The sequence below is a fragment of the Desulfobacter curvatus DSM 3379 genome, from assembly GCF_000373985.1.
Taxonomy (GTDB): Bacteria; Desulfobacterota; Desulfobacteria; order Desulfobacterales; family Desulfobacteraceae; genus Desulfobacter; species Desulfobacter curvatus.
On the sequence record NZ_KB893058.1, the window covers coordinates 1 to 56,232 of the forward strand.

General features: G+C 48.2%; 44 protein-coding genes. 13 read left to right on the top strand and 31 right to left on the bottom strand.

Features of this window, described 5'->3' with window-relative positions; all coding sequences use genetic code 11:
• Positions 1 to 385: 385 nt before the first annotated feature.
• The 5 genes from B147_RS28305 to yedE form a co-directional block, all read right to left on the bottom strand.
• Positions 386 to 622: a hypothetical protein gene (locus B147_RS28305; RefSeq protein ID WP_020587618.1), complete on the bottom strand. Its 237-nt coding sequence runs from the start codon at positions 620 to 622 to the stop codon at positions 386 to 388.
• Positions 623 to 634: 12 nt separating this feature from the next.
• Positions 635 to 1,507: an NAD(P)H-hydrate dehydratase gene (locus tag B147_RS0112915; RefSeq protein WP_020587619.1), complete on the bottom strand. Its 873-nt coding sequence runs from the start codon at positions 1,505 to 1,507 to the stop codon at positions 635 to 637.
• Positions 1,498 to 2,052, bottom strand: coding sequence for a putative Se/S carrier protein (locus B147_RS0112920; protein WP_020587620.1), 555 nt, complete (start codon positions 2,050 to 2,052; stop codon positions 1,498 to 1,500). The genes B147_RS0112915 and B147_RS0112920 overlap by 10 nt, the downstream gene beginning before the upstream one ends.
• A gap of 5 nt (positions 2,053 to 2,057) precedes the next feature.
• On the bottom strand, positions 2,058 to 2,279 hold the full coding sequence (locus tag B147_RS0112925; protein ID WP_281167888.1) for a sulfurtransferase TusA family protein: 222 nt from the start codon (positions 2,277 to 2,279) through the stop codon (positions 2,058 to 2,060).
• Between the two features lie 115 nt (positions 2,280 to 2,394).
• On the bottom strand, positions 2,395 to 3,486 hold the full coding sequence (gene yedE, locus B147_RS0112930; protein WP_020587622.1) for a YedE family putative selenium transporter: 1,092 nt from the start codon (positions 3,484 to 3,486) through the stop codon (positions 2,395 to 2,397).
• 469 nt (positions 3,487 to 3,955) lie between these two features.
• Here yedE and B147_RS0112935 point away from each other — a divergent pair, with 469 nt between their 5' ends.
• The 4 genes from B147_RS0112935 (at position 3,956) to B147_RS0112950 (ending at position 7,797) form a co-directional block, all read left to right on the top strand.
• Positions 3,956 to 4,138, top strand: a complete 183-nt coding sequence (locus B147_RS0112935) for a dual CXXC motif small (seleno)protein (protein ID WP_020587623.1) — start codon at positions 3,956 to 3,958, stop codon at positions 4,136 to 4,138.
• Between the two features lie 90 nt (positions 4,139 to 4,228).
• Positions 4,229 to 5,584 (top strand): lytic transglycosylase domain-containing protein, encoded by a 1,356-nt coding sequence (locus B147_RS0112940; protein WP_020587624.1) that lies wholly within the window; start codon positions 4,229 to 4,231, stop codon positions 5,582 to 5,584.
• Positions 5,585 to 5,597: 13 nt separating this feature from the next.
• Complete coding sequence (locus B147_RS0112945; protein WP_020587625.1) at positions 5,598 to 6,821, top strand: glycosyltransferase family 4 protein; 1,224 nt, start codon at positions 5,598 to 5,600, stop codon at positions 6,819 to 6,821.
• A gap of 55 nt (positions 6,822 to 6,876) precedes the next feature.
• Positions 6,877 to 7,797, top strand: coding sequence for a methyl-accepting chemotaxis protein (locus B147_RS0112950; protein WP_020587626.1), 921 nt, complete (start codon positions 6,877 to 6,879; stop codon positions 7,795 to 7,797).
• Between the two features lie 117 nt (positions 7,798 to 7,914).
• Here B147_RS0112950 and B147_RS0112955 read toward each other — a convergent pair whose 3' ends face one another.
• The 3 genes from B147_RS0112955 to B147_RS0112965 are packed head-to-tail and all read right to left on the bottom strand — an operon-like array spanning position 7,915 to position 11,647.
• Complete coding sequence (locus tag B147_RS0112955) at positions 7,915 to 9,066, bottom strand: alpha-hydroxy-acid oxidizing protein (protein ID WP_026259640.1); 1,152 nt, start codon at positions 9,064 to 9,066, stop codon at positions 7,915 to 7,917.
• A 23-nt stretch (positions 9,067 to 9,089) separates the two neighbouring features.
• Positions 9,090 to 9,947, bottom strand: a complete 858-nt coding sequence (locus B147_RS0112960; protein WP_020587628.1) for a thiamine pyrophosphate-dependent enzyme — start codon at positions 9,945 to 9,947, stop codon at positions 9,090 to 9,092.
• Positions 9,947 to 11,647: a 2-oxoacid:acceptor oxidoreductase subunit alpha gene (locus B147_RS0112965; RefSeq protein ID WP_020587629.1), complete on the bottom strand. Its 1,701-nt coding sequence runs from the start codon at positions 11,645 to 11,647 to the stop codon at positions 9,947 to 9,949. The genes B147_RS0112960 and B147_RS0112965 overlap by 1 nt, the downstream gene beginning before the upstream one ends.
• Before the next feature lie 330 nt (positions 11,648 to 11,977).
• Here B147_RS0112965 and B147_RS0112975 point away from each other — a divergent pair, with 330 nt between their 5' ends.
• Complete coding sequence (locus B147_RS0112975) at positions 11,978 to 12,544, top strand: flavodoxin family protein (protein ID WP_020587631.1); 567 nt, start codon at positions 11,978 to 11,980, stop codon at positions 12,542 to 12,544.
• Between the two features lie 378 nt (positions 12,545 to 12,922).
• Here the strand turns inward: B147_RS0112975 and B147_RS0112980 are convergent, their stop codons facing one another.
• The 4 genes from B147_RS0112980 to B147_RS0112995 form a co-directional block, all read right to left on the bottom strand.
• The gene (locus B147_RS0112980; RefSeq protein WP_020587632.1) at positions 12,923 to 13,234 is read right to left on the bottom strand and encodes an IscA/HesB family protein; all 312 of its coding nucleotides are present in this window, start codon (positions 13,232 to 13,234) and stop codon (positions 12,923 to 12,925) included.
• A 120-nt stretch (positions 13,235 to 13,354) separates the two neighbouring features.
• A complete protein-coding gene (locus B147_RS0112985) occupies positions 13,355 to 14,362 on the bottom strand; it encodes an electron transfer flavoprotein subunit alpha/FixB family protein (RefSeq protein ID WP_157237879.1) in 1,008 nt (335 codons plus the stop codon).
• Positions 14,363 to 14,370: 8 nt separating this feature from the next.
• Positions 14,371 to 15,216 carry an electron transfer flavoprotein subunit beta/FixA family protein gene (locus B147_RS0112990; RefSeq protein WP_020587634.1) on the bottom strand — a complete coding sequence of 282 codons (846 nt, stop codon included), beginning with the start codon at positions 15,214 to 15,216 and terminating at the stop codon, positions 14,371 to 14,373.
• A 16-nt stretch (positions 15,217 to 15,232) separates the two neighbouring features.
• Positions 15,233 to 16,381: an acyl-CoA dehydrogenase family protein gene (locus B147_RS0112995; protein WP_020587635.1), complete on the bottom strand. Its 1,149-nt coding sequence runs from the start codon at positions 16,379 to 16,381 to the stop codon at positions 15,233 to 15,235.
• Positions 16,382 to 16,684: 303 nt separating this feature from the next.
• Here B147_RS0112995 and B147_RS30290 point away from each other — a divergent pair, with 303 nt between their 5' ends.
• Both B147_RS30290 and B147_RS0113005 read left to right on the top strand, forming a co-directional pair.
• On the top strand, positions 16,685 to 22,729 hold the full coding sequence (locus B147_RS30290; protein WP_020587636.1) for a transporter substrate-binding domain-containing protein: 6,045 nt from the start codon (positions 16,685 to 16,687) through the stop codon (positions 22,727 to 22,729).
• A gap of 3 nt (positions 22,730 to 22,732) precedes the next feature.
• A complete protein-coding gene (locus tag B147_RS0113005; RefSeq protein WP_020587637.1) occupies positions 22,733 to 23,647 on the top strand; it encodes a diguanylate cyclase in 915 nt (304 codons plus the stop codon).
• Between the two features lie 136 nt (positions 23,648 to 23,783).
• Here the strand turns inward: B147_RS0113005 and B147_RS0113010 are convergent, their stop codons facing one another.
• A complete protein-coding gene (locus B147_RS0113010) occupies positions 23,784 to 24,842 on the bottom strand; it encodes an AI-2E family transporter (protein ID WP_020587638.1) in 1,059 nt (352 codons plus the stop codon).
• A 213-nt stretch (positions 24,843 to 25,055) separates the two neighbouring features.
• On the opposite strand from B147_RS0113010, the gene B147_RS28315 reads away from it, so the two are divergent.
• Complete coding sequence (locus B147_RS28315) at positions 25,056 to 25,919, top strand: alpha/beta hydrolase (protein ID WP_020587639.1); 864 nt, start codon at positions 25,056 to 25,058, stop codon at positions 25,917 to 25,919.
• A 9-nt stretch (positions 25,920 to 25,928) separates the two neighbouring features.
• On the opposite strand, the gene B147_RS0113020 is transcribed toward B147_RS28315, so the two are convergent.
• The 11 genes from B147_RS0113020 to B147_RS0113070 form a co-directional block, all read right to left on the bottom strand.
• A complete protein-coding gene (locus B147_RS0113020; protein WP_020587640.1) occupies positions 25,929 to 26,267 on the bottom strand; it encodes a DUF4143 domain-containing protein in 339 nt (112 codons plus the stop codon).
• Between the two features lie 278 nt (positions 26,268 to 26,545).
• Positions 26,546 to 28,813, bottom strand: coding sequence for a TonB-dependent receptor (locus tag B147_RS0113025; protein ID WP_020587641.1), 2,268 nt, complete (start codon positions 28,811 to 28,813; stop codon positions 26,546 to 26,548).
• A 101-nt stretch (positions 28,814 to 28,914) separates the two neighbouring features.
• Positions 28,915 to 29,955, bottom strand: a complete 1,041-nt coding sequence (locus B147_RS0113030; RefSeq protein WP_020587642.1) for an ABC transporter substrate-binding protein — start codon at positions 29,953 to 29,955, stop codon at positions 28,915 to 28,917.
• A gap of 16 nt (positions 29,956 to 29,971) precedes the next feature.
• Positions 29,972 to 30,829 (bottom strand): ABC transporter ATP-binding protein, encoded by an 858-nt coding sequence (locus B147_RS0113035; protein WP_020587643.1) that lies wholly within the window; start codon positions 30,827 to 30,829, stop codon positions 29,972 to 29,974.
• Positions 30,829 to 31,854 (bottom strand): FecCD family ABC transporter permease, encoded by a 1,026-nt coding sequence (locus B147_RS0113040; protein ID WP_020587644.1) that lies wholly within the window; start codon positions 31,852 to 31,854, stop codon positions 30,829 to 30,831. The genes B147_RS0113035 and B147_RS0113040 overlap by 1 nt, the downstream gene beginning before the upstream one ends.
• A gap of 55 nt (positions 31,855 to 31,909) precedes the next feature.
• Positions 31,910 to 33,622 (bottom strand): 4Fe-4S binding protein, encoded by a 1,713-nt coding sequence (locus B147_RS0113045; RefSeq protein WP_020587645.1) that lies wholly within the window; start codon positions 33,620 to 33,622, stop codon positions 31,910 to 31,912.
• A 14-nt stretch (positions 33,623 to 33,636) separates the two neighbouring features.
• Positions 33,637 to 35,547: a TonB-dependent receptor plug domain-containing protein gene (locus tag B147_RS0113050; protein ID WP_211216942.1), complete on the bottom strand. Its 1,911-nt coding sequence runs from the start codon at positions 35,545 to 35,547 to the stop codon at positions 33,637 to 33,639.
• 19 nt (positions 35,548 to 35,566) lie between these two features.
• Positions 35,567 to 36,163 carry a class I SAM-dependent methyltransferase gene (locus B147_RS0113055; RefSeq protein ID WP_020587647.1) on the bottom strand — a complete coding sequence of 199 codons (597 nt, stop codon included), beginning with the start codon at positions 36,161 to 36,163 and terminating at the stop codon, positions 35,567 to 35,569.
• A gap of 40 nt (positions 36,164 to 36,203) precedes the next feature.
• Positions 36,204 to 37,103 carry an ABC transporter substrate-binding protein gene (locus B147_RS0113060; protein WP_020587648.1) on the bottom strand — a complete coding sequence of 300 codons (900 nt, stop codon included), beginning with the start codon at positions 37,101 to 37,103 and terminating at the stop codon, positions 36,204 to 36,206.
• Positions 37,055 to 37,891: an ATP-binding cassette domain-containing protein gene (locus B147_RS0113065; RefSeq protein ID WP_020587649.1), complete on the bottom strand. Its 837-nt coding sequence runs from the start codon at positions 37,889 to 37,891 to the stop codon at positions 37,055 to 37,057. Before B147_RS0113065 ends, B147_RS0113060 begins: the two co-directional genes overlap by 49 nt.
• Positions 37,888 to 38,589, bottom strand: coding sequence for a GTP-binding protein (locus B147_RS0113070; RefSeq protein ID WP_026259641.1), 702 nt, complete (start codon positions 38,587 to 38,589; stop codon positions 37,888 to 37,890). Before B147_RS0113070 ends, B147_RS0113065 begins: the two co-directional genes overlap by 4 nt.
• Before the next feature lie 375 nt (positions 38,590 to 38,964).
• Between B147_RS0113070 and B147_RS0113075 the strand changes: the two genes are divergently transcribed.
• From B147_RS0113075 to B147_RS0113085, 3 genes are all read left to right on the top strand, one after another.
• A complete protein-coding gene (locus B147_RS0113075) occupies positions 38,965 to 39,171 on the top strand; it encodes a TOBE domain-containing protein (RefSeq protein WP_020587651.1) in 207 nt (68 codons plus the stop codon).
• A gap of 564 nt (positions 39,172 to 39,735) precedes the next feature.
• Positions 39,736 to 41,001, top strand: a complete 1,266-nt coding sequence (locus tag B147_RS28320) for a radical SAM protein (protein ID WP_020587652.1) — start codon at positions 39,736 to 39,738, stop codon at positions 40,999 to 41,001.
• Between the two features lie 71 nt (positions 41,002 to 41,072).
• A complete protein-coding gene (locus tag B147_RS0113085; protein WP_020587653.1) occupies positions 41,073 to 42,011 on the top strand; it encodes a hypothetical protein in 939 nt (312 codons plus the stop codon).
• A gap of 524 nt (positions 42,012 to 42,535) precedes the next feature.
• Here B147_RS0113085 and ahcY read toward each other — a convergent pair.
• Complete coding sequence (gene ahcY / locus B147_RS0113090) at positions 42,536 to 43,978, bottom strand: adenosylhomocysteinase (RefSeq protein WP_020587654.1); 1,443 nt, start codon at positions 43,976 to 43,978, stop codon at positions 42,536 to 42,538.
• 21 nt (positions 43,979 to 43,999) lie between these two features.
• The gene (gene metK / locus B147_RS0113095) at positions 44,000 to 45,172 is read right to left on the bottom strand and encodes a methionine adenosyltransferase (RefSeq protein ID WP_020587655.1); all 1,173 of its coding nucleotides are present in this window, start codon (positions 45,170 to 45,172) and stop codon (positions 44,000 to 44,002) included.
• Between the two features lie 487 nt (positions 45,173 to 45,659).
• Between metK and B147_RS0113105 the strand changes: the two genes are divergently transcribed.
• Positions 45,660 to 46,631 (top strand): adenosine kinase, encoded by a 972-nt coding sequence (locus B147_RS0113105; protein WP_020587657.1) that lies wholly within the window; start codon positions 45,660 to 45,662, stop codon positions 46,629 to 46,631.
• A gap of 101 nt (positions 46,632 to 46,732) precedes the next feature.
• Here B147_RS0113105 and lon read toward each other — a convergent pair whose 3' ends face one another.
• Positions 46,733 to 49,132, bottom strand: coding sequence for an endopeptidase La (gene lon, locus B147_RS0113110; protein WP_020587658.1), 2,400 nt, complete (start codon positions 49,130 to 49,132; stop codon positions 46,733 to 46,735).
• Between the two features lie 224 nt (positions 49,133 to 49,356).
• Here lon and B147_RS0113115 point away from each other — a divergent pair, with 224 nt between their 5' ends.
• A complete protein-coding gene (locus tag B147_RS0113115; RefSeq protein WP_020587659.1) occupies positions 49,357 to 49,764 on the top strand; it encodes a metal-dependent transcriptional regulator in 408 nt (135 codons plus the stop codon).
• Here B147_RS0113115 and B147_RS0113120 read toward each other — a convergent pair.
• From B147_RS0113120 to B147_RS0113135, 4 genes are all read right to left on the bottom strand, one after another.
• Positions 49,761 to 50,630, bottom strand: coding sequence for a class I SAM-dependent methyltransferase (locus tag B147_RS0113120; protein WP_020587660.1), 870 nt, complete (start codon positions 50,628 to 50,630; stop codon positions 49,761 to 49,763). The genes B147_RS0113115 and B147_RS0113120 overlap by 4 nt on opposite strands.
• A gap of 20 nt (positions 50,631 to 50,650) precedes the next feature.
• Positions 50,651 to 53,860 (bottom strand): efflux RND transporter permease subunit, encoded by a 3,210-nt coding sequence (locus B147_RS0113125; RefSeq protein ID WP_020587661.1) that lies wholly within the window; start codon positions 53,858 to 53,860, stop codon positions 50,651 to 50,653.
• Complete coding sequence (locus B147_RS0113130) at positions 53,860 to 55,134, bottom strand: efflux RND transporter periplasmic adaptor subunit (RefSeq protein ID WP_020587662.1); 1,275 nt, start codon at positions 55,132 to 55,134, stop codon at positions 53,860 to 53,862. Before B147_RS0113130 ends, B147_RS0113125 begins: the two co-directional genes overlap by 1 nt.
• Before the next feature lie 177 nt (positions 55,135 to 55,311).
• On the bottom strand, positions 55,312 to 55,728 hold the full coding sequence (locus tag B147_RS0113135) for a YebG family protein (protein WP_020587663.1): 417 nt from the start codon (positions 55,726 to 55,728) through the stop codon (positions 55,312 to 55,314).
• Positions 55,729 to 56,232 lie beyond the last annotated feature (504 nt).

Here is a 56,232-nt window from a genome sequence, read left to right on the forward strand (position 1 = left end):
AATATAACATGACTGGTCGGTTTTTTGCACAACGAACTGTTGGACTTCCATGAAGAGGTACCACGTATATAAAACTTTTATAGTATAAACCGACCGCCGCTGATGATTTAAAAAGTTGTCTTCTGTGCTTGAATTGTTATCCGAAAGAGATAGCTTTATTGATTTGATACCTTCAATTTGTAACGGTAATAAAAGTGTTGTGGAACAAAAAGCCATACAACCAATGGAACGCTATTCCCTTTTTTGAGGGGAGTGTTTCATATAATAAAAAAAACCTGAAACAAAAATACATGAGAATCTGCAGCAAAAAAGCAGAGCCATTGAATTGAATTTCCGGGCGCATCACTTAAAACTCTGTACTCTCTGAGGTTTGGCTGACACCAAACTACATAGAGACGGCATTTCTTAACTCCTGAACCAAGGCAGTCAGATCCAGATTATATTTTTCGGCAACCGTTTCAAGGGGGTCAAAAAGCGCGTTACAGCAGATGCACTCCCCTGCTTTGGCATCCCAGCGCTTGAACACGTCCTGGGTGGCACTGTAGGTTGAAACAATGTCCAGTACGGTCATACCGGGCTCAATGGTGCCGGTCGGAGGGTCGTTCTTTGATTTATCCGTCATTTTTTCACCATTTTATAATTGCTTGCCGGGACCTTCCAGAACCCCGGCCAAGGCTTTGGGAATTTGCAAAATAATGTCCATCACCTGTGAGGCGGGTGTCGGGCCGGCATATACGCCGGCCATTCGATTGACACGCGCTGCAATGAGGCAGGCCTCCGGGATGCTTTTCCCGGATTCGACCAAAGCGCAGGCAAGCCCGGTCAGAGTATCCCCGGTGCCGCCCATGGCCTCCATGGCTTCGGCAGCCGGTTTACTGATCTGTTCCTTAATTTCACCGCCGGCCACCACATAATCGACACTGCCCTTGACTAACAGGTGGCGGGCGCCGTTTTTATGTTCATAGGCCCGGGCAATGAGATCCGGCACCTGGTTGTCCTGGTGCAGAATGAAGCCTCTGGTGTAAAACGGATGGGGCGCAGTTTCGTCTGCCAGAAAGGAGAGTTCCCCCACATCCGGGGTAAAAAGGTCATAGTCCTGAGCCTGGCCGCTCATCTTGGCCGCGTACATGAAACCGGCATCCGCTATGAGAACTGGCCTTTTTTCCATCTCTTCCACGGCAAAAAGGACTTTATTGTGCCAGTCGACATCGGGTTGAAGGTAATGAAACGCCAGGGTGGATACCGCCATCCCCGGCAGTTCCCGGGATAGGTATTCATAAAGTTTCCGGCTGCCCTTGCCGGTGCCGATGTCACCAATTAGAGCGGTTTCCACCGGCATGGTTCCAAGCACTTGACAGGCGGCCAGGACAGCGCCCACCAGAGCCGGTGTTCCCCGGTTCACAGGCACACGAATGTCATTGATGATCATGTCGGCGCCGTCCAGGACGGGCGTACCCAAGGTTAACGGAAAGGTCTCATCCGGCACGGTGCCCACAATCAGGAGCATTGGCGGATCATCTCCTTATGGGCCAGTTCCAGGGCATAGCCGCAAAGTGTATGCCCGATTTTGCCGGGTCTTGGCGCCTCATCCAGATGTCTTCCCACCATTTCACACGCAAGGTAGGGAACATCCGGGCACCCCCCGCCTGAAATATTCACGATAATTTTTGTTTGCTTTTCAATGGTAATTTTCATGTTGGCGGCCCGGACCATGAGGTAATCGCCAAAATCCTTGGTATGAAAAAGGTCCACGGGTTTAAGCAGGGGGTGGGTCACAGGTACCACTTCTAAGGGCGGAAGTCCTGCGTCGTCAAGCTGTCTGGTCAACATCAGCTTTTCAATGAGGGGAAACTGAATCACCAGATCGCACCCGCTTTGGACCCCGGGAGGAGGTCCCATTACCTTGATCTCCCACCCCCTGGATTTTAAAAAATCTTCCGCCTGAATCACTTCGGATGTATTCTCAAATACCAGGATACCCAGATCTTCCTTTACCTTCCGGGACTCATCCTTTTGTGCACGGTTAAACAGGCGGAATACGCGTTTAAACACAGATATTATCCTTTTCGGATAAAAATCTGGGTATCGCCGGCGTTATCCTTGATATCAGAAACGTTCCAGCCTTTGCTCTCTGCAGCCCGGACCACATTCTCTCTGGAAGCCATGTTGTCCACGATAACTTCAAGTTCACTATCCGTTCCGGATTTTATGGCATCCAGGGTCATCAGTACCGGCTGGGGGCAGGAAAGGCCCCTTGCGTCGACTATTTTGCTCATCATATCTTCCTTATTTTTAATATGAAAGTCTCAATAACTTGTTGAATTACTTTCATTGTTTATTGTGGGGTGAGTCTGGGTGTTGATAGACCAGGTCGGCCCATGGCCGTTATTTAAATTAAGCGGCAATTTTTTTTCTCATGGCAAATCCGATGAACAGACAAACGATGAATCCGACCATAACTGCTGCAATACCGTGGGGTCCAAGGCCCTTGGGAGAGCTTGCCAGCCCGAAATTATGGGAAAAGGCTGCACCGGCAATCATTCCCAGTACAAAGACGGAAGCATCGGAATCCCCTTCACCGGCCAGGAAAAGCTGTCGCCCGGGGCAACCGCCTGCCAGGGCAAAGGCCAGTCCGGCCAGGGCCATGCCCAGAAAGTTCCAGAGATGAAGGTTATGGGCCACGGGCTGGCCTGTAAATCCGACGTGAAATTGGCCGAGAACAACATTGGCAACACAGGCACAGATCAAAAGGGATAAAAAGCCGGACAGCAGATGGGTCTGGCCGAACAGAATCAGATCACGAAGCGCCCCCATGGTGCAGAACCGGCTGCGCTGGGCCAAAAATCCAATACCCAAACCCACCACAAGGGAGATCAGCAACGGTGCATGCATGGCTCCGGGCCCTTTGAGGCTGTAGAACAACACGCCGCTTTTGCCTTCCCCTGACACTTGGGGGTAGATGAACATGAGAATCAGAAGACCCAGCATCACCAGGGGCAACATCCATCCGGCACCGGTATGGGTGGCCTGGGAGCGTCCCAGGTTGTATCCGTTTTTCAAAAACATCACCCCGATCCATACCCCGAAGCCTAAACCCAGGATTCCCAAAACGGCATTCAGGTCACCGCCGGCCAGACGAAGGACGGCCCGCCAGGGGCAACCCAGAAAAACCAGTGCACCGATCATGGCAAAAACACCCAGGACAAACCGAACCATGGGCGCTGATCCGCACCTTGGCTTAAACTCCTTAAAGCTGTAGGCCGCAACCAGAGATCCCAGCACAAATCCGATAATTTCAGGGCGGATATACTGAACGACACCAGCCCTGTGCAACCCGATGGCCCCCGCGATATCCCGTTCAAAACAGGCGACGCAGATTCCCATATTTCCCGGATTTCCAAGTTTCTGTAAAACAGCGGCAAGTATTCCGATCACAGCGCCGACAATAATGATACCGACGCGGGTAGAAAAAAAATTTTTAGCCATGGCCCGGCAACCTCCTATACATTCCATACACTTCATTATTCATAACAGATTCCACACAAAACAAGATTTATTATCCATTTAACGTTTTTTTTGTCATCCATGAAATTTTTTATCCAATTGATTATGGCAATATGATTTTTAAATCTTAATTTAAATTATAAATAGTTTTCGCGCATACCGGGCACATTATGCAACGTTGGGATAATGGTCGATCAATTCTCACTTCCCGTCCCGGCAATGGGGGCTACAAATCTGGATTCTGAATCCCAGGGAAAAAGAATCCAGGTATCCTGACTTAAAATATTTCAAGTCTGCCTGTTTTATGTTATCCCGAAAGAAAAAGAAAGAGGCCCGATGGACAGGCTGTCACAGAATGCCAATTTTTCCAATTTCTGCGTTTAAAGAAATAAATTCTGAAAAATTTTTCTATTCCGCAACAGCCTGTCGAACAAAAATAAAGGAATAAAAAATGGAAAAATCAACTAAACACTGCCTGTCATGCGGCGGACAGCTTGTTGTCAGACGCGCCTGCCCCCATGTTATCATATGCTGCGACGACTGCGGCAGAAGCTATCCCCAGGAGAAATACAAAGAATTGATAGATAACTATTGGGAAGAAAAGCTGGCCAATATACCGGTAAACCGAATTTAGGTCTATCAAAATTATTTAAAACCAAAAGCTGATATGATAAAATTACCTATTGAATAAATTCGTCAACCTCTTTTTTCTTTTGGAGTGATTATGTCCTATTTTCTTAGACAATGGGTCTATTTATCTGTCAGCCTTACGATAATCCTTATGTATGGCTTTGCCGGTTCGGTCTGCCAGGCAGCACAGCACACACTCCCCTCCGGAAAAGCGGAACTTTTTCCGGTTTATGACCTGATCAAACCCAATGTAACATTTTGGACCGATGTGTTTACCAAATACAGCCGGGGCCAGGCCCTGGTCCACGATATGGGTGACCTGTCCAGAATTTATGAGCAGCTCAAGCTTAATCCTGCCAAGAACAGGGAAGCTGCCCGGGCAAACAAGGCAACCAAAAAAAAGGCCATTGAAAAATATAGGGCCATTTTGCTGGCCCTTTCCAAGGGCAGTGCCCCGCAAACACCCATGGAAAAAAAAGTGGCGGCACTGTTCCCACCACAGACCAAACCGGTGGCGTTCAGGCAGGCTGCCAAAAGGCTTAGGGTACAAACCGGACTAAAAGAGCATTTCATGGAAGGGGTAATCCGTTCAGGGGCTTTGATAGATGAGTTTAAAGGCATATTGAAATCTTATGGCCTGCCCGAGGATCTGGCCTACCTGCCGTGCCTGGAATCAGCCTATGATGTCCGGACCTATTCAAAATGTGGGGCTGCAGGCCTATGGCAGTTTACCCACTATACAGGCAAGTTGTTCATGGATATCAACCATGTGGTGGATCAGCGCCTGGACCCCGTTGCCGCCACCCATGGCGCAGCCCGGCTTCTGAAAAAAAATTATGAAAGGCTTCAAAACTGGCCTATGGCCATTACAGCTTACAACCACGGCCTTCACGGCATGTCCCGGGCAAAAGACAAGCACAAGACCTATCCTGCCATATACACCAATTACAGCAGCCGCTCCTTTAGATTTGCCTCACGCAATTTTTATCCAGAATTTATCGCAGCCCGCCAGGTAGCGAAAAATTATGTTCAATATTACGGTAATATTACCCTGGACAAACCCGGACAGCAGACCCGGTACGAGGTAAAAGGATTCGTGGCAGCAACAGATCTTGTCCGCACATTGCCGTTGGATCTGAAAATGTTGCAGGGTATGAACCCGGCTTTGAGAAAACCGGTCTTTGACGGCAAAAAATACATCCCGCCGGGGCAAACCCTGTATCTGCCCAAACATATATCTTCGGATCTGCTGGACAAAACCATCAAAACCCTATACCGCACGGCCCAGAAAACCACCCCCTTTCACCGGGTGGTCAGGGGGGATACCGCCGGCAGCATTGCCAATGCCTACAAGGTATCTCTTAAAGATCTGATCGCATTGAACGGTCTTGGGAAAAAGGCGGTTATACATGTTGACCAGATCTTGAAAATTCCGTTAAGAGATCATTGAAAATTTTTTCTTTATGAAAATTCTTCATATTTTAAGCCAGATGCCTGATTTCACAGGCTCAGGAAAGACGGTCCAGGCCATTATCCGACAATCTTCTGCCAGGGGGCATGAAAACTTTCTTGTGGCGGGCATCCAGGATAACTTTAAATTAGATCCGTCCTTGTTACCCCCGGATCATATTGAATTTGTCCGGTTTAACCATGGGTGGCTTGACTTCAGGCTTCCGGGCATGAGCGATGTTATGCCCTACCCCAGCACGGTTTTTTCTTCAATGAACAAGGACCAGCTTTGCCGGTATGAAACCGCATTCAGACAGGCCCTCCAAAGGGCACAAAAAAAATTTTGTCCGGATCTGATCCATACCCACCATCTTTGGATTGTGTCAAAAACAGCCAGACAGATTTTTCATGATCTGCCCATGGTCACCTCCTGCCACGGCACATGCCTTCGCCAGCATGTTCTATGCGCAGGGTTGAACCTGGCTATTGAAGATGCTATGGCAGATATCGACGCTGTTTTATGCCTGAGCCGGCACCAGAGGCAGCAGATTATGGATATTCACAGGATAGATCCGGAAAAACTGCATGTGGTGGGTGCAGGATTTGAAAAAGAATTATTCTATTTTGAGCCAAAGCCTGAAAAAGGTCCTGTACAAATCGTGTATGCAGGCAAACTGAGCCGGGCCAAGGGTGTGCCCTGGCTGCTTGCTGCGTTGAAAAAAGTGACGGGCCCGGATTATTGCCTGCACCTGGCAGGCGCCGGTACCGGCCGGGAAAAAGAGGAATGTCTGGCACTGGCCCCAGACCTGGGTGGCCGGGTAACGGTTCATGGTCCCTTGTCCCATGAAAGCCTTGCCCGGCTCTTGCGAGGGGCGCATCTCTTTGTTCTGCCTTCGTTTTTCGAAGGCCTTCCCCTGGTGCTCATGGAAGCACTCTCTTCCGGCTGCAGGATATTGACCACCGCCCTGCCGGGGACCCGGGAAATATTTGAAGAGACCCGGTCTGGCATGGTCAATCTTTTGGAACTGCCGGCCCTTGAAACCGTGGACACACCGTTTCAAAAAGATATGCCGGCCCTGGAACAGGCCCTTGCCCATGCTCTGAAAATCAGCATTACAAAGGCGGATCAAAACCGGCAGCCTGACCTTGACCAAGTCAACAGGATAACCTGTGCCTATACCTGGGAAGGCATATTCTCCAAAATGGAAGAAATCTATAAAAAAGTCGCCGTGTTATAGACTTGTTGTTTGCATTGCAGTATTAAAGGCTCTGGCATTTATCGAGACCCATAATATGCCCCTGCTTAAATGGATGAACATCGCAGTGGGAATGATGCAAAAACAGTCTGAAGAAAGGGTCCGTCAGCTAATCATCTTTCAAGCCGTGGCCATCGGCGCGGGATTTTTCCTGATGGTCTTGAGCATTATCGTAATCCGAAAGATCGTAAGCCGACTGGACAAATCCAGCGAAATCGCCCAGGCTTTGAGATACGGGGACCTTACAAAGAGATTTGCCAGGTGGGAAAAACAGGGGGCCGACCCGGACGAAATCGGAAGGCTCTCCAAAAGCCTCAACGGATTTGTGAAATTTTTTCATTTGGCTGTAAAAGATATAAACAAGGGAGCCGGGGAACTCGATAGCGCATCCAACAATATGAACCAGGTAGCGGAACTGCTTTCCGGAAAATCGGAAGACTCTTCCGAGAGAATTGACAAGGCCAAGGGCCTATCGGATGAAATGAGTTCCGATATGGATGCAGTCGCAGCAGCAATGGAGGAGTTGACCACCAACACCCAACAGATTGCGGCATCCACCTCACAGATCAACACCACTATAATGGGGATCTCCAAAAACACGGGTGAAGCACGGAAAATTTCCACCTCTTCTGCAGTCGGCGAGATCCAAAACATCACCGATGTGATCAACCAGGTGAACGATATTGTTTCGACCATTGCCATGACAGTGGAGGAACAGACCGAAACCATCGCTGAAATTGATGAAAATGTCTCCCAGGGGGCCAATGCACTTCAGGAAGTAAATGCCAATGTCGCAAAAACATCATCCGCTGCAACTGATATCAACCGGAATATGGGTGAACTGGATCAATCCATCCAAGAGGTTTCGGACACCACCCGTCAGATCAGCACAAGCGCAGGGACACTTTCCGAGCTTGCCGCAAAGCTCAAGGAGATGGTGGATAATTTCACGGTTTGATGGATTTACCTGTCCCGAATGAAACTTGACAACTGAACGGGAACCCGTGTTTGAACGCAAAATTGCCCGGATGCAAAGCGCAGATAGGTGACTTTGCGTTCAAACCCTATACATTTCTCAGCACAGTATTGATGAATCAATATCGGAAATAGTGCTGACCCCGGTCATAAACATGGCTTTTTTCAATATCTTTTGAATATGTTCCATATGTATTCTTACACCTAGTGAACCTGCACCTACAGCCGCCCGGATCACATCCCTGCCAAGCAAAACAAAGTCCGCACCCAGTGCCAGCATCTTGAGCACGTCATATCCGGTCCTTACGCCTCCGTCTGCCGTGATAATGACCTGACCTTTAAGCTGTTTGGCAATGTCGGGAAGCACTTCGGCCGTTCCCGGCGTTGCATCAAGCACCCGGCCACCGTGGTTTGAGACACTGACTACCTTGACGCCGGCATCTGCACAGCTGACGGCATCCTCCACCGTCATAATCCCCTTGGCAATAAAGGGCAGAGACGTGGCCTGGACCAATTCCTTGATATCCTTCACGCTCTTGCGGAATACCGGCTGATTATGCCGGGCCATGATGGTGGACCCGCAGCCGTCAAGATCTACACCAACCGCAGGACATCCCAGCTCTTCAGCCCTGTGGATGAATTGTTTAAGCACATCCTGGGATCTGGGTTTGAAGATGGGCACGGCCGGCAAGCCTTCTTTTTTAATGGCGCGAAGCGCCGGATTGTTCTCTGGGGTATAAAAAAAGGTGTCTCCCCGCCAGGCCATGGTGCCGGCATCTTTACAGCCCCGGATTGTGGCCCTGCAGAAATCTTCTTCACTGATGGCATTGCCGTAGCGCTCGGCACCTGCCGTGGAAGCGCCCATAACCGGGAAATCAAGTTTTGTACCTAAAAATGTACAAGAGGTGTCCGGTTCGGTATGTTCCCCCACTACCCTCAATTTAAAGCGCACCGCCTCAAGGGCCGCCACATTTGCCCGAAAAGAGAAGCCGGCACCGGCACCACCGAAGCCGATGGGTTTGCCATAGGCCTCTTTCTGGCAGATTTTATCAAAGTTGCCGTCACAGGCGGGGTAGGCCGCACAAAACCCTTTAAGGTTTTTTCTTGCCCTGTCCCGGACCGCTTCAAGGGTTTCGGGAACCGTTTCCTTATCAAGGATAACGCGGTTGTCAGATCCGCAAACGCTGCACTGTTCAGGCTGTTCTTCCTGGTCCATCGTAGTAAAGCACATGGTGCATTGCCAGATAGTCATATCAGATGATCTCTCCTGTTTCACTATAGGTTTTGTAAAAGGGTGTCTGCCGTCAGCTTGCTGTTATAGTTATGTGCGGCAAGGGCGCTTGCCTTAAGATTGGGAACCCGTTCGTGGAATGGTGTGCCGGCAACTTCGTACAACACGCCTAACGGCAGGCTGTTTTCCCATTCCTGGGCCAGCTTAAATGCCTTTGCAAGGTCCTGGGGATCATGGTCCGTATCCTCAAGTTTGTACGCCCGCTCTTTATACCAGCTCAAGGTGTTTATTTTGTTAAAGGACACACATGGCTGTAGAATATCCACCATAGAAAAGCCCTTGTAGTTCATGGCTTTGACGATCAGTTCCGTCAAATGTTCCGGCTCTCCGGACAGCCCCCTTGCCACAAATCCGGCCCCGGCAGCCAATGCAATACCCAATGACGAAAATTGAGATGAGGGGGTGCCGTTGACCTGCAGTTTTGTGGTCATGCCCAGGCTTGACGTGGGAGAGGCCTGGCCCTTGGTCAACCCGTAAATCTGGTTGTTATGCACCAGAAGCGTAATGTCGATATTTCGCCGAATGGCCGCCAGAAAGTGGTTTCCACCTTCTCCATAACAGTCGCCGTCCCCGCCATTAACCACCACCGTAAGATCGTTATTGGCGATCTTTGTTCCTGTTGCAAGGGGAAGTGCTCTGCCGTGAAGCCCATGGAACATATTGCATTTAAGAAAATGCGGTGTTTTTCCGGCCTGGCCGATACCGGAAATCAGTGTAAGCTTTTCAGGCGGGATCTGTTGTTGGGCAAAGGCATTTTTCATCGCGGCAAGGATCTGAAAATTACCACATCCCGGGCACCATTTGTTTTCGAAATTACAGTTAAAATCTTTTGAGGTAATCATTATTTCACAAGCTCCTTTGCCTTTTGAACAATATAATCCGGGAAAAAAGGTCTGCCGTCATATTTGGATATGGTGTAAGATGCACTGATACCGGCTTCCTGGGACAGCAGGCGGCCTAACTGACCGGACTCATTTTGCTCCACCATGATCAATTTTTTATCACCCAGCATATCCCCAATGGTTTTACGGTCCATGGGCCACAGATCCTTGAACACGGCAGCCCCGACCTCCATGCCCTGGGCTCGAAGCCGTTCAACCGCTTCCAGAATATTTCCCCGTGTGGAGCCCCACCCCACAAGATACACCGGAGCAGTCGGGTTCACCAGGAAGGGGGCTTCCATCTCTTTGATCATGGCAGGCAGCTTTGCCGCACGTTTTTGTGTCATGGCAATTTTGTTTTCGGCATTTTCACTGATGTGTCCTTCGGGATCATGCTCATTGCCCGTAACCCGGACCAGCCCCGGACCTGAACAGGGGACTCTTTGGGGAGAGATCCCGTCTTGTGCCGGCGCATACCGCAAATAGGGAGCATCGTCGCTGCCATTGTTGTTTTGTTCATAAAAACGTTCAATGTCAGGATCCACGGAAAGCGTGTTAATTTCGGTCACCCTGGAGTTGGCCAGGAACTGGTCAAGCAGAACAATGACCGGAACTTGATATTTTTCAGCCAGATGAAAGGCCCGCTTCATGGTCTTATAGGTCTCAACCGGTGTACCCGGCGCAAAAATAAACCGTGGAAATTCATCCTGGGAGGCATGGACGGAAAAAAGCAGATCTGCCTGGCCGGTCCGGGTGGGCAGCCCTGTGGCAGGTCCCGGACGCTGGGCATTGACGATCACCAGCGGCGTTTCCGTCATCCCGGCAAGCCCTAATCCTTCGGTCATCAGACAAAAACCGCCGCCCGAGGTTGCTGTCATGGCCCGGACACCGGCAAAGGAAGCGCCAATGGCCATCATGACGGCGGAAATCTCATCTTCTGCCTGTTCAACGACCACAGGAAGTTTCTTGGAATAAGGAATCACACTGGAGACGACACCTGTTGCCGGACTCATGGGGTAAAAGGGGAAAAACCGGCAGTCTGCAGCCAGAGCACCCAAGCCTGCAGCCTTGGCCCCGCTGAGAACAATATTATTGCTCTTTTTTGCCTCCCAATTGAACCCGGTGTCCTGGCTTAAGCCCTTTGCCGCATCAAAGCCTTTTTTTGCCGCTGCAACATTAAGCGCCACGATTTTCTCGCCCTTGGCGGCAAACCGCTTTTCTAACACATCGGCCAGCAGACTTGAAGGTGCGCCGAGAATGGCAAGAACGGCACCGGCAGCAACAGTATTGGCGGTAATTTTACCCCCGGCTTCTTCTGCCAGTTTTTGCAAAGGGATTTCAAAGCGCGTCTTGTCTTTTGTCCCGGGCTCATCTGCGTTAATAATGGCAATGCCGCCGGATCGCAACTCATCTTTATGCAGCTCATAGGCATTTTTGTTGATGCAGACAAGGAGATCAAGCCTGTTGCCCGGGGCGGTAAGTTCCTTGTCGCTGAGCCTCAGTAGATTAAAATTGTGCCCCCCCCTGACCCGTGATTCAAAATCATCCACAGAGAAGGTAAACAACCCGCTTTGGTGACACACTTCGGAGAGCAGATCGCCAATGGTTTGAATGCCCTGCCCCGCCGCGCCTGCAATTTTTAGTGTTACATCGGTTTTCATGAACGCCCCTTGTGTTGTTGTATAGCATAAAGTAAAGTGATGAACGGTGACGTAATTTAGGTATGTTGGAAGCCTTTTTAATTCTTGCCGGCTTTCCCTGTACAGGAAAGGTGAAAGATGGTTTCAAAAAGAGTGGTCCCCAACCTTGCCCGCCTGCATCCGAAACCGTTACAATTAAATTGAATATGCGGGCGATTAAAAAAAAAGTCAATCCTTTGCCCCGGATCGATGTCTACGGATAACCTTTTTTCGCATTGACAAGTGCTGTTATTGATCTAATTTGTGATACGAAAATTATACTGAGTACCGTTCAGAAACAAGGAGATAAAAATGAACATACTGTTGTTGCAGGGAGGCGCCAAAAAGAATGGAAACACGGCAAAGGTACTGGAATGGGTGAACGCTGAACTGACGGATCTTGGCCATGATGTGGAAACGGTTTACCTGCACTCAAAAAATCTAAAAGGGTGCATGGGCTGTGGAAAGTGCAAACAGACACTGGATGCCCCGGGCTGTATCCAAAAGGATGATATGCCCGAAATCATGGGAAAAATGATCAAGGCCCAGGCGGTTGTATTTTCTTCCCCTTTGTATTTCTGGGGCGTAAATGCCCAGCTTAAATCCGTCATTGACCGCACGTACAGTCTGTATGCCACCGCACCGGAACATATTTCCCTTGTAGAGGGCCAGCGCCAGGGACTTTTGATGACAGGCGGTGGGCCGTTTGACAACAATGCAGCCGAAGCATTCACGGCATTCGGCAGGATGCAGAAATACCACAAATCAATCAATGCTGCAGAATTGTTTGTGGGTGGATGCTCAACCCCGGATCAAATGGATGCTGCAGTCAAAGACCAGGCGTGTGAATTTGCCCGTAAACTTACGGGTCAAATTTAATTTTTAGGTTTAATTTTGATGGTCCTGTAAAAAGTCCAACCGATGGCTAAGTAACACTCTTTATTTACAAGGCATACCAGCTGACCAAAGGATGGAGGCGCAGTCTATTAAAACACAATATAGATGCGCCTTCAATTAAACAGGCACGAACTGAAAGCTAAGTCCCGAAAATTTTATAACGTAGACGAGATTATAGCCAAGCCTAAAAACTCGGACTTTAGTTTTTAATTAGTGCCTGACCGGAAACCCGTGATTGGGCGAAAAGTTGCCCAGATGCAAGGCGCATAAAAATTTTGAAACCGGAGCAACCTCACGGTTGTGAGGATTTCAAATTTTTATGCAACGCCGCAGGTGGGTGACTTTTCGTTCAATCACTAATTAGCCACAGCATGTTCCGCCGCCGCACCCAGTACAGCCTTCAGGCGGTTTTATGCTGGATTCAAGGCGAAAGCCCATACCTTCAAAATCAACATCCACGGGACTTGCCTTTTCCAGCAGATCTTTATCCATGATGTATTCCACATCATCAAAGGTAAACACGGCATCGGTCTCTTTTTTCTCGTCCAAAGCCATGGCAAGGCTTGGGCCGCCGCACCCGGCGCTATTGAGAAAAATTCTGATGGGCACAATGTCTTTGCCTTCAAAATATAGTCTGACCTGCTCCTGGGCAGGCTTAGTAACATTTATCATCTAAATATCTCCTTGCATGTTTTATTATAATTCGGTTTAGGTGTTTGGATCATCCCTGAGACCCATAACTGTTAGTATAAGTTAGATCTTGCATAATTCAAGACAATGTCGTCAAAACTATCAATCCCGTATCTTTTCTTTCAGGGCCCGGATAATCCCGGAGCAGACCTGGTTGGCATCGGCTACAATGGCCACATCAGCAAGTTTCATCATCATAGCATCGGGATTTTTGTTCACAGCCACAATGAAATCAGCATCCATGAGCGCAGCCGTATGCTGGATGGCCCCTGAGATACCAAAGGAGAAGAGCACCTTGGGCCGGATATGTTTACCGGCCTGGCCCACCAGGGCCTCGTGGTCCACCCATCCGGCATAGACAACAGGACGGGTGGCCCCGACCTCGGCATTTAAGAGACCTGCCAGGTCAAACAATTTTTTAAATTTACCCTTGGACCCCATGCCCCTGCCCCCGGTGATCACAATATCCGCCTTTTCAACGCCCAAGGCTTTGACAGGCCGGTACTCCGAATGCGTGCAGCGGACCCGCTCGGTGGGCAAATCTTCCGGCAGTTCAAGTGTGACCACCTCGCCTTGGGCCGTATCATCATGGGGCAGTTCATGGAAGGTGCCGGGCCGCACCGTTGCCATCTGAGGCCGGGCCTTGGGCGTGAGTATCCGTGCAATGAGGTTGCCCCCAAAGGATGGTGCGATCTGGATAAGCCGTTGTTTATCGTCTATGTCGAGATCAATACAGTCGGCGGTAAGCCCGGTGTTCAGTTTTTTTGCCACCCGGGGTGCCACCTCCTGGCCGAACCGGGTGGCCCCGATCAGGATGATATCCGGCTGCATGTCCCGGGCCAGCCGTATCAACAGGTTGGTAAAAGTCTCAATACCATAGGATTTAAGCCTCGGATGATCAATCACATAAACCCGGTCCGCACCATGGGCGATATATTCCCCTGTATATCCTCCCACATCATGGCCAAACACCACGCCGCACACCCGACCACCTGTTTTTGCGGCCAGGGCCCTGGCCCTGGCCAGGATCTGGAGCGTGACCCGGTTTTTAAAATAGTTTCGATAATCGCCAAGCACCCAGATATCTTTGCCGGTTGAATTTTTTGACATTTGCCGCCTCATTTCTTTTTCAAATCCTTGCCCATGGCAGAACTGATAATTTTTCCATAATCCGTAAACAGCTGGTCCACCACGGTTTTCGCCGCACCCTTGAGCACCCGGCTCTCCTTTTGGGTGGCAGGCGAAAACACATCCAGAATACGGGTGGGCGAATCCTTAAGCGCATTAAAATCCTTGTCAAGTTCCAGGCGATCGGCATCCACAACCTCAATTCTGGGAGAGGCAAAGGCCTGGGCCACGCCGGCAAGTCCGGCATAACGGGGAACAAATGCGCCCAGATCAATGGTGACAAGGCCCGGCAGATCCATCTCCAAGGTTTCCATAAAATCATCCACCAGCCGGGTGACTACAAGTGTTCTTTGCATCAGTCGGATATCCGATGCCCAGCCGATGGCCGGGAAATCCAGTTCACAGGCCAACTGGGGACCGACCTGGGCCGTCTCGCTGTCACTGGTTTGGGCGCCGCACAGCACAAGACCGGTATCCGGTTTAAACATCTTTATATACCGGCCAAGAATAAAAGAGGTAAGATTGGTATCGGCCCCGGCCATTTTCCGGTCCGAGAGCAGTACCCCATGGTCTGCGCCCAGGGCTACGGCCTGGTGAAGCACCTCCTCGGCCATGGGCGGTCCCATGGTCAATGCGGTCACCCGGATACTACGATCATCCGACTGCTCTGCCCTTTTCAGGCGAAGTCCGGCTTCCAGGGCAAGGCGTGAAGCAGGGTCCATCATGCCCTGGGCCAGTTCCCGTTTCAGGGTGCCGGTTTTGGAGTTCCAGGGCAGTTCGGACACCATGGGCACCTGTTTGATACATACAATGATATCAAGAGAGTTATTTTCCATATCTAAGTATTATTCCTTAACTGGGCTGGGTAATCAGATGCCTTGCGATGACCATTTTCTGCACTTCACTGGTGCCCTCGTAAATCTGGGTCACCTTGGCTTCCCTGAAGTAACGTTCCACATCATATTCCCTGGAGTATCCGTATCCGCCGTGGATCTGAACGGCCAGATCCGTCACTGTGCGGGCTGTTTCACTGCAGGACAGCTTAGCCATGGCCGACTGGGCCCCAAAATCTTCACCTTTATCCTTGGCCGCCGCCGCCCGGTACAAAAGCAGACGCGAAGATTCAATGGACGTGGCCATATCTGCCAGATAATTCTGGATGGTTTGAAATTTTGTCAAAGGACTGTTGAACTGCCGTCGCTCCTTGGCATAACTCAATGCCGCTTCAAATGCTGCCTGGGCAATTCCTAACGCCTGGGCCGCAATACCGATACGGCCGGTATCCAAGGCAGTCAAGCCTATTTTCAGGCCCTGGCCCGGCTTGCCAAGAAGATTGGTTTCAGGAATCCGGCAATCCTCAAAAAACAGGGACGAAACCGGATTGGCCCGCATGCCGCACAGATCCTCTATTTCGCCCACGCTGAATCCGGGACGTGTCTTTTCCACAATAAAAACATTGGGCCGGGACGGTCCCTGGCTGCCTGTGTCCAAGGCAAATACCAGAACCACATCACATACCCCGCCATTGGTGACGAAAATCTTTGTGCCGTTGATGGTATAGCCTTCATCCGTCTTTGCTGCCGTGGTCTCTACGCCGCCGGCATCGGAACCGGCATTGGCTTCGGTCAGGCAGAATGCACCGATATGCTTTCCAGATGCCATATCCGGGACAAAGCGGGCAATTTGCTCATCCGTACCAAACCTTAGAATAGGATACAGCCCCACACTGTTGTGAACAGACACGCAAAGTCCAAGTGCGGCACATACCCTGGACAATTCCTCAATCACAATGGCATAGGAGATGGTGTCAAGACCGGCCCCGCCTAAAGACGGCGGCACCTGGAGGCCGAAATAATTCAAAAGCCCCATCTTTTCAACAATTTCAGCTGGGAAGCGCCCTTCCCTGTCCAGGTTTCCGGCATGGGGTCCGATCTCGTTTTCAGCAAATTCCCGTACCGTTTTTCTGACCACCTGGTGTTTCATACAGGGGTTAAAATCCATAAAATTACGCCTTTTATTTTCTTTAGGGGAATATCCCGTAAAATTAATATAATTATCTTGTGAGGCAGGACTATACCTCATCTGGGCACATTTTCAAATTATTAAAACTGAAATCCAAAAACCCTGAATCTTGATACGCTAATTATCCGCCTTAGGATCACTTATTTGTTTTTTAGTTTCACTTTTTATGAATTAACAATATACTATCGAAATTAAGGACCCCATGACAATTTATCCTGGCAATGCTAAATTTAGCGACCCAATCATTTTAATATCAAGAGGGGTCCGATCTGTGGAGACTGAATGAAAAAGTCATTGTATCATCGATTAGTTGCGTTTGCTTTTCTGATTATACTGAATGCGCTCCCAAACAAAAGTTTTGCTGAACCCCGCCCTCCTTTCACAGAAAATGAACAAGTCTTCCTAAAGGAGCATCCAACGGCCAGCATCGCCATTTTACCGGACAATGCGCCCATTTCATATGTGGAGGATGGAAAGCACAAAGGGTATGTCAATGACCTGCTCAAGCTTCTGGCGAACCAAACCGGATTGCAGTTCGATAAAAAAATCGGGCTTTGGACGGACAATCTGGAAAATTTTAAGAACCGACAAGTAGATGTCATCACCGACATCTCTTACAAAAAAGAGCGTGAGCCTTTCACCCTGTATACCTCCCAATATTATGAAATCCCCACCGCGATTTTTGTCCGGGAAGATTTCGGACCGTACAAAGGGTTGCAGAGTCTGCAGGGAAAATCAATCGGTATCCAGAAAGATATTTTTTACGAAAAAGAGCTGATGGAACTGGGCGGTATGAAGCTGTTTAGATTTGCCGGCATGGATGAGCAAATCAAGGCACTTGCCTATGGAAAAGTGGATGCCATCATACAAAACCTCACCTCATCAAACTACTTTATCCGCAGAAATGGCCTCACCAATCTCAAGGTTGTAGATGAGTTCAAGTTAGGCGATTTTGGCCGGGAAGATCTTCGGTTAGGTATCCGGCCGGACAAACCACTGCTCCAGGCTATTCTGCAGAAAGGATTGGATGCCGTCAGCGAAGCAGAATGGGACCAGCTTGCCAACCGCTGGATCGGAGTCAAATTTGACCGCAGCCATGCTGATAGAGCCGTCCAGTTGACAAAGCAAGAACAGGCATTTATCCGCAAACACCCTGTTATACGCCTGGGCACTTCCACGGATCTTGCACCGTACGCGATCCTCGACAAGGACGGCAAACTCACAGGCCTGGCACCGGACCTGATTCAATTGATCAATCAAAAAACCGGTTTGGGGCTGGAACTTGTCAACGGCACCTGGCTTGAAATAAACCAAAAAGTAAAAGATGGGAGTTTATCAGGGCAACTCCCTTTGGTCCGGGGAAAAGACCGGGAAACATATCTTTTATTTTCGGACGCCATTATGGCAGAACAATTTATCGTCATTGTCGGGGCGGGAAATCCTCTGGGACTGAACTCGGTTAAGGATTTGAGACATAAGCGATTGGCAACACTGAGGAATGCCCCTAGGATCAAAAAAATGATTCAATCCCTATCAGAACCCCAAATAATCTACAAAAATACGATACGGGAAATGATCAACGCTGTCATTTCAAGAGAGGCTGACTGTGCTGTTTTTGGACGCAACATGCTCTCCATTGCCCAGCAGATGGGCGTATTGAATTATATCGACCTGGCTTTTCCTATTGGGGAGCCCCTCTATACAAACATTGCCACGCGAAAAGACTTGCCGGAACTCAACAGCATCATCAATAAGGCACTCCAAAGTTTTTCCCGGCAGGAACTGACGGATCTTCAAGCCCGCTGGAATATTCAACTTAACTTTAAAAGGAAAGGCAACGCAGCCATTTCCTTAACTCCTGAAGAAAAACAATTTCTGAAAGATCACCCGATCATCCGCGCCCATAACGAACAGAATTGGAAACCATTTAACTTTTATCAGGACGGCCAGCCACAAGGCTACGTCATAGACCTGCTCAACCTCATGGCAGACAAACTGGACATCAAGATCAAATATATCAGCGGCCCGACCTGGGACGAATTTATGAACATGCTGCAGGGTAAAAAAATTGATCTTATAGGCAATTTAGTAGAAACAAAGGAACGACGAAAATTTGCCCTTTTTGTCCAACGACCGGTCAATGAAGACCTGCCGGTCATGGCCTGCAGAAAAGATCATCAAATAAAATCACTCGAAAACCTTTCCGGTAAAACCGTCTCTGTGGTCAAAGGTTTCTGGTATGAAAACGCAATACGTAAATATGATCCGTCCATCAAACTCTACCTTGGGAAGGACTCTCTCGACTGCCTGAAAGCGGTCTCTTATGGCAAAGCAGATGCAATCATAGACTCAGGGGCTGTCATTTATAACCTCTGGCTGGAGCAGGGGATTACCAACCTGACAATCACCGGAGATGCAACGCTCCCCGGCGCTGAAGGATTTTACGGCCGCATAGGCGTACGTACGGACTGGCCGCTGCTCGTCAGCATCCTGGAAAAAGCGATGGCTGCCGTCACCTACCAGGAAAAACAAGCGTTGAGAAAAAAATGGTTGATCCACATGCAGGAAAAGGTACCAAAGCTCAATCTGACCAATGCTGAAAAAAAGTTTCTCCGCGCACATCCTGTCCAGAGAGTTCACATAGAGGAAAACTATCCACCATTTTCCTACCGTAAAGCAGACGGCGAATTCAGCGGATACGCCATCGCCTACGCAAAGCTTATTGCCGAACGACTAGGGCTTGTTTTTCAATACTCCCAAAATGAAACCTGGGACCAAGCGCTCCATAATCTGAAAACCAAACAGATCGACATCATTGCTCAGATCATCAATACGGCAGAACGGCGCAAATTTGCACTTTTCAGTGACGCCTATATGTCCCATTCCTGGGGGATTACCACTCAACGCGAAAATACCGACGCGAATAAACTCATAAAACTTTCAGGTAAAATGGTAGGCGTTATCAAAGGTTATCTTATCGAAAATCTACTTCATACGCATTACCCCCAGATTAAATTGCGCACCTACAAGAATCATAATTCTCTGCTGAACGCCGTACAATCCGGCGAGTTGGATGCTGCCATCTCTACCTATGAGGTAATGAAGTATCACATTATCTCCCGCGGTATTCCAAACCTGGTTTCATTTCAGATCCGGAAAAATCCGATCCTAACAGCCAGCCCGGCAAGTTTTGCAATTCGCAACGACTGGCCGCTGCTGCGCTCCGCTATCCAAAAAGCCATGGACAGCATTACGGTTGACGAGTTGACAACAATGCAATCCAGATGGTTCGGCAGAGAAACACTGGTGTCAGATAAAGTCAAACACATTGATCTCACAGCTGAAGAACGCGCTTGGCTGAAAAGCCATGGAATGATCCGCATATGCGTCGACCCGGACTGGATGCCTTACGAGGGAATCAGAGAAGGCAAACACACAGGCATTGGTGCGGACATCATGCGTCTGATCAGCAAACGTGCGGGATTAAGATTACAATTGGTAAAAAGTCAGACCTGGAAAGAATCATTGCAACTGTTCAAGGCTAAGCAGTGCGACATCATCCCCATGCTCAGTCAAACACAGTCACGCAACACCTACATGAACTACACCTCTGCTTATCTGACTGGTCACACTGTATTTATCGGTACCTTCGAACATCCCTATGTGGCAGAACCCAGTGAGATTATCGATGAAAAAATAGTGCTGGTTCCCGGCTACAGCCTCACGGAACTCTTGAAAAAGGATTTTCCAAGTCTTCATATTATTGAAGCCCCCAATTATACCGAAGCCTATCGGATGGTGTCCGACGGGCGGGCGGACCTAACCGCGGACTACCTGCTCAGTGCCGGTGACCGCATCCCAAGCATGGGGTTCTACAATCTTAAAATCATCGGTAATGCACCCTATAAAAAAGAGCTGCGCATCGGTGTACAAAAAGACCAGCCCCTGCTGCATAATATCCTGAACAAAGCAGTGGCGTCACTGACAGAGCAGGACATTAATAAAATTCTCTCACAATGGAAGTCGGTCCGTTACGCCCATGAATTTGACTACAGCCTGCTCTGGAAGACCCTCGGCGTTGTTCTGCTGCTGTTCGCAGTAGGGCTGTTCTGGATGCGGCGCCTGTCTATTATGAACCGGCAAATCACCCGTGCCAAAGAGCAGGCGGAAAACGCAACGCGGATAAAAGCTGATTTTCTGGCTAAAATGTCCCACGAAATCCGGACCCCCATGAACGGCATTCTCGGCATGGCTTACCTGGCCCTCCAGACGGAATTAAATGATGAACAGCATAATTATATTAAAAAAATCGACAACAGTGCACAGTCTCTTCTAGGCATCATTAACGACATCCTGGATTTCAGCAAAATCGAGGCAGGCAAGATGACCATCGAAAAAGGCGGGTTCGACCTGTTCCGGGCTGTGGACCGGGTGATCAATCTCATTGAGCTCCAGGCCCATAAAAAGCGATTGGAACTTATCGTTCAATATGGTCCACGCATTGTCAGGTACTATGTCGGAGACAACCTTCGTATCTCTCAAATTATGGTTAACCTGATGGGAAATGCCGTTAAATTCACAGAACAAGGAGAGGTCGGGCTTTACATCAGCAAGGCCGGAAAAGACCACGTCCGGTTTGAAGTCAAAGATACCGGGATCGGCTTGTCGGCTGAACAGCAGACCAAGCTTTTTCAATCATTCTCCCAGGCTGACGACAGCATCACAAGGAAATACGGCGGTACCGGCCTGGGTCTTTCCATCTGCAAACAACTGGTCGGCCTGATGAACGGCAGGATATGGGTGGAAAGCGAACCTGGCAGGGGCAGCAGCTTTATTTTTGAGATCGAACTGAGCGAAGACCCAGGGAAAAATGAAGCGCATCAGACATTTAACGGCAATAAGGTTCTCATTGTTGATGACAGTACGACATGGCATGAAACACTAAAAACCACCCTGGCAGTGTTCGGGCTCCAGGCGGATTCAGCCTATAGTGGTTTCGAGGCCGTTGAAATGATCCGATCCTGTATCACACCATATGATCTGATCCTCATGGATTGGCAGATGCCGAAGATAGATGGGATCCAAACCACCAGAAAAATAAGAGAAATGTGCAAAAAATGCCGCCAATCTGAGCACTGCAAAAAAGAACAACCGCCAATCGTCATCATGCTCAGCAGTTTCCGGCAGGATACGGTTGTCCGGGAGGCCAAGGAGGAGGGCATCCATTTTTTTCTGCAGAAACCTATCAACCCGTCAGCCTTGTATGATATCCTGTCTTGTGTATTATCGGGTGAAATCCAGACAAGCTACCGGGAACAAGTTCAGCATGAACGTCTTGCCGGGAAGATCAAAAAATTGACAGGATCCCAAATCCTTTTGGTTGAAGATACCGTCACGAATCAGGAAATTGTCCAGGGGCTCTTACAGCACAACGGCATCCTGATTGATGTGGCAAACAACGGCAAGGAAGCGGTAGCCGCCCATGGTCGGAACCCGGGAAAATATGAGCTGATACTAATGGATATCCAGATGCCTGTCATGGATGGATACGAGGCGGCCCGGCTGATTCGGGAACGGGACAATGAGATCCCCATCATCGCCCTGACCGCCAACGCCATGAAAGAGGATATCATCAGAACTGAAAAAGCCGGTATGAATGGCCATCTCAACAAGCCGATTGATTTTGAACAATTCTATAAAACCCTGCTGAAGTATATCCGCGTCAAAGAAAGTGAACCATCACAAGTCCTGCCGATAGAGGCGGGAGACCAAGAAGAAAAGATAACATTGCCGGGGTTTGAGCTAATTGATGTAGCCAAGGGGCTGAAAAATATGGCCGGCAACAAAACGCTTTATAAAAAAATAATTTGCGACTTTAAAGATGCTTATAAGGGCTTAAACATAGAAGATCTGGATGATGACCTTTTAAAAAAAACGACGCACACCATCAAGGGCTTATCCGCCAATATCGGCGCGACGGCTTTGCATAAGGTCGCAAAAATTCTGGATGAAACCCGGGACAAAACCCTTGTGCCCGAATTTAATGAAACCCTTGCCCGGCTGATTGCGGAGATTGAAGAAAAAATGCCGGAAACCGGTCTGCCCCTTGCCCGGACAGATCAAATCGCGGCCGGGGAGGCGCAGGATCTGTTGGCCCGGCTCAAGGAGGCAATCGCGTCAATGCAGCCGGTCCGATACGAACCGGTGTTGAATGAACTTACCCGATACCGCTTCCCGGGTGAAACCGATGAAATCCTCTCCCGTGTTAAAGAGGCGCTTGACGAGTACGACTTTGACCAAGCCTTAAAGAAAATAGCAGAGATATGAAAAATGGAAAAACAATACACTATTCTGGTGGTTGATGATACGAAAAGCAATATAGAGATTCTGCTGACGCATTTGGGAAAACATTACAACGTGATCCCGTCCCTAACCGGTAAAAGAGCGCTGGACATTGTCGAAAAAAAACAAATTGATCTGATCCTTTTGGATATCATCATGCCGGAAATAGACGGTTATGAGGTCTGCACCCTGTTGAAAGAAAATTATCTCACCAGAGCGATCCCGGTAATATTCATCACAGCCCAGACAAATGAGGATGCCATTGAAAAGGCATATGACGCCGGCGGCATTGATTATATAGCCAAACCGTTCAGACCCAAGGAACTATTGGCCCGCATAAAGCGGGAACTGACGTTGCAGCAGTTGATAAAAGACCTGGAAGCCTCAAAAGAAGAATTACGGATTCTGGCGACCACGGACCCTATGACCAAACTCTACAATCGAAGATCTTTTGCCAACATCTCTGCAAATCTTCTTGGCCAGAGCAAACGGGAGTCCCAAGCCATGTCGGTGCTGATGATCGACATTGACAAGTTTAAAGGGATTAATGACACCCATGGCCATGATGTAGGGGATACCGTTATTATCACCATGGCTGAAAATTTGCGGAATATGTCGAGAACGGGAGATATTATCTGCCGCTATGGCGGAGAAGAATTTGTTTTGCTGCTCCCGAATACCCGAATTGATGGTGCCCGCACGCTTGGTGAAAAAATCAGACGGCAAATCGAAGAATCCACCGTTAAAATCGAATCCGGCGGACAAGTTCACTTTACAGTCAGTATCGGTGCAACCGAGGTTGATGTGCCGGCTGAAAAAAATCTGGAGCCGGCACTTAAGAGAGCGGATGTCGCCCTCTATCAAGCCAAAGAGGGCGGGAGGAATAAACTTGTCACATTCTAAAGTGCTCTGTGATCTCTGAGTTTAGCCACTGTGTCTGTAAAGGGTGAACTTAGGCGCGGCTTAGGGAGCATATTAAAATATGGGCCCTTAAGTCGCAACGAAGAATACGGATAAAAAGGCAAGCAAAATGTGGGATTTATTTTTTGCCGAGTCGCTTAAACCTGGAAAGCTCACTATTGGGGGCCAGAAGAATGGAAATCCACTGTGTGGATTCGTTTTCGCTTAATGCAATTTTCACAGTCATCGTCAACGGCACGGAAAGAAGCATCCCCATGGGCCCCAGCACCCACCCCCAGAAAATCAGCGACAACAAAACAACTATGGAAGAAAGGCCGACCCGCTCCCCCATTATGCGGGGCTCTGCGATGGTCCCGACCACTGTATTAACGAACAAAAAAAGTAAGGCCGTACCAAACGCATACACCGGACCAAGCTGAACAAGGGCAAGCAATATGGCCGGAATGGATGCAATCAGTGATCCGATGGTAGGAACAAAATTGAGAATAAAACTCAATACTGCCCAAAGGATGGAAAAATCCAAGCCTATATACAGAAGTCCCATATAAATCATGGCACCGGTTATAAAACTGGTTATGAATTTAATTCCCAGATACCGGTTCACCATACCGATAATCGCGTCATAGGATGAAAGACTGTCCGCCCTGTTATGCCGGATCGTTTTAATCTTATCCGGAATACCGCTGGCCTCGATAATCAGGAAGGCAAACATCAATAAAATAAAAAAAACATTTTTTAAAATCGCCACCAGACTGTTCATCACACTGCTCACAAGCTGCATTATCTTGCCGGGATCAAAAATTGAATCAACCATGGACCTGTCAACGGCAATATCATGGGCCAGCAGCCAGGTGTAGCCGTCGCTTATCAATTGTTTCATCCTGTCCTGATATGCGGGCATACTGCGGGTAAACTCCTGAAGGGTTGATCCTAAAATAACAACCAGCAACATCCACAGCCCAATCACCAGCATCAAAATCAACAGGAATGCAATAACATCGGGAACCTTGATTCTTTTCAAAAAGAGCATAAGCGGCAAACTGATTATTGTTAAAAAAAGTGCCAGCAAAAAAGGAACAATAAGCGAACTTGCCGCCTTCATTCCGGCAATCACAACCACAAAGGCTGCGAGATTGACTATTGCGTTACGCCTGTTGCCTCCGCTGCTTTTAACCATTTTGTCTCCTTTCTTCACCGGCACCCATTTATTTCATAATAGATCTTCTGACTTTGTGGGTCGATTATTTTATAGTAACTTCTGCAGAAAGTAGTCTAATATTAACGCAAAGGTCCATTGATTTATCAGTTACCTGACAAAGAAGGATAGGTCGTGTGAAGAACGAACCACGATTGATCCAAATTGTCAAAGTGAATGAGGACGACGAGTATTATGACAGACATGATTTATTACAATCCAAAAAGCAAATACACCGTTCGGGTCGATGATGTAACCTACCGGGAGGATAATGATGCGGCCTGGTCAGCACGCATTTACATGCCCGAAGGTGGCGGGCCCTTCCCCATTCTTCTGGATGTCCATGGCGGGGCCTGGGGGACAGGTGGGTGTGCCGATAATAAAATTCTTGATACGGCTTTGGCTGGAAGCGGGCTGGTCGTGGTGGCAGTTGAATTGCGGAAGGCTCCGGCGGACCCTTACCCCTCCCAGGTGATGGATGTAAATTTTGCAACGCGCTGGGCCAAGGCCCATGCCGGGGAGTTCAATGCCGTTCCGGACGGCATGGGGGGATTGGGAACGTCCAGCGGAGGGCATACCCTGTTCCTTTCAGCCATGCGCCCCTTTGATGTACGCTATGGGGGCTTGAATCTTCCGGAAGCAGAGGGTATGGATGCACGCCTGGCCTATGTTATCGGCGCCTGGCCGGTGATCGACCCGTATGCACGGTATCTGTATGCAAAGCAGAATGACCGTGACTTTCTGGTCCATGCCACTGATGCGTATTTTGGGGATATGGAAACCATGAAGGAAGGAAACCCGCTTCTTGCCCTTGAAAGAAACGAAACCCTGGACCTTCCTGCGGCATTGATTATCCAGGGAACGAAGGACACCAACCTGCCCCTTTCCTCCATAGACCGGTTTGCGGAAGCGTACCGAAACGTAAGGGGCGTTGTTGACCTTGAATGGTTTGCTGACATGCCACACAATTTTGCACTCAAAGCGGGACCTGAAACGGACAGGGCAATAGACATTATAAAAGCGTTTATTGCCCGCCGGATGGTCATTGGAGCGGAATGATCAATTTTTTTAATGGGATGCAAACCTGATCCGGCCCTGATTTTCATCCCAGATGTCTGTCATGCCGCTTTTAATCTCTACCAGCTCAAGATCCACTCCATGGTCAATTACCAGATCAACTTCATGGCCATGCTGGTCCCGCCAGAAATACAGCGGTGCGGTCCGGCCATTGTTGGCATATATTTTTACATATTCAGCAATCACCCAGTTTTCAAAAACAGCACCTCGCAAGGGATGCACTTTCAGCTGCTCAACATTGTTAATCCTGAGAAGGTAGCACAGAAGTCCGGTATCATAGAAATATACTTTCGGGGCTTTGGTCATCCTTTTATTAAAAAATTTGAGCATATGTCACAGCCTGTGATTGTCAATTGAAAATCAACAATCAAATCTACAAAATACAACCCTGATCAGCTACATGCCCGTCACCCAGCCTTCCCTCCGCTTGAAACTCACTTCAACGGCATCACAGAACAGTTAACAAAGAAAAATTCCGATTGTAACGGATTTAGGGGACCCCAATAATCTGCAGGTTTTCTGTTGTGCCCGGTGTCGGATTTTACACCTATTGCACAGACGGGATGGACGAGGGAAACGGGTACTCCCCCCGGTCCATCCCACAATCCTTAGAAAGTAACAGAAGCAGACGCAAAAACCGTAAAAGGCGCGCCGGTTTGGTAGGTTGAACCAAGTGTTTTGTAGTCAGTGGTATTGATTATACTGATATATTCCTTGTCAAAAATATTATTGACCGTCAAAGAAAAATCAAGATTTTTGATTTTCATCTTAGGGACAGCACCGACCTTATAGGTCAAATCAAAGTCAAATATCACGGCACCGTCAATTTTCTCATCGTGTTCAATGTCCCCGTATCTACTGGACGTGTATTTAACAATCGGCGAAAGAACAAATTTACCTATGCGGTAGCTTGCAATTGCCTTGCATAAGAATTCCGGTGCATCGGGAACCTGATCCCCGTCAACGGCATTAACGGAGCCGTCGCTGTTAAAAATATCTTGTGTAAAAAAGAACCGGTTATAGGAAAAAGATCCGTAAAGGGACAAATTTTCGGATACCAATGCCCCGGCCTCCAATTCAAATCCGTATGCTTCGGCCTCTGCATTGGTGGATGGATATGAAACCTCCAGGGAAGGGTCATAATAGGTTGCAGCTTTATTTTTATGGCGGGCGTAATAGAGTGTGGGGACCACATACAGTTTGTCTGTAATGTATCTTAATCCAATATCGAAATTGTCAACGGTTTCCAGTTCCTGTTTATCCCATAGATCCTGCAGGGTAATCCCTTTTGCGTAAAAGGCTTGTTTCTGGGAAATAAAATAGGGGTAAAGACTTACACTCATGCCATAATTTCTGCCATAGGAGACATAGGTGCTAAGCTCCTCATTGATCTTGTAATTGCCCCCCAGGTTGGGAAGCAGCTTGTTAAAATCCCTGGAACCCGCACAGGCATCCTCATCAATGGATGTGGCCATGGAAATCGCAGTTTCATAACTGACATCGCCGATGCCGGTTGTATTATAGGTCTTTATGGAGGGCATGGTATATCTGAGGTATTTAACGCCGCCTTGGAGTGTAAATCGTCCGTTGGCGTATTTACCCGAAATAAAGGGGGTGTTCTGGCGGTGCTTGGAGCTGTCGGACAGGGCCTGCCATTTGTCGAATACAAGTTCACCTGACGACACTTTATATAATTTCCATGAAGTTGGCGGACCCGGCCTCTCCTGCTGAAGATTAAAAAAACCGACCGTCAGGTCAACGGATTGTATACGGGTTGAATACTGGCTTAAAAACCCGCTCATGTCATGATCAATATCCCATTCTCTGATGCGGTTATTCCCGTTTTTCATTGTTATTGTTTCCATGTAACTGCCCTGGTCATTCCAGTAGAACGGCTTAAACAGCAACGTGGAATTATCATCGAAACGGTATTCAATCTTGCCGAAAACGTTATAATCCTCAAACTCCGCCTTGTTATACCCGTAATAAAAATAGTCGTTTTTATCATTGGTAAAATCAAATTCATAATTGTCGCTTAAAGACTCTGCCTGTGTGTAATTCAGGGTTCTGTAGGTATTTACCTCGGAATTGTTATAAATTGAAAACGCTTCTATCTTCAGTTTGCTGCCGATTTTTTGTGACAGCCCAATCATTGCGTTGTCCCGGTCAGACTCCCCTTCTCCTTTCCACTTATCGGCACTGGTGTTGGAGTATGAGATAAAGCCGTTGGTTTCAGTTGGGAATTTACCCGTATCAAGGCGAAGAAAAGTCCGCCTGAAATCTTCACTGCCCACCACCTGTTTGAGTTTAAAATTAAATTCATCAACAGGCCTTTTTACTTCCATGTCGATTTTTCCGCCGATATTTGTCAGGCCAAAGCCCTGGTCCGCCGGCACACCGCCTTTGTAGATGGATATTGTATCAAAATTTTCCATGTCATATATGGTTACCCCACCCCCGGGTCTACCGCTCACAGGGACACCTTCCACATTGACAGGGGTTGAAGGATTTCCGCCGCCTGTGGCTTCAACCCCTCTGAATCTGAAAGATTCATGATAATTGCTGATATCGGCAAGACCGCTTGGATCCACACTTTGTTGATTTACGGAGGGAATAAGGCTTATGGCTTTATGGACGGACATGGTGGAAGAAGGTCCCAGGGCATTGATTCCCTTTTCCGTAACCTTTGTTTTTGTGCTGGTCTCGGTGAACAGCGGGCCTATAAAGTCCTGCTCCTCAAACGTGCCCTTTACAACCGTCTCGGGAAGTTGATAAACGGTTTCTTCTTCGGAAAAGCAGGCAGCAGGAACCGTCACAATAACCACTAGAATCAAAATCATGCGCTTTATCAATTTATGTATTGTATTTTTTACCATTTATCTTTCTTCCCTCTTGTTTAAAAATTCCGGCAGAGCCGGGTTTTGGGGTTAATATTTATTTCAAACTCAACCGTAGATTCCAATATCCGGGCAGTCCGTCACGGTTCTATAATATCCGCGGCTGCTTTCCGATTCAGGGACACATTTAAAAAAAGGCTGTAAAATCTTTGGGTTTCGTCCACAATATCCACATCATATTTTTCAGGATATAACTTATTGAGCAACCATCTGGCCCCCAGAAGCCTCATAAAGGAAGGGGGACGGTCAAACCAGTTAAGAGAAGCACTGGGAATCTGGTATACCCGCTTGTTTTGGACCGCAGGGATATTTTGCCATCGCGGATCGTGAAATATTGCGTCATAAAACCCTTGTTCATAGGAAACGATCACCTCCGGCGCGTAATGCATGACCTGCTCTATGGAAACCTTTTCCATGCCGTAAATGGTCCGGGAAGGACAGATATGGACATTTTTTCCACCGCATAGGGAGAGAAGCTCGGCATGGACAGAAGCGTCACACTCCGTACTCAGACCGTCCATGCCTTCGGCATAGTAAACGGATACCTTATCAGATTCAGGTATGGCGTCTCGTACGGCCTTGATCCGATCTATGGTTTCTTGTGCATAATCTGCAAGTGCTGCTGCCCGTTTTTCGCGGTGAAGCAGTCGTCCCAGAAATCGAAAGGTTTCAGGATAATCTTCCAGTTTGTCCAAAGAGATGTAAACCAACCTAAACCCCATGGGGATCAGCATCTCCTCTGCTTTACGGCTGACAGGAGAATTTTTCATATACCATGCCAGAACAACATCGGGATTGACCTGCATCAGTGTTTCCAGGTTGGGCTTGCGTCCCTGGCCAAACCATCCGCCGACCACCGGAAGCGTTTGCAAACGGGCCGGCAGATATTGTTTCTCCTTTTCCCTGAAGGGGAAATTAAGGCCTGCAACCAGTTCCGGAGCAATGGCATAAAGCATATAGGAGACAGGGGGGCTGGTGCCAAATACCGTATGGATCTGATCAGGAACCTCAACCTCTCGACCATGCATATCCGTTATCAATCCTGCATGGCAAAAGCCGGCCCCCCAGATAAAGACAACCGTTGCAATGAAAATGACTTTAAATTTTGTACATACTTTCATATCATTCCATGTAAAATTAATGAGTTAAATAAACCTGACCCAAAGGGTTCGGGGTAAAACAATTGAAAGAATCCGCCGGCTTTTTTTTGTTAACGTGGTCGAGCATCGTCCGGGGCACACACACCCTGAGGCCTTCATCAAGATCCGCCATACCGATATCCGTATTGTAAAGAAGATACAGATTTTCCTCATTGACGACCTCAGGGGCATCGCCGTTTGCCAAGACCCGACCTTTTTTGAGCATGACCACCCGGTCCGATATCCAGACAGCATGTTCGGGAAAGTGGGTGGTTTTTATAAAGGTGTAACCGTTATCCGCCAGCGTGGCGATCTGCGCCAGAAGGCGGATCTGATTGCCGTAATCCAGTCCGCTGACAGGTTCATCCATCACAAGAATATCAGCCCCCTGGGCAAGGGCCCGGGCGATCAGGGTCATCTGGCGCTCTCCGCCGCTCACCTCGGTATAGGGCCGGTCCTTAAGATGGGCAATGGAAAGCTGCTCCAGGGCCTCAAGTGCCTGACCCTCATCCTCTTTTGAGTACCGGAAAAAGAAGGGCTTATGGGGCATTCTGCCCATGAGCACAACGTCGATCACCCGGTAGGCAAAGGAGATTTTGTGGGTCTGGGGCACATAGGCGACCCGCCGGGCAAGGGCCTTGGCGTTAATGTGCCGGACAGGGCGTCCCTCAAGGCGGACCTCTCCTTTTTGGGGACGGCAAAGTCCCAGCAAGACCTTCAAAAGTGTTGTCTTGCCGCTTCCGTTAGGTCCCAGCAGCGAGACGACTTCACCTTTTTCCAAGGTCAGGTTGATGTCGTTTAAAACGGACTTTTCACCATATCCATAGGTGACATGATCAATGCATATAAAACTCATTAGTTCCAACCTTTCCTTGATTTTCCCAGAATAAGGGCGAAAAAAGGAATTCCCACCAGGGATGTCAGGATACCAATGGGAATTTCCACAGTGAAAACAAGCCTTGAAATATCGTCCACCACCAGCAGGTAAACAGCACCGATAACAGCCGATGCCGGCAATAATTTTCGGTTGTCCGGCCCCACAAGCATACGGGCGATATGGGGAATAACCAGCCCCACCCAGCCAATCATCCCGCCCAGTGCCACGGTCAGTGCGCTGATCAGGGCGGCCGGAAAAATCATCATTATACGAATCAAGCGCACATTCACCCCCAGGCAACGTGCCTCTTCATCGCCCATGCTCAAGATGTTCAGGTAATTTGCAAGGGAAATTAAAATAATGATACCCAACACCATGGGAATGCATACGGCCCAGACTGTTTTTGCATCTATTGTTGAAAAACCGCCCATGAGCCAGTAAACAATTGCCGGAAGATGGCTATAGGGATCTGCCAGATATTTCACCACTGACAAAAGTGATGTAAACAGCGCACTGCTGATAATGCCGCCCAAAATAAGCATTAACAGCCTGTCCCCACGGTATATCGCCGCCATTCCGACAGCGACGGCAACAGCCACAAGGCCAAAGACAACAGAACTGATCTGAACAGCGAACCAGGTGTTTGTGGCGACCATGCCCAAAGCCGCCCCAAAAGAAGCCCCGGCCAATACCCCTAAAAGGCCCGGTGATACCAGAGGATTGATAAACATGGATTGAAACGCCGCACCTGACACGGAAAGAGAAGAGCCCACCAGCATGGCGGCTACGATACGCGGCAAACGGATATCGATAAAAAGATTTTTCAAAATCTGAAGCCTTCGACACCCTGCCAGGCTCTGGCCGGACAAAACCGCTGTAAAAAAATCATATATGTCACCCCATGTGACGGGATAGCGTCCCAGGCAAAGGGAGACAACCGCTGCTGTAAAAAGCAGAAACAGGAGCAACGGCATCAAAACAAAAGTCTTTTTAAATATCATCATGGTTCAACATTCAGGTTCCTGGTGGCGGCGTGGCTCACTCTTTTTCCCTTCATCTTCATTGCAATTTCTTAAACACAGGTCCGTATTGAATGGCATCAAAGGGACAGACGTTCAGGCAACGCCCGCAACTGAAGCAGTCCGCCGGTAATATCGTGTCCTGGACACGCCCCTTTGCTGCGCCAAGCGGACACGCCTGAATACAGGCCCCGCATTGGGTACACCGGTCTTTATGAATACGGACACGAAAGATACTGAGCCGTTCAGCCATCCATGAGACGAGCCCGAAAGGACAGATAAACTGACAGAACGGACGGTAAAACAGAAACGATCCCAATAAGGAGAAAAGAATTGCCAAAGCAACGCTGATGCTTTCAATATCCATGTTAAACAGATTAAAGGGATTAATATAGTGGTATATAACAAATCCCCTGCGCCGGCCGATGACACCAAACAAAAGCATCAGCATGACGATGAAAACAAGGACCCGAATCGTATTGGTCAATGCAAAGGCAAGTTTTTTTTGTTTGATCCGTTTGAGCACCGGAATGCTGTATATCAACTCCTGAAATGCCCCGAACGGACACGCCCAACCGCAGACCAGTTTGTTTCCGGCAATGGCAAGGGCCATAAAAAAAACAAAAGCCATCACCTTTGCTGCGGGATCGGGATACAGCCCCACCATTGACTTGAACACTTTGACAACCCCTTCCATGGGATTGGGTGATTTCCCCAGCAGAAAACCGGCAACAACCACGGAAACCAGAAGGGATACGATATAAGGCGTTCTGGGGTACCAGCTTTTTCTTTGTTTAATATCGGAAAAATCCGGACGACCCAGTCTTGCCAAGAACACGAGCCCACCCAACACCAGAGCGGCATACACATAATACTTAAGCGTGCTGCCGCGATGGGAAAGAAGATGGTGTACGGCTTGGTCAAGGGTTTCAGGCTGGACGTTCAGGCCGGCAAGCTTTTTATTCTTGGGAACATTCAGAGGCAGGCCCAGCTCTCTGGCAAGGGCTTTCCCCGTAACCTTCAGGCTAGGGGCAATCTGCTTTATGGACATGCCAACACTGAATGGGGACAGTGGCTTCTTTTTCCCGCCGGAAGCGTCCATGAGCATGCCAAAAGCGATGATGGCGAGCATTACGGCAAGGGTCCCGTAAAACCAAGCCCGTTGTGCTTTGGATAACAAAGAGAACCAGCCGGATGTTTTCATATTTTCAATGTGTTCTTTCCTCTCCCCGGATAGAGGAGAATGCGGCTCACCCAACAGGGACATCAGCATGTTGCAGATGAACAAAACCGCTGAAATGGTAATCAAAATCCCGCCGGCAGACACAAGCATTCTATAAGGAGCGGCCACACTGCGAAATTCAGGGGAGCCCGCCGTAAACCCCGAAGAAAGCCCGAAAATGCCGATCAGATGAAACCCGGCAATAACGAGCAACAGTCCGAGGGTATGGCCACCCCAGTTACCATAGGCCAACCACCGGTTGTAACGCTCAACACCGCTGATCTGGGGTACAATAAAATAGAGCACGCCCATCACCGCGGAAGAGAGCCACCCGATAAGATTTACATGGGTATGGATCTTGGTGACAAAATAGCTGAAAAAGGGTTTGATCTGATCGGAAGGCACATGGAAAAGCGTCGTATAAAAGGCCTTAAACTGAAATTTTGTGGGGAACATAACCCCTTCGATGCATCCGATTAAAAAAAAGAACAACGCCGTCAGGATAAAATATTTCGAGATTTTTGCAGCCATGTCGGTTTCCTTTTTTAGTAGCTGAATCTAATCCCGCAATAAAAGAACTCCGGTGCCTCATAATTGTCTTTTCCGGAGTTAAAAAGATTATCCACCCCGGCAAAAATTTGAAAACGGTCTGTTATATCCTTGGACACATACGCATCGACTATGGTCATGCTGTCCGCATCTTCATCTGCATAGTAACGTTCACCGACATGGGTCACACGGACATTGGCACGAATCCCCCAAGGCTGGTATGCATAGGCAAGTTTGACAGAACCCTTGTAATCCGGCCGGCCTTCCAACTCTTCACCGGTGGTTTTGTCTTCGGTATCCAGATAGGCCAGATTGCCGGATAAAGTAAATCCCGCCGGCAACTTAAGGCTGCATTCGAACTCAACGCCCCATATGGAGGCTTCAGCGATATTTTGGTATTGGTAATAGTCTTTTTTCTTTTTTCCGGAGCCGGTTGAGGTGTAGAAAACAGGTTCGATCATGTCCTCGATATCGGTTTTAAACCAAGTGACGGCGGCCTGGAATTTTTTGTACTCACCCTGGATCCCGATTTCATAACTCTGCGATGATTCAGGATCAAGACCGGCATTGGGCTCGTAGATTTCCTTTCCCTGTTTCACATATGTAGGGATATACAGCTCAAGAAACCCCGGGGCCCTGAATCCCATGCCCCATGCTCCTTTTAATCTCAAGTTATCCAGAATGGCATAAGTCATGGAAAGTCTGGGCGTCAATTCCGATCCGAAATCAGAGTAATGGTCCCAGCGGGCACTCAATGCCATGTAAAGCGGATCAAAAATCTGGTACTCATCCTGGGCATAGATGCTGTAGGTTTCCACATAATCGTCAAGCGCATCATCATCCTCCCGTCTTTCCTTTATATATTCCGTGCCCATGGTCAGCACATGTTTTTCGAAAATCCGAGAGGTAAACCGGCCCTCCAGCTGGTCCAGCGTCCGTTCTGCATTGGATTCGTCTCCAATGCTTCCGGCAATTTCAGAAGTCGGCGGATCAACCGTAATCTCATTTTCATGCCAGGAATGATTTGCACGCAGCATCAGGGAGGATTCAGGGGTTATTTTCCCGTCATATTCCAGGAAACAGTTCAACCTGTGGTCGTCTGTATCCCGTTCCCGGTCAAGATTCTGAAGGTCTCTCAACCCGTTGAAATTTCGATCAACCGCCTCGAAGCCTGCCAGAAGCTCGTGGCCTCCATTGAGTTGATATGAAAACCGGCCGGCGGCAGAGTTCATATCAATGTCATCACCGTCATCCGGGGTAACACCGTCCATATCGTACCCGTTCTTATCCCGATAACTTCCGGCCAGCAGGAACCCGAACCGCCCCATTGAGTTCCCCACATATGCACTGCCGACAGATTCTTCTCCATCGCCATATGTATCCCGGCCATATTTGGCCGTTGCGCCCAGGGTTAAAATTTTTGAGGGTTTCTTCGTGATGATGTTAACCACCCCGCCGATGGCATCACTGCCGTAAAGCGCCGATGCAGGGCCGCGAACCACCTCTATATGGTCGATCATATCCACGGGAATCTGCTCAAGTCCCGTCAGATCCTTGAATCCGGGCGTCATCCGCCGCCCGTCTATCAACACCAGGGTGTGTTTGTTGCCCGTCCCACGAATACTGGGCCGCATCATACGCCCGGTTTCCGTGGTCATAAAAAGTCCTGTTGCCTCTTCAAGGGCTTGGGCAACGGTGTCCGCACCCATTTCAAAGATCTCCTGTTCCGTGATCACCTCCACCGACCCCGGCGCGTCCTTTATTATTCTTTCCGTCATCGTTGCCGTGACAACCATGTCTTCAATTTTGGAATCATTTTCATGGGCCGAGGTTTCTCCGGATACGGCTATTTCCGGTATAAACAAAGCAAAACAGATACAAGTAACAATCAATATTTTCTTCATCATCTCTCCAAATCAGAACCAGCTATTTTCGAAATTCAATCCAGGTTTCTTCTTCTCCCTCTAAATCTGATATAGCCCGGCACCCATCCAATCCCGTTTTTTCCAACAACGCTTTCAGACCGGCACCATTCAGGAAATTGCCTTTTCCCTGTTTTTCCAATTTTTTACGCCCTTTTCCCTTCAGGCGTTTGCGCATGGATGGCGGGCAATACCGGCCCAACCCACCTCCGACAAAAGCTATACCACCAGGCTTTAAGACCCGATGAATCTGTTGCAGCCCTTTGACCTGATCGCCCCAGAACCACAGGGAACCGCGGCTGACGATGAGATCGGCAAAACCATCTTCAAAGGGCAGATCGCATACATCGGCCTTTGTAAAATGGCCATTATTGTCCAAACCACACTCTGAAACGTTTTTCTTTGCTTGGTCCAAAGCATCCTGTTTTTCATCTATAAAATACATTTCCAGCCCGGTGATTTTGGCAAGCTCAATGCCCACATAACCGGGACCTGTACCAATATCAAGACAGATACCTTCCGTAATGCCATAGTCATCCACGATCTGCTGGGCGATCAAGGGATATACGGGTGCCAACTGTGAAAACCCATGTGTCTGCATGCCCATTTTTCCTTTCATAAAATTTAAACCAAGCCGGAGGTCAAACTGCTGCCCGCCTTCCCTTTAATGCCGATAGAAAAGAGCCCCATCCTTTCCAGCGCAGATTGCATTGGTTGTCCGTTACAAGTTCATGCATGGGGATATCCGGTGCTGCCGGCACAAAACTTTGAAGGGAAAGGTAGTTCTGAACCTTCGGGGACATGAGAAAATCTCCGATTTCAAACAGCGGCTCCGGGGCTTTACGTCCCCAAACCATGACCTGGGGCATGCAAAAAAGGCCATCTGCCGGCCAAATGATACGGGTATTTTTCTGTTTGGAAATGCGTGCAAAGGCAATATTGGTGATACCGATGGGGTACCGGCCCTCGTCTACTGCAGTGATGACTTCCATAGGAGTTCCCAGATGAACGAAGTTTGTATTCGCCCCATCGAAAACTTCGGGGAAATCCGCTTTCATGAACGCCTTTACAACAAGAGATACAATGCGGAATTCATCGGGCATAAGAATTTTGCCCGCCCACCGCTCATCAAGCAAGTCCTCCCACAACCGTGGGATATCGTTTCCCTTAAGGATGTTTTGGTTGTAAAAAATGGCAAAAGGGATGACCACGAACGGATGAAAATAGCCATTGTTATCCGTCCACCCCATATCGGCAAGTTCTTTTCTTATGGGAAAACGGCCGGGAATGGATTTGAAATGCTCGGCCAGGAAACCCGGAGGCAAATCGGCAAAATCATCGACATGTCCCACCGTTAAATCGGGCATCTCATCTTTTTCCACACAGGCCTCAAACAGACTTTTTTCCGAAGGACGATGGGGCTGGGTTTCGATGGTCACCTCAATGTTGTGCTTCTCTGTGAATTCCCGGCAAAATTCTTCCATCATCTGAACTAAAGACCGGCTGATGTTAAGTGGGCAGTGGAGCAAAATTCTTGCCATAGGACCCTTTTCTCCTTATTGTTTTTTGATTGTTCAATGGAATCACCGCTTCTGACCAAATCACGCAACTTGGAAATATCCGCTTCAATGGCGATTAACTCGTTGGCAATCCTCATCTCTTCCCGGGTTAACCGGTGAAGTTTGCACATGCCTCCGTTTTTCATGACGATTCTGCGATCAGCCATCAAGGTCAGTGTCAAATCATGGGTCACAACCAGTACAATTTTACCCTGCCCTTTCAGAATTTTAAGAGCCTTGAGCCTGTCGATACCGGCATTTTCGATTTCATCGATCAGCACTACCGGCGCATTGCTGATGAGCGCCACATCCGCCACCATCAGTGCCCGGGCCTGCCCGCCGCTTAACAGGGTCAGATTGTCCGTCAAGGATATGGGCTCGCCGGCCAGTTCATTGGTCAACTCAAACACAGCAGTAACAATTTGTTCAATATCCTCAATGCCGCGCACCCTGGCATGCTTGCGCAAAAACGCTTCCACCGATGAATCAATTACAAAGTTCATTTTCTGGGAAACCTCTGCCATCAGGTGCCTTAAATTTTTATTTGGCGCATCGCTGCCCGGCTCAAGGTCGTTTATCAGGATAGTGCGTCTTGCAGGAGGCTGCCCGTCCGTATATTGTTCAATATCGGATATCAACTGGGTTTTCCCTGATCCGGTAGGTCCGACAACGGCAACGACCTCTCCGGGCCGGATATCTACACGCCGGATGTTTTCGGGATTTGAATCCTTATCCTGCCCCCCCAGGACACTTATTTTCCGCAGCTTCATTGGTTCCCACCGAAATCAATTTTTTTGAGATTACCCATCTGGTAGGCGCTGCCGACAATGGTCTCTCCGGCGCAATAGGAACATATGGCAGCCGGCATGGGGTATTTCAGCTGTGCGCCGGTAATGCCCTGAAGCGGGGCCATTTTCAATATTTCCCTTTTTAAACCCAGGGATCCCTGGCCGTTCAGGCCGTTGATATGGATAATTCCGGCTTTATCATTCACACACTCGACCTGGTGGCTGAATACCTCCCGTTCCGCCTGGGAAACAACGTCGCCTTTGGTTATCACAATCATATCCGCCGTGCTCAGCATCGGGCCAATCTTTTTAGGCGTATCAAGCCCCACCAGATTATCCACTACACATACGGTCAAACACCCTTGGAGCGCGGGGGCACATCGGTGGCACAACCCCGCGGTTTCAAGAATCAGCACATCAGTGTTTTGATTTTCCGCCCAATCCCACACCTCTTCCAAATTGGCCACATAAAAATGATCTGGACAAATATAGTCGCTCAGCCCAACACAAACCGGTATGCCCAGACTGCGGTAACGTGCGTCATCCGAAGTTTCAAGACAATCAATCTTGCACGCCGCAACCTGAAGGCCGTCCTGCTGCAGATGACGGATAACCTGCATCATCACGGATGTTTTCCCAGAGGATGGCGGACCGGCTACAATAACAAATCTTAGGGACAAGGACTTTTTCTCCTCATGGTTTAATAAAAAAATTTGCGGCACCTACCCACGCCACAATGTCGTTTACAAATTCTAAATGTAGCTTAAAAAGTACAAATTTGGACATCGATATCATACATTTTTTGAAAGAGTCAACACCAAACCCTAAACTTTTGTTCGATCGGTGCGCTCCCAAGAATATTTAGGCCATTCCCGATTGACTTTTAAAGAGAATTAATTTATTCTTCAAAAATGTAATAATCAAAAAGGTTTATTCCGGTCTCATATAATACTCACAACACATAAAAAGGAACTTACTACTGTCATATATTCAGATTCACTGAATTATGCAAAAGTAAGGTGTTAATAATAATATTTAAATAGGAGAACTTTATTATGGCTTTGAGCGCAAGAAATCTTATTAAGGGAACTGTCAAGGACGTTAAAAAAGGCCAGGTAATGGCTGAGGCCACCATTGAGATTGCACCAGGCGTAGAGATTGCATCTGCCATCACAACCAACTCAGTGGAAAAATTAGGAATTGCAGCAGGAAAAGAAGTGACTGTTGTAATTAAAGCAACCAGCGTTATGCTAGATGCCTGATCATTATAATCGCTCTTAACAAAATTTAGGGACTCGAAAAAAATTCGGTGCGAAATACATGGCATTAATTTTTTCCGAGCCCTAAAACAATATTGTTAAAAACGAATTTCTATTCAAAATACCACTTCAAGCGACGATATCTTATTTATCAACAAAATTGTCAGTGCATTATCTACAATATTGTATGCAAATAGAACTGACAGCACTCTTTCTCCAAGTGCCCCACTAAATCAAATCTTTTTCCCCTGTATTTCCGGCGGTGTTTATCACCTTTTTCACTTTCTTTATTCCCTGGCATTCTTATTGCGTTAATCTTAATTATCAACTGAAGATAGGTTGACAGACTTCATGATGCTGTGAGGGATACGGAAAATACCGTGCCCTAAAAGCAGAATGGCGAGGCAATGAAAATCAGTTTTTCCCATAGGATAATGTCCTGGTGGATAACAGACGTTTTCATGAGATCCTTTCTGATTTCGATGTCCCGTTCAATACAATGATTACTTCCAGGCATGATGTGTTGTCTGTCGGTAATTTTTACATTTTAATACCCAGGAGAGAGAAATGGATCTATCCAACCACCCATGTTTCAATGCCAAGATGAAAGGTGTCTACGGACGAGTTCACCTTCCCGTTGCACCACGCTGTAATATTCAATGCAATTACTGTGATCGGAAATATGACTGTGTCAATGAAAGTCGCCCCGGGGTAACCAGTGCGGTACTGAAACCGAGCCAGGCCATGATCTATCTTGATTATGTACTTGAAAAAGTAAAAAACATTTCAGTTATTGGAATCGCAGGTCCTGGTGATCCGTTTGCCAATCCCGATGAAACCATGGAAACGCTTCAACTGGTGCGAAAGAAATACCCCGGGATGATTCTTTGCCTGGCCACCAACGGTTTGGGTATCGGCCCGCATATCGATGACCTGGCAGAACTGGGAGTCAGTCATGTCACTGTCACTTTAAATGCGGTTGATTCTGAAATTGGGTCACAACTATATTCCTTTGTTCGTCACGGCAAAAGGACTTTAGGCCCCAAACCCGGCTTCGAGGTTCTGCTGGAAAAACAACTTGAGGCAATCACCCGGCTTAAAGAAAAAAACATCACCACCAAAGTCAACACCGTCATTATACCGGGAATCAATGACAGCCACATCGAAACCATTGCTGAAAAAATGGCTGAACTTAAAGTAGACGTCCTCAACTGCATCCCTTTCTACCCGAACAAGGGGTCTAACTTTGGTCACTTGGAAGAACCGCCCAAGTCACTGGTGGTTGGTATCCGAAAAAAGGCGGAAAAACATATTCCCCAAATGTATCACTGCAAACGCTGCCGTGCTGATGCCGTGGGAATTCTCGGCGAGAGCAATGGCCGGAAGATCATTGACAAACTGCAGGAATGCGCTCAGATGCCCGAAATTTATGGCGAAAAGCGCCCTTACGTGGCTATCGCCAGTCTTGATGGCCGACTGGTCAATCAACACCTGGGGAAAGCCGAAGAATTACTAATCTATGGCCAGAAAGATAATGGCGGCGTTTATTTTGTCGAATCCAGAAAGACACCCAAACCCGGCGGCGGCAGCAAGCGTTGGGAGGACTTGAGCGATATGCTTAGTGATTGCAGGGCATTAATGGTCACCGGCCTCGGTGACAGCCCTCGCCGTTTACTCAGCCAAAAGAACATTGATATCCTGGAATTGGACGGAACAATCGTAGAGGCTGCTGAAGCCGTTTTCGAAGGACACAGCAGGGACTTTATGATCCAGCGAGATGTCAAGGCCTGCACCAAAAAGAATCTCATGGCCGGTATGGGGTGTGGGTTCTGATCATCCATGGCAAGAATCTTTCGAACGTATTTTGGGGATCCCCCAAAAAATAAAAAAAAAAGAGGTTAAACGTGGAAACGTTAAAGACAAAATATGGCGAAATATCCGGCTATCAGAGCTTGGAAAAATACGCATCCGGCAATCCCGCATCCCTGATTTTCACTGAACAAGTTAAGCTTAAAACACCCGTCGGGGTCATTGTTCCCCAATATTCAGTAGATGATCATGGCAGAAGGGTATTAAAACCGGTTTACTTTTATGATAATGGAAATATAAAAAAAGCGCCGCTTCAAGAGGCGGCCGACATTGAAACAAAATATGGAAAAATTTCCGCAGAATTCGTCATGTTTTATAATGATGAAATTTTGAAAAAGCTTTTTCCCCTTAATGGCAAGTTAAGCGGCTACTGGGGAGAAAAAGACGAGTACGCCCTGGCCAAGGATCTTGAGTTGCAGCTCCCCTGCGGAACAATTAAGGCCAAGATTATTAATCTCGTATTTTATAAAAGCGGCAATATCAAAAGCATCACTCTCTGGCCCCAGGAGACGATTGAGACCAAAACACCCTTGGGCACAATGCGCATTCACGTCGGCATTTCCTTTTATGAAGACGGTTCTGTTAAATCGGTTGAACCGGCGGAGCCGTGTACGGTTGAAACAAAAATCGGGAAAATATCAGCCTATGATAATGATCCCGAAGGCATTATGGGAGATATCAACTCTTTGCAGTTTAATAACCAAGGGGAAGTGACAGCGCTAAGCACCACCGAAAATGCCATAATAATAAGAAACGAAGCAGGTGGAGAGGTAAGATATTCTCCGTCTAAAAAAGAGAGCCTTTGTTCTGAAAATGTAGCGGTAACCATCCCGCTTCAAATTGAATTTACAAGTGAAACGGTCCGTTTTAACCATAGTGCTTCCGAGGAGTATAAGTTGTCGGAATGCTCATTCGAAGTAATCAATTATGGAAAAAAAGCAGCAAATCCCTTCTTTATATGCAATTGTAATTAGGTCCCTCACCACACTAACTGTAAGGGCTTGAGCGTCGAAAGCCCTCCTAAAACCAAAGAAGGCTGCCGGGTTTCGGCAGCCTTCTTCGGAAAAGGAAAAAAGATGAAAAAGATGAATTCGTTTTTTATCTTAATTACAGATACTATAAAGCAAGCGATGTACCAATCGACTCAACCCCCGTTTCAAAAAAGATCAATATATTGTTTTTATTGATTATTTTAATAATAAATAATCATTCCAGGCCATTTTTGCACGGCAGATGCAGTCTCTTTTAACACTTTCTGGCAGGGGAAAAGTTCAAATTTTTGAACTCACATACTCCATCTTATTAACACAAAAAGCATAATATACTGATAATATAGGTAAAAGTTCCAATTCATTTTCTTGAATCACACGTTTCAGCATAGTTTATTTTCATGAACACCTGGAACAATTGATCCGTTTCAGCACACAAAAAGGCGGCCCCTTTGCAAGAACCGCCTTTTTTACATTATTTTCAAATCGGTATTTCGAACCAATATCTGCTAGTACCGGTAATGGTCCGGTTTAAACGGCCCATTAACCGGCACACCAATATAATCAGCCTGCTCCTGGGTCAGCTTTGTCAGGGTAACTGACAGATTTTTCAGGTGCAGCCTCGCCACTTCCTCATCCAGCTCCTTGGGCAGGGTATACACTTTTTTCTCCAGATCTTCATGGGCCAGTTTAACCTGGGCCAGGGTCTGATTTGAAAAACTGTTACTCATAACAAAACTGGGATGTCCCGTGGCACAGCCAAGATTAACCAGACGCCCTTCGGCCAGAACAATGACGGAACGGCCTGACGGCAAAATCCATTTGTCCACTTGGGGCTTGATCGTAATCTTTTCGGCATTGGGATGGTTATCCAGAAAGCTCATTTCGATCTCGCTGTCAAAATGGCCAATGTTGCAAATGATGGACTCGTCCTTCATCTGGGCAATATGCTCACCGGTGATGACATGGTAATTGCCCGTGGCCGTAACAAAAATATCACCCCGGGTTGCTGCCTGGTCCATGGTGACTACCTCATAGCCCTCCATGGCGGCCTGAAGTGCGCAGATAGGATCAATCTCGGTGATAAGTACGATGGCGCCATAACCTTTCATGGAATCGGCACACCCTTTACCAACATCACCATATCCGGCCACAACCACTGTTTTGCCTGCGAGCATCACGTCCGTCGCCCGCTTAATACCATCGGCCAGAGATTCCCGGCAACCATAGAGGTTGTCAAATTTGGATTTGGTCACTGAATCATTGACATTGATGGCCGGAAACAGTAGTTCCCCGGCAGAAGCAAGGTGGTATAACCGATGAACACCGGTGGTGGTTTCCTCGGATACGCCACGAATCTTTTTGGCAATATTTGTCCAGCGCTGTTTATCATGCTCATAACTGACCTTCAGCCGGTCCATGAGGCAACGCTCGTCCAGACTGCCCACTTCATTATCAAATATAGACGGATCTTTCTCAGCCTTAACTCCCTGGTGAACAAACAACGTAGCATCGCCGCCGTCGTCCACGATCAGGTCCGGCCCCGACCCATCCGGCCAGGTAAGTGCCTGTTCCGTACACCACCAGAATTCTTCAAGGGTTTCGCCCTTCCATGCAAAGACGGCAGCCGTTCCCTTATCGGCAATAGCGGCGGCCGCATGGTCCTGGGTAGAAAAAATATTGCACGTCGCCCAGCGCAGATCAGCGCCCAGTTCATACAAGGTATCAATGAGCATAGCCGTCTGAATGGTCATATGCAGGCTGCCCATGATTTTTAAGCCCTTAAGCGGTTTTTCAGAGCCGTATTTTTCCCGAATCGCCATCAGCCCGGGCATCTCCTTTTCAGACAACTGCATGTCTTTGTGTCCGTCTTCGGCCAGACCGATATCCTTAACCTTATAGGGTAAAGACAGGTCCAATTTCATACATTCGTTATCTTCCTTCTGACTCATAAAAACTCCTTCTCTTTTAAATTATAACCCTGCAAGGGATCTGATCTGGTCGGCCTTAATGGTTCTTTCCCAATAGAAATCAGGGTCTTTACGTCCAAAATGCCCGTAGGCAGATGTTTTTCTGTAAATGGGACGCAGCAGGTCCAATTCGGTGATAATGCCTGCCGGCCGCAGGTCAAACACCTCTTTGACAATTTCACTCGCTTTTGCTTCGGAAATCTTTCCGGTTCCCATGAAATCCACCATCATGGATACAGGTTCCGCCACACCGATGGCATAGGCGATCTGCACTTCACATTTATCGGCAAGCCCTGCCGCCACCAGATTCTTGGCCACATAACGGCCCATATAAGAGGCAGACCGGTCAACTTTGGAGGGATCCTTTCCGGAAAAACAGCCGCCACCGTGGCTGCCCTGGCCACCGTACGTGTCCACGATAATTTTACGCCCTGTCACACCACAGTCTCCCATGGGTCCGCCCACAACAAAACGGCCGGTGGGATTGATGAAAAACCGGGTGTCACCGTCCATCATCTCCCCGGGGATCACCTTTTTAATCACGTCCTTGATTACGGCCGCTTTAAGATCCGCATATGAGATATCCGGAGAGTGCTGGGTGGAGACAACCACCGTATCGACCCGTTTGGGCACGCCGTCCACATATTCGATACTGACTTGTGATTTTCCGTCAGGACGCAGAAAGTCAAGGGCCCCGTTCTTACGAACCTGGGTCAACCGCTTGGTCAGCTTATGGGCATAGATAATGGGCATGGGCATCAGCTCTTCAGTCTCATTGGTGGCATAACCAAACATCAGGCCCTGGTCGCCGGCACCTTGTTCCTTGAACAGCCCGTCGCCTTCATTCACCCCCTGGGCGATGTCGGCGCTCTGCTGATCAATACTGGTAATCACGGAACAGGTTTTCCAGTCAAAGCCCATATTGGATGAGTTGTAGCCGATATCCCTGATAGTGGTTCTGACCACTTCGGGTATATCCACATAGCAGTCGGTTGTAATTTCGCCGGCCACCATGGCAAGCCCTGTGGTAACAAGTGTCTCGCAGGCCACACGGCATTTTTTGTCTTCGGTCATAATGGCATCAAGAATACTGTCTGAGATAGCATCGGCCACCTTGTCAGGATGGCCTTCGGTTACGGATTCGGATGTAAACAGAAAAGATTTGTTTTCTGACATAATAGCTCCTTGCGCTTGATATGGGGTGATTTATTTAGTGTCTGATCGAAAACCGTAAATTTTCGCTCGGCCACTATTTATGCGTTTTGATATTTAGATTTTTCCGGCTTCGGCTGCAAAATTGAAATTTCAAAGCTATCAAACCCAATGCGGGAAAAGCAAAAATCGATATATTAATGACACTTATCTCCATCTTTGTCAATGATTCATAAAAATATATCAAGATATCTTTATATTTGCATAAATTTAACAAAACCCCTTGACAAGAGAGCCGGACTTTTTGATGATAACCATCATTTTTAAAACAATATTTGGTAGTATAATGCTTAACGAAAACCCGTGTTTGGACGAAAAGGTGCTCAAATGCAAGGCGCAGAAAAATTTGTAACCGGAGCAACCTCATGGTTGTGAGGATTGCAAATTTTTCTGCAACGCCGCAATTGAGTGACTTTTCGTTCAAACACTAAAATAAAACTGGAGATATATTATGCCTTCTCATACCATCACCGGAATCGGCTCTGCTTTAGTGGATGTTCTTATCAACGAAACCGATGAATTCTTACAAAAACTCAGCAAAGAAAAAGGCGGAATGACTTATGTAACGGCCGATGAACAGCAGGCCATTATTTCAGCCTCGTCCCAGGTACCGGTGATTGTACCCGGAGGAGCGGCCTGCAACACCATCCTAGGAATAGGCAAACTTGGCGGTGCCGCCAGGTTCATCGGGGCCCGGGGCAAAGATGAATACGGGGATATCTTTGAAAACGAGGTCAGGGAATGCCGGGTGGAACCTATGCTGACGTCCTTTGACACCCCCACCGGCAAAGTATTATCCATTGTAACCCCGGATGCCCAGCGCTCCATGTTCACGGATCTTGGTGCGTCAAGCCTGCTGGACCCTGTCGGCGTTACCAGCCAGATGTTTTCAGACACGGCCATTGCCCTGGTGGAAGGATACCTGCTGTTTAACCGCGACCTGATGATGGCTGCGGTTAAAGCAGCCAAATCGGCCGGGGCTTTGATCGCCCTGGATCTGGCAAGTTTTGAGGTGGTCAATGCATCCAAAGATATTCTTCAGGATTTGGTCAAGGAATATGTGGATATCCTTATTGCCAACGAAGACGAGGCAAAGGCATACACAGGGGAATCAGATGAAAGTGCCGCCATTGAAAAGCTGTCTGCCGATGTTGCATATGCCGTTTTAAAAGTGGGAAGCCGGGGCAGCTATATTTCTTACGAAAATGCAGTTACTCGTATTGAACCGGTAAAAGGCAACGAACCGATGGACACCACAGGTGCCGGAGATCTGTGGGCAGCCGGTTTTTTATACGGCATTGCCAACGGCCTTTCCATTGAAAAAAGCGGTGCGTTAGGGTCTATGTGCGGATACGAGGTGTGCCAGGTCATGGGGGCCCATATCCCGGGCCCGGTGTGGGAAAAAATCAGGGCAATCATATAATTGATCGTTGCTTTAACCTGCCACAGTAAATCAAAAAAAGAGTGCCGTCCCAATTCCTTAAAAGGATTTCGGAACGGCACTTTTATTAAGTCGAACAAAGACTATCCAAAGACTATCTTGTAGACATCTTTATATTTTTTGACAAAATGAAACTCAATGCCCTCTTTAATATGTTCGGGCAGTTTCTTAAAATCACTGCTGCACCCATGGGGCAGGATAATCTCCTTGATGCCCACCCGCCGGGCGGCAATAATTTTTTCTTTAATTCCACCCACGGGCAGGACATCGCCAGTGAGGGTAAGCTCCCCGGTCATGGCCAAAGGTTTTTTGATCTGGCGGCCCGACGCCAGGGACACAATGGCTGTGGCAATGGTAATGCCGGCACTAGGGCCATCCTTGGGCGTAGCACCTTCAGGCACATGGATATGGATAAAGGCCTCATCAAAATAGTCATCACTGATACCGTAACTTTTTGATGAGGACCGCACATGGGAAAGAGCTATGGAGGCCGATTCCTGCATCACGTCCCCAAGCTTTCCGGTCAATTTGAATCCGGAATTTTTTTCATGCACCTTTACCGCCTCAATGGACAACGTGGCACCGCCCATGGCGGTCCAGGCCAGCCCCGTCACAATACCTACCCCCGTCATCTGCTTTTCAGGGGTGAATATGGGCGGTCCCAGCAAATCTTCCAGGGATTTGATGTTGATCTGGATCTTCTCTTCTTTCTCCTTTAAAATTTTGACAATGCTTTTGCGGATAATCTTGTTCAAAAGCTTTTCAAGATTACGGACCCCGGCTTCCCGGGCATAGCCTTCAATAAGATGCCGGATGGTGGGGTCGGTAATGGTGATGGTAGACGCGTTGAGATTATTTCGCTTCAAAAGCTTTGGCCACAGATGCTTTCTTGCGATCTCCAGCTTCTCGGAAGTGATATACCCGCTTAAATTAATACGGTCCATACGGTCCAGCAAGGGGGGCGGGATGGTGTCCAGGGTGTTGGCCGTACAGATGAACAGCACTTTGGACAGATCAATGCGAAGATCCAGATAGTGATCCAAAAATGCTGAATTCTGTTCGGGGTCCAGCACTTCCAGCAGTGCTGAAGCCGGATCGCCCTGGTAGGATGCGCCGATCTTATCCACCTCATCAAGCATGATTACCGGATTGGCTACGGCCGTGTCTTTCAACGCCTGGACCATTTTGCCGGGCAACGCCCCTACATAGGTGCGCCGATGCCCTTTGATCTCAGCCTCGTCACGCATCCCTCCCAATGAAAACCGATAAAACTTTCGGCCCAGGGCTTCGGCAATGGACTTGCCGATTGAGGTTTTCCCCACGCCGGGCGGTCCAACAAACAAAATAATGGACCCTGAAATATCCTTTTTATACACACCGGCGGCAAAAAACTCGATGATCCGCTCCTTGACATCGGAGAGTCCTGCATGATCCCGGTCAAGCACCTTTTCTGCCCGCTCTATGTCAATATTGTCTTCGGAATAGACTCCCCAGGGGAAAGAGGTGACCCAGTCCAGATAGTTACGCGTCACCCCGTATTCCGAAGAGCCGGTTTCCAGCACGGACAGTTTTTCAATTTCCTCGTCAAAGCGTTTGACCACATGTTCCGGCGGGTTAAGTTCTGCAAACCGCTCCTTGAACTTGTCCACATCAGACGTTTTGTCGTCCTTTTGAATGCCAAGTTCCTTCTGGATGGCCTTGAGCTGCTCTTTGAGAAAAAACTTTCGTTTATTGTCATCTACTTTGGTGTTAATGTCCTTCTGGATCTTTGTCTGCAGCTTGGCGATCTCAATCTCCTTTTGCAGAAGCATCATCACCTTTTTCATCCGGTCCAGAATGGATTCGGTTTCAAGAATATCCTGCAGATCATCCCCGGAAGCCGTGGTAATGCCTGCCGCAAAATCGGTCAGGGGTGAAGGCTGGTCCGGTGAAAAACGGTTCAGGTATTGTTTGAGTTCTTCCGAATACAACGGATTCAAGGATAAAAGCTGCTTGATATTTGAAATAATGGAGATGGCATAGGCCTTGACCTTATCCTCATCGTCCTCGGATTTAGGGGGATATTCCACTTCCGCCACAAAAGGCGGTTTGTCAGACAAAAACTTTTTAATTTTAAATCGTTCAAGGCCCTGGGCAATGAACTGCAGATTACCCTCCACTTCCTGGATATTGAGCATGCGCACAACGCATCCGACTTCGGGGAAATCTTCTTTATATACATACTTTCCCTTGACTTCACTGAAATAGCACAGTCCTAAAAGGCCTTGATTCTCCTTGGCCGACTTGGCCAAGGTCTCTTCCCAGCGCTTCTTGCTGACAACTAAAGGCTGGACCTGTGCAGGCAGGTGGGGACGTCCGGTTATGGGGACAAGATACAAAAATTTAGGCTTGGTGTTCTGGGTAACCAGCCCGCCTTTGTTTTCCTTCTCCTCTTCTTCCTCTGTTACAATCTCGGGCGTAATGGGTCTGGAATCATCACTCATAGGTTTACCTCTATTATCATGAAAAGTTATTGCTTACGGGTAAAGGCTTTATAAACATGTTCCCAATAATATAACCAGATTTTACGGTGTGACAACACTTTAAACTCGACTTGCAAAATGTAAGACAATGCCTAATTTTTTTTAAAACTTTCAAAAAATATATTGATAAACTTATCAAGACGCTTCATTATAAGAAATGCTAAATTTCAACCGGAGGAAGATGAATGACAAAATCACTTGACCTGTCCGAAAGCCTGGAAGACTATCTTGAAACCATACTTGAACTTCAGACAACCAATACGGTTGCCCGGTCAAAAGATATTGCCGAACGGCTCGACATCAAGCGCGGATCCGTTACCGGTATGCTAAAAAAACTGGCTGCCCAAGAACTGATCAATTATGAACCCTACGGCTATGTGACCCTGACACCCAAAGGTGAAAGAATAGCAAAAGAAATTGAAAAACGCCATATCATGCTAAAAGATTTTCTGATCCGCTTTATCGGCGTGGAAGAACAAAAGGCTGACGATACTGCATGCCGCATGGAACATGCCATGGACACGTCCACCTTTAAAAAATTCCAGGCCTTTATTCAAACCATGGATGAATGCCCCCACCGGGAAAGCGATTAAATCAAAGGATCAACCAGAAAGACAGCGGTTGCGGTCAACCCCTTCTGTTTTTTTCTGATCTGCCCTTTTCCGGCCCGGCGCTGCAGATATGAGTGAATCACGGGCCGGATATCCTTGTCGGCTTTGCCGGTTACTTTTGTAAAAAAAGAGACCTGGTTCTCGGCTTCGGTTTCCACAGAAACGCGTTGATCCCAGTCCACCACATCAAAATAAACGTCTGGGTACAGCCCCATGGATAACAGCAGATTAATCTTATAAAGAATACTCTGGGGTTTATCGTCCAAAGGACGGTTCATAATCATTTCCCACAAATCCTTAAACACTTCGGGCTGACGCCGGGCCGCCCATCCCCTGATCGCACACCCCTTTGCCGCACATTGGATCATTTTTGAAAACGCCTCTGGGGTGGCTACGGCCGGTGACATAAACGCCACGACCAGATCAAAGGCCTTTTCCCAGCCTGTTTGTCGAATATCCAGCTGATGCCAATCCTTTTGGACAAGGGTAATTCGGTCGTTCAAGTCTTTGGGGATATTTGCTTTGAACCTGTCAAGCATGCCCGGGGAAAAATCCATGGCCGTCACCAAAGCCCCTTTCTGTGCCAGGGCCAACGCCATCATCCCGGTACCGCAGCCGATATCCAAAACACGCATACCCTCAAACAGCAGACCCTTATCTTTAAGCGCTGCCAGGGCACGGGTCATACGCCGGCTTTTAATCTCATCGTTATTGGTATTATACGTTACCGAGGCATTGTCCCAGTACTGTGCGGTTGAATAGCCTTTATGCACGGCAAGGGTATCTTTGCCTGCCGTATCATTGACCCAGGCATCCATCCAGAATTGTTCGGCAAACATATTATTCATAAATCTTTGTCCAATTTCGATTATGTCCCATCCATTCGTCCATCTTGCCCCTCTGTTAAAAACAGGGTCCATTCACGGATCACCACATACAGGGCCGGTACAAAAACCAGAGTCAGCACCGTGGCGGCAACCAGACCGAAGCTGATACTTACGGCCATGGGAATGAGAAATTTGGCCTGAAAACTTGTTTCCGTTAAAAGTGGGGCAAGGCCTGCCACCGTGGTGAAGGAGGTCAAAATCACAGGGCGGAACCGGGTCTCACCGGACTTGACCACAGCCTCAAACACACCAGTCCCCTCAGCAACTTCAATATTTATAAAATCAATGAGAATCAGGGAGTCGTTGACCACAACACCGGACAGTGCCACGATACCGAAAATCGATATCATGGTGATATCCAGACCCATTATAAAATGCCCGACAATGGCTCCTATCAAACCAAAAGGGATCGCGGTCATGATAATTACCGGCTGGGTGTAAGAGCGGAACTGACTGGCCAAAAGTAAAAAAATTATCATGGCTGCCACAATAAACCCTTTCATCAGGCTTTCCATGGACTCCTTACTGCGCTTGGCCTGGCCTTCAAGGTCATAGTCAACCCCGGGAAAGCGTTTGGCCATGTCAGGCAGAAAATTTATAGTTAAGTCCTTTACAATATTCTGGGCATTGGCAATGTCTTCATCAAGATCGGACGTCACCGTAATCACCCTGTGTCTGTCCACACGCTTAATTGTGGCGTATCCCCTCACGGTCTCAATGCGGGCCACCTGATTCAAGGGGATTTCCCGGTTATCTTTTGTCCGGATGCGAAGCCGGTCTATACTGGATTCGGTCTCCCGTTCCTGCTTGGAATACCGGACCATAACTTTGATATCATCTTTCCCCCTTTGGATTTTAAGGACCTCTTCACCGTAATAAGCTTGGCGAAGCTGGGTGGCGATGTCAGCCATGGTCACGCCTAACGCTTCTGCGCCCGGCCGGATATAGATCTGTTTCTCCATCTTTCCGGGCCTGAAATCATCGGTGATGTCAAAGGTGCCCGGATAGGATGCAATCTCCTCCTTAAGGGCCTGGGCTGCCAGTTCCATTTGGGCAAGCTCACTGCCGTGCAGACGGATCTCAATGGGGTTTCCCCCGGGACCGCCACCGATAATGCTAAATGTAGATTGCTCTGCCCCGAGAATATCACCGGTGAATTCCCGCCATTTGGTTGCCACCTCCGAAGCCAGGATATCCGGACGCTTTGCAGACGGTAAGATCTCAATCCAGGCGATACCGCAATGCCCGCCCGACACCCCCTCTTTCCAGTCCCGACGCGGTATAACTCCCACCAGGGAGAAGGTATTGACAACAAGATCTTTTTTATCATCAACCCGGTCCCTGAAATAATCGTTGAGTTTAAAGGCTCCGGCCTCGATCTGCGTAATGGTTTTCTGGGTAGTATTGAATGGGGTGCCCAAGGGGTACACAATTTCCGAGAGCATCCAGTCGGAATCACTTTTTGGAAAAAAAGTGTATGGCACATGGCCGCCGGCAATCAACCCCAAACTTATAACCAGGCATCCCACGCCCAGCACCAGGGTAAAATATCTATTTTTAATACAATAGCGCAGCGTTGGAAGATAATAGGTGTAGATGACGCGGTTCAGTCCTTTTTCCATCCGGACTCTCACAACACCGTGAATATAGGCGATCTCCCTTTTAATCCAGTGCAGCCAGAAAAACAGCACCTTGGAAATCTTTGACCTGTTTTTTCTTACAGATCCGTGGGACAGGGTTCCTTCCAGGTGGGCCGGCAAAATAAAAAAGGCTTCCAAAAGGGATATGAAAAGGATGCAGATCACGGACTGGGGCATAACAGCGATGAACTTCCCCATGATGCCCGTTATAAACATTAAAGGGGCAAACGCCACAATGGTCGTGGCCACGGCCATGACCACCGGCCCGCCCACCTGCTCCATAGCCGCCATAACAGCCTGCTTTGGTGTTTTGCCGGCAGCGTAGTGGGTATATACATTCTCCCCCACAATAATGGCGTCATCGACCAGGATACCCAGGGTCATGATAAATCCGAACAAGGAGAGCATATTTACTGACGCACCTATGTATTCCAGGAAAAGAAATGCCCCCATAAAGGTAATGGGAATACCCGAGGCCACCCAGAATGCAAGGCCTAAATCCAGGAACAGAGCCAGCACAACAAACACCAGTATAATGCCCTGGATTCCGTTTTTTAATAAAAGATCAATGCGGTCCTGAACCATATCCGCTATATTGTACCAGTGCCCAAGACGGATTCCCTGGGGCAAATCTTTTTTGGCATTTTCAATATAGGAAAGCACCCGGTTGGAAATGGCAATGGTGTCCTGGGAAGTGGTGCGCTTCACCACCACCATGGCTGCCGGATGGCCGTTGAACCGGGATTGAAGGTCCTGGTCTTCAAATCCGTCAACCACCCGGGCCACATCTCCAAGCCGGACCACAGTGCCGTCAGCGTTTGTCACCAAAGGGATCTGTTCATATTCAGCACCGGTATACCGTTTTCCCTTGGCCCGGACTAAAAACTCTCCGCCGGGGGTTTTGATCAGCCCGCCAGGCAACTCAAGGCTTCCCGTGCCCACGGCACGCGCCACATCATCAAAGGAGAGGGAAAATTTGCGCAGATTTTCCTCGGAAATTTCCACTGAGATCTCATACTCCCGGACACCCATGAGTTCTGCCAGGGAGATCTCATCAAAACCCACCAGGTCATCCCTGATTTTGTCGGCCGTCTGCTTAAGGATTCGTTCTGCCACATCACCGTAAACAGCCACATAAATGGCAGGCTCATTATTTTTGATCTCCACCATCACTGGATCTTCGGCCTGGGTGGGGAAAGAGTCAATCAGATCAATCTCGGTTCTCACCTCGTTGAGCTTGTCGGTGATGTCCGTACCGGCATCAAGCTCAAGCGTCACCACGGCATGTCCTTCGACTGAGGTGGAATACATGGTTTTTATATTTTCAATGCTTTTGAGCTGCTCTTCAATTTTAATGCAGATGCCCTCTTCCACATCCTCGGGGGAGGCCCCCGGATAATCCACGGCAATACTGATCATATCCAAAGAGAACTGTGGAAACATCTCTCGCTTCATATTCATGGCTGTGAACATCCCGGCCACGATGAGAAACACCATGACCAGGTTCACCGTAACACGGTGCTCCACAGACCATTTGCCAAGGGCTTTCATTAGTTACCGGCGCCCTTTTTAACGATGATGGGCATACCTTCCAAAGCCCCGGGCAAGGGAGATTCAATGATCAGGTCACCCGGGGCCAGCCCCTCGGTAATATAAACGTCTTCTTCGAACCGCCGGATCACCTTGACCTTTTTAATCACCAGATGGTCTTCCAGGGCCAGATACAGGGTATCCGGGGAACGCATAAGTGTTCGCGGGATTTTAAACACATCCTCCTTTTGTTCCCCTTTAACACGACATTTGACAAAGACACCGGGTCTGAGCAGCAACAACGGGTCTTTGACTTCAAGGGAGCCGATCTCAACGGTCATGGGCATGGTCCTGGTTTTTTCATCAACAGCGGCTTTAATCCTGACCACATGGCCGGGCCACACCGGAGAGCGGCCACCGTCCAGATTAGCGATTGTTAAGCGCACTTGGGGCCGTCCCCCGTTTTCAAAAACAGAGCCCAGCCATTGGAGTTCTTCAAGGGGAATGCGGATATCAACATCCAGGGCATCTTTTTCATATATAACACCAAGCACCTGGCCCGGATTAACATATTCCCCCGCCTCGACCTGTTTTGTCATCACAAATCCGTCAAAGGTAGCCCGAATTTCGGATTTCTCAAGCATCAAACAAGCCGTTGCGAGTGCAGCCTGGGCCGAAGCCAAGACCGATTTTTTCAAAGCCATGCGCGAGGGGACAAGATCCTGGGCATTAGTGATTGCCTGCAACTGATTTTTCGCGGACAAATACTGCTGTTCCACCTTATCTAAACTGGTTTTGGATGCAAACTGATTTTTAGCCAACGCCCGGATGCGGTCCAGTTCCTTGGATGCCAGTTTCAGATTAGAGTGGGCAATTTCGGCATCTGCTTTTAAATTCATTGTCTCCTGTTCAAGCAGACGAATATCAGCCCGGGCCTGATCCACCTGGACCCGGGCACTTTTTTCATTCAGAACAAGGGTGCGCTGATCAATCTTCAAAAGGGTTTCCCCTTTATGAATCGGCGCACCTTCCCGAAAATCAGGGTGGATATAATCAATCCGGCCCGCAATCTCCATGGCCAGTTTTACACTATTTCGGGGTGTAACCGTTCCAAAGGCCTCAACGGTCATATCAGAGGTACCCGGCACGGCAGGAACGCATGACACCGTCGGTGGAATGTGTGCCATTTCCTTTTTTTGAGGTTTTTCCCTGGCGACAAACAACCATAATGCGACACCTGCAGCAACCAGTAGAACCACAGCCACACGCATCAGCCTAAACAAAAAAGACGGCATAGGTATTTTCCTTTGGCCTAAAGCCGGTGCCGGGGTTTGAAGGATTCCCCCTTTAAATCAGGCAGCAAACACTTTTCCCAAACCCCATGGTTCAACAAAGCAGACAGCGCTTAAAGTGTCGGAATCAACGGTTCCCCTGTTGAATTCTAGAAAAAATATTCCGCCGAACCGCTTTTTTTAAGATGCCCCCTTTGTGCGGGTAGTTACTTTAGTCGCAGATTTTGAAACAGACTTGGCTTCAGGAACTGTGGCGGTTTCAGATGTATCAGCCCTTTTGGATGCAGTCTGCTTTGCAACCGCCTTTTTCCGGGTTTTGGCAGCACCCGAAGTGGAAGTGCTCTTTTTCCGGTCGCTTTGGGCTTTGGGAGAGACGCCTCTTAAAATAGGCATCACCTCATCGCGTTTTTCAGCTAACAAAAGGGAGATTTCTTCTTTGCGGGTTTCATCAAGAACGATATCAGAATTTTCAAGAAAATCAAATAAATTGTCGGCAATATCTAACATCTTGTCATAGGCATCTGCTTCTTTTTTTGTCGCGAATGTCATCTTTTCATCTCCATCCCTGACAACAATATATTTGACAATTACAGGCATTTTTTCTCCTCGAGAATAAAATTCTTTAACAAAGGAAATGGTTCATTTAAACTTTTTTATATAAAAAAAACAGGCTTGGGTAAAGGTATTTTACTTTTGCCCAAGGGATTCTTGAAGCGGATTTCCAAGGCGTATGCCCAGGAGGGTTGCGAGCTTTCCGTCGTGGATGAATTAACCGGTCTATCCCGTCCCATTAAAAGTATTACGTAACTGGTACAGAATTTGAGTATGTAACATAATTTTAATGCTAAAAAAATTCACCTCTAATACAAGCAGTGCTGACGCATAAATAATAAAAGGTCGGCCGAAGTTGTTCCGCCCACTCCTTTTTGGGAAAATTCCGCCTTTCCTTCTTTCAGAAGGCATCGGAAAGGTAGTTCTTCCTACACAAACCATGGCCTGTACCGAAGATTTTCATTCCGTCCGGGCATAGTTCTCCCCCATTCCAGGCTTGAAACTGTTTCGATTACCTGTCCGTGGTTGCCGTCTCACACTAATCGGAGT

Excerpts from the sequence above, each read along its gene's own strand:
- B147_RS28305 (WP_020587618.1), bottom strand. The coding sequence starts at position 622 with ATGACGGATAAATCAAAGAACGACCCTCCGACCGGCACCATTGAGCCC.
- B147_RS0112915 (WP_020587619.1), bottom strand. The coding sequence starts at position 1,507 with ATGCTCCTGATTGTGGGCACCGTGCCGGATGAGACCTTTCCGTTAACC.
- B147_RS0112925 (WP_281167888.1), bottom strand. The coding sequence starts at position 2,279 with ATGATGAGCAAAATAGTCGACGCAAGGGGCCTTTCCTGCCCCCAGCCG.
- yedE (WP_020587622.1), bottom strand. The coding sequence starts at position 3,486 with ATGGCTAAAAATTTTTTTTCTACCCGCGTCGGTATCATTATTGTCGGC.
- B147_RS0112935 (WP_020587623.1), top strand. The coding sequence starts at position 3,956 with ATGGAAAAATCAACTAAACACTGCCTGTCATGCGGCGGACAGCTTGTT.
- B147_RS0112940 (WP_020587624.1), top strand. The coding sequence starts at position 4,229 with ATGTCCTATTTTCTTAGACAATGGGTCTATTTATCTGTCAGCCTTACG.
- B147_RS0112945 (WP_020587625.1), top strand. The coding sequence starts at position 5,598 with ATGAAAATTCTTCATATTTTAAGCCAGATGCCTGATTTCACAGGCTCA.
- B147_RS0112950 (WP_020587626.1), top strand. The coding sequence starts at position 6,877 with ATGCCCCTGCTTAAATGGATGAACATCGCAGTGGGAATGATGCAAAAA.
- B147_RS0112955 (WP_026259640.1), bottom strand. The coding sequence starts at position 9,066 with ATGACTATCTGGCAATGCACCATGTGCTTTACTACGATGGACCAGGAA.
- B147_RS0112960 (WP_020587628.1), bottom strand. The coding sequence starts at position 9,947 with ATGATTACCTCAAAAGATTTTAACTGTAATTTCGAAAACAAATGGTGC.
- B147_RS0112965 (WP_020587629.1), bottom strand. The coding sequence starts at position 11,647 with ATGAAAACCGATGTAACACTAAAAATTGCAGGCGCGGCGGGGCAGGGC.
- B147_RS0112975 (WP_020587631.1), top strand. The coding sequence starts at position 11,978 with ATGAACATACTGTTGTTGCAGGGAGGCGCCAAAAAGAATGGAAACACG.
- B147_RS0112980 (WP_020587632.1), bottom strand. The coding sequence starts at position 13,234 with ATGATAAATGTTACTAAGCCTGCCCAGGAGCAGGTCAGACTATATTTT.
- B147_RS0112985 (WP_157237879.1), bottom strand. The coding sequence starts at position 14,362 with ATGTCAAAAAATTCAACCGGCAAAGATATCTGGGTGCTTGGCGATTAT.
- B147_RS0112990 (WP_020587634.1), bottom strand. The coding sequence starts at position 15,216 with ATGGAAAATAACTCTCTTGATATCATTGTATGTATCAAACAGGTGCCC.
- B147_RS0112995 (WP_020587635.1), bottom strand. The coding sequence starts at position 16,381 with ATGGATTTTAACCCCTGTATGAAACACCAGGTGGTCAGAAAAACGGTA.
- B147_RS30290 (WP_020587636.1), top strand. The coding sequence starts at position 16,685 with ATGAAAAAGTCATTGTATCATCGATTAGTTGCGTTTGCTTTTCTGATT.
- B147_RS0113005 (WP_020587637.1), top strand. The coding sequence starts at position 22,733 with ATGGAAAAACAATACACTATTCTGGTGGTTGATGATACGAAAAGCAAT.
- B147_RS0113010 (WP_020587638.1), bottom strand. The coding sequence starts at position 24,842 with ATGGTTAAAAGCAGCGGAGGCAACAGGCGTAACGCAATAGTCAATCTC.
- B147_RS28315 (WP_020587639.1), top strand. The coding sequence starts at position 25,056 with ATGACAGACATGATTTATTACAATCCAAAAAGCAAATACACCGTTCGG.
- B147_RS0113020 (WP_020587640.1), bottom strand. The coding sequence starts at position 26,267 with ATGCTCAAATTTTTTAATAAAAGGATGACCAAAGCCCCGAAAGTATAT.
- B147_RS0113025 (WP_020587641.1), bottom strand. The coding sequence starts at position 28,813 with ATGGTAAAAAATACAATACATAAATTGATAAAGCGCATGATTTTGATT.
- B147_RS0113030 (WP_020587642.1), bottom strand. The coding sequence starts at position 29,955 with ATGAAAGTATGTACAAAATTTAAAGTCATTTTCATTGCAACGGTTGTC.
- B147_RS0113035 (WP_020587643.1), bottom strand. The coding sequence starts at position 30,829 with ATGAGTTTTATATGCATTGATCATGTCACCTATGGATATGGTGAAAAG.
- B147_RS0113040 (WP_020587644.1), bottom strand. The coding sequence starts at position 31,854 with ATGATGATATTTAAAAAGACTTTTGTTTTGATGCCGTTGCTCCTGTTT.
- B147_RS0113045 (WP_020587645.1), bottom strand. The coding sequence starts at position 33,622 with ATGGCTGCAAAAATCTCGAAATATTTTATCCTGACGGCGTTGTTCTTT.
- B147_RS0113050 (WP_211216942.1), bottom strand. The coding sequence starts at position 35,547 with ATGATGAAGAAAATATTGATTGTTACTTGTATCTGTTTTGCTTTGTTT.
- B147_RS0113055 (WP_020587647.1), bottom strand. The coding sequence starts at position 36,163 with ATGCAGACACATGGGTTTTCACAGTTGGCACCCGTATATCCCTTGATC.
- B147_RS0113060 (WP_020587648.1), bottom strand. The coding sequence starts at position 37,103 with ATGGCAAGAATTTTGCTCCACTGCCCACTTAACATCAGCCGGTCTTTA.
- B147_RS0113065 (WP_020587649.1), bottom strand. The coding sequence starts at position 37,891 with ATGAAGCTGCGGAAAATAAGTGTCCTGGGGGGGCAGGATAAGGATTCA.
- B147_RS0113075 (WP_020587651.1), top strand. The coding sequence starts at position 38,965 with ATGGCTTTGAGCGCAAGAAATCTTATTAAGGGAACTGTCAAGGACGTT.
- B147_RS28320 (WP_020587652.1), top strand. The coding sequence starts at position 39,736 with ATGGATCTATCCAACCACCCATGTTTCAATGCCAAGATGAAAGGTGTC.
- ahcY (WP_020587654.1), bottom strand. The coding sequence starts at position 43,978 with ATGAGTCAGAAGGAAGATAACGAATGTATGAAATTGGACCTGTCTTTA.
- metK (WP_020587655.1), bottom strand. The coding sequence starts at position 45,172 with ATGTCAGAAAACAAATCTTTTCTGTTTACATCCGAATCCGTAACCGAA.
- B147_RS0113105 (WP_020587657.1), top strand. The coding sequence starts at position 45,660 with ATGCCTTCTCATACCATCACCGGAATCGGCTCTGCTTTAGTGGATGTT.
- lon (WP_020587658.1), bottom strand. The coding sequence starts at position 49,132 with ATGAGTGATGATTCCAGACCCATTACGCCCGAGATTGTAACAGAGGAA.
- B147_RS0113115 (WP_020587659.1), top strand. The coding sequence starts at position 49,357 with ATGACAAAATCACTTGACCTGTCCGAAAGCCTGGAAGACTATCTTGAA.
- B147_RS0113120 (WP_020587660.1), bottom strand. The coding sequence starts at position 50,630 with ATGAATAATATGTTTGCCGAACAATTCTGGATGGATGCCTGGGTCAAT.
- B147_RS0113125 (WP_020587661.1), bottom strand. The coding sequence starts at position 53,860 with ATGAAAGCCCTTGGCAAATGGTCTGTGGAGCACCGTGTTACGGTGAAC.
- B147_RS0113130 (WP_020587662.1), bottom strand. The coding sequence starts at position 55,134 with ATGCCGTCTTTTTTGTTTAGGCTGATGCGTGTGGCTGTGGTTCTACTG.
- B147_RS0113135 (WP_020587663.1), bottom strand. The coding sequence starts at position 55,728 with ATGCCTGTAATTGTCAAATATATTGTTGTCAGGGATGGAGATGAAAAG.